Genomic DNA, 43114 nt, shown 5'->3' on the forward strand with positions numbered 1-43114 from the left:
ATCCGGTCTGGCCGACAGCGCGGGCAGCGCCGTTCTACACCGGAAGCCTTGCCCTGAGCGGCATCCGGTGTTTGCCCAATTCCCCCCAAAGTTTACAAACTTTACACTCACCGCGCGTTTGTTGCGATTGGTTCGCAACCATGGCCGGCGATGACGCTGGTGGATCGGTGGACCCCGGAACGGTTCCGGGGTGACGATCTGTGTGCGGTGAGGGCTGGGCATCGGGCGAGTATGCGCCGGTCGATGCCGTGTAGGACAGGGTTGTGTCCGAACGCGCGCTTGCCGGGCGTGCGGGCGATCCCCGCGAGCCGGGCCGCCTGACGTAGATCGCGGGTTGGGGTCACGCGGAGGCGCGAAGGGCGCGGAGGAGGCGCGTACGGGACAGCCGCCGGTTTTCGAGCATAGGCCGGTAATCAAAGTGCTTGCGCGGGTATCCCCCACAAACAAAGCCGCCGCCCGGTTGCCCGGACGGCGGCCTGTCACGTCATGCTGTCCCGAACGATCAGTCGTTCAGATACTCCCCCGCATCGGCGTCGGTGCCGGTGCCCGAGGGCACGACCTCGGCCAGCGGATCGGCTGCGCCCTGACCGTCACGGGCCGAGCGTGCCAGTTCGGCGGCGTGCTCTTCCTTGGCCGAGTGGGGCGCGACGAAGCCGGCCAGCGCCTTTTGCTGCGCCCGCAGCGCCACGTCGCGTGACGTGGCGGCCACGCGCAGGCGGTTCATGCCCGCACCGGTGCCCGCCGGGATGAGCCGGCCGACGATCACGTTTTCCTTAAGCCCATTCAGGCTATCGATCTTGCCCTGCACCGATGCTTCGGTGAGGACGCGGGTCGTTTCCTGGAATGAGGCGGCCGAGATGAACGAGCGCGTCTGGAGCGAGGCCTTGGTGATGCCGAGCAGCACCGGCTTGCCTTGTGCCGGAGCCTGACCGCGCTCCAGCTTGGCGTTGGCCTCGTCCATCTCGTCGCGGTCGAGCTGTTCGCCCGCCAGCAACGTGGTGTCGCCGCCGTCGGTGATCTCGACCTTCTGCAGCATCTGACGGACGATCGTCTCGATGTGCTTGTCGTTGATCTTCACGCCCTGGAGTCGATAGACGCCCTGGATTTCGCTGACGAGATATTCGGCCAGCGGCTCGATGCCGAGCGTTTCCAGAATGTCGTGCGGGTTCGGCGAACCGCCGATCAGGTTGTCGCCACGCTTGACGTAATCGCCTTCCTGAACGTCGATCACCTTCGACTTGGGGATCAGATATTCGACGACATCGCCGCCATCCTCGGGCTGGATGCCGATCTTGCGCTTCGCCTTGTAATCCTTGCCGAAGATCACGCGGCCCGAGACCTTGGCGATGATCGCCGCCTCCTTCGGGATACGCGCCTCGAACAGCTCGGCGACGCGCGGCAGACCGCCGGTGATGTCGCGGGTCTTGGCCGATTCGCGGGCGACACGGGCAAGAACGTCACCCGCCTGCACCTGCGCACCGTCCTCGACCGACAGGGTCGCGCCGGGTGCCAGCATATAGCGCGCGGCCTCGCCCGAGTTCGCATCGAGCAGGGTCATGCGCGGCCGCAGATCCTCCTTCGACTTGGTCGTCACGCGATATTCGATGATCTCGCGCTGGGCGATGCCGGTCGCTTCGTCGACGCGCTCGGTGACGGTCTTGTTCTCGATCAGATCGATGAACTTCACCGTACCGCCGGTTTCGGTGATGAGCGGTGCGGTGAACGGATCCCACTCCGCCATGCGGTCGCCCTGCGAGACGATGTGGCCATCGTCGAACAGCACATACGCACCATAGGGGATGCGGTGGACCGAGAGGTCGCGGCCGTCCATGTCGACGATCGCGATCTCGCCCGAGCGGCTGAGCACCACGCGGCGGCCGCGCTGGTCCTCGATCAGGCGCAGGTCGCGGAATTCGACCGTGCCGTCGACCGGCGCTTCGAGGTTCGACTGTTCGTTGAGCTGCGCCGCACCGCCGATGTGGAAGGTACGCATGGTAAGCTGCGTACCCGGTTCGCCGATCGACTGCGCCGCGATGACGCCGACCGCCTCGCCGATGTTGACCGGCGTACCGCGTGCAAGGTCGCGGCCGTAGCAGGTGCCGCAGACACCGACCTTGGCTTCGCAGACCAGCGGCGAGCGGATCTTCATCGCCTGAAGCCCCATGCCCTCGATCCGCGCGACCATCGGTTCGTCGAGCAGCGTGCCCGTCGGGAACACGACCTCACCCGTCTTGGGATCGGTCACGTCCTCTGCGGTGGTGCGGCCGAGGATGCGTTCGGCCAGCGAGGCGATGGTGGCACCGCCTTCGATGATCGAGCGCATTTCCAGCGCGCGCTGCGTGCCGCAGTCTTCCATGATGATGACGCAGTCCTGCGACACGTCGACCAGACGGCGGGTCAGATAGCCCGAGTTCGCCGTCTTGAGCGCGGTGTCGGCCAGACCCTTGCGGGCACCGTGGGTCGAGTTGAAGTATTCGAGGACGGTCAGACCTTCCTTGAAGTTCGAGATGATCGGCGTTTCGATGATCTCGCCCGACGGCTTGGCCATCAGGCCGCGCATGCCGGCGAGCTGCTTGATCTGCGCCTGCGAACCACGGGCACCCGAGTGGGCCATCATGTAGATCGAGTTGATCGGCTTCTCGCGGCCCTTGTCGGGACCGTCCTCGAAGCGGCGGACCGCCTTGATCTCGTCCATCATCGACGTCGCCACCTGATCGCCGCAGCGCGACCATGCGTCGATGACCTTGTTGTACTTCTCCTGCTGGGTAATCAGGCCGTCCTGATACTGCTGTTCGAAGTCCTTCACCTGGTCGCGCGTCTCGTCGACCAGCTTGTCCTTGTCCGGCGCGATCAGCATGTCGTCCTTGCCGAACGAGATGCCGGCCTTGAACGCATGACGGAAGCCCAGTGCCATGATCGCGTCGGCGAACAGCACGGTCTCCTTCTGGCCGGTGTGGCGATACACCTCGTCGATGACGTCGCCGACGTCCTTCTTGGTCAGCAGGCGGTTGACCGTCTCGAACGGGACCTTGTGCGACTTGGGAAGGGTTTCGCCCAGCAGCATGCGGCCCGGCGTCGTCTCATAGCGCTTGAGATACTGGTTGCCGGCCTCGTCGGTCTGCGGAACGCGGCTGGTGATGCGGGTGTGCAGCGTGACGGCACCGGCGTGGAGCGCCTGATGCACCTCCGCCATGTCGCCCAGCAGCATGCCTTCGCCCGGCTCGTTCGTCTTTTCCATCGACAGATAATAGAGGCCGAGCACCATGTCCTGCGACGGCACGATGATCGGCTTGCCGTTGGCGGGCGACAGGATGTTGTTGGTCGACATCATCAGGACGCGCGCTTCCAACTGTGCCTCGAGGCTCAGCGGAACGTGGACGGCCATCTGGTCGCCGTCGAAGTCGGCGTTGAACGCCGAGCAGACCAGCGGGTGAAGCTGGATCGCCTTGCCCTCGATCAGCACGGGCTCGAACGCCTGGATGCCCAGACGGTGAAGCGTCGGCGCGCGGTTCAGCATCACGGGATGCTCGCGAATGACTTCGTCGAGGATGTCCCAGACTTCCTTGCGCTCCTTCTCGACCCACTTCTTCGCCTGCTTGAGCGTCATGCTCAGGCCCTTGGCGTCGAGGCGCGCGTAGATGAACGGCTTGAACAGTTCGAGCGCCATCTTCTTGGGCAGCCCGCACTGGTGCAGCTTGAGTTCGGGGCCGGTCACGATGACCGAACGGCCCGAATAATCGACGCGCTTGCCCAGAAGGTTCTGGCGGAAGCGGCCCTGCTTGCCCTTGAGCATGTCGGACAGCGATTTCAGCGGACGCTTGTTGGCGCCGGTGATCGTGCGGCCGCGACGGCCGTTGTCGAACAGCGCGTCGACCGCTTCCTGCAACATGCGCTTTTCGTTGCGGACGATGATGTCCGGCGCGCGCAGTTCCATCAGGCGCTTCAACCGGTTGTTGCGGTTGATGACGCGGCGGTAGAGATCGTTCAGATCCGACGTGGCGAAGCGGCCACCGTCGAGGGGAACGAGGGGGCGCAGTTCGGGCGGAATGACCGGCACGACGTCGAGGATCATCCATTCGGGACGGTTGCCCGATTCGAGGAAGCTCTCGACGACCTTCAGCCGCTTGATGATCTTCTTGGGCTTCAGTTCCGACTTGGTGACGGCCAGCTCTTCGAGCAGGTCGCGCTTCTCGCCTTCGAGGTCGAGGTCGATCAGCATCTGCTTGACCGCTTCGGCGCCGATGCCGGCCGAGAAGGCGTCCTCGCCATACTGGTCCTGCGCGTCGAGCAGTTCGTCCTCGGTCAGGAGCTGATATTTGTCGAGCGCGGTCAGGCCCGGCTCGATCACGATGTAGCTCTCGAAATACAGCACGCGCTCGAGCTGCTTCAACTGCATGTCGAGCAGCAGGCCGATGCGCGACGGCAGCGATTTCAGGAACCAGATGTGCGCGACGGGCGCGGCCAGTTCGATATGGCCCATCCGTTCACGGCGGACCTTCGACACGGTGACTTCGACACCGCACTTTTCGCAGACGATGCCCTTGTACTTCATGCGCTTGTACTTGCCGCACAGGCACTCGTAATCCTTGATCGGACCGAAGATGCGCGCGCAGAACAGGCCGTCACGCTCGGGCTTGAACGTGCGATAGTTGATCGTCTCGGGCTTCTTGATCTCGCCGAACGACCACGAGCGGATGCGCTCCGGCGAGGCGATGCCGATCTGGATCTGGTCGAAGGTTTCCGGCTTGGCCACCGGGTTCGCGAAATTGGTCAGTTCGTTCATGATCTTACCTCATAGCCCTCGCCCCTTCAGGGGAGAGGGTTGGGAGAGGGGAAGTGCGGAGGGGGCAGATATTCTGGCCCCCCCCCCCCCCCNTGAAGGGGAGAGGGAGTAGGAGGGTTACTCCGCCGCTTCGGCCAGGCCGTCCTTCTCTTCCAGGCTGCTCAACTCGATGTTGAGGCCCAGCGAGCGCATTTCCTTGACCAGCACGTTGAAGCTTTCGGGGATGCCGGCCTCGAAGGTGTCGTCGCCCTTGACGATCGCTTCATAGACCTTGGTGCGGCCGACCACGTCGTCGGACTTCACCGTCAGCATTTCCTGGAGCGTATAGGCGGCGCCGTACGCCTGGAGCGCCCACACTTCCATTTCCCCGAAGCGCTGGCCGCCGAACTGTGCCTTGCCGCCCAGCGGCTGCTGGGTGACGAGGCTGTACGGCCCGATCGACCGCGCGTGGATCTTGTCGTCGACCAAGTGGTGCAGCTTCAGCATGTAGATGATGCCGACCGTCACCATCCGGTCGAACTGGTCGCCGGTGCGCCCGTCGAACAGGATCGACTGGCCCGAGCTGTGCAGCCCGGCGAGTTCCAGCATGTCCGACACGTCGCTTTCGCGCGCGCCGTCGAACACCGGGGTGCCCATCGGCACGCCCGTGCTGATGTTCTGCACCAGTTCGTGGAGCTGCTCGTTCGAACGGCTGTCGATATCCTCGGCATAGTGATCGCCGTAGATTTCCTTCAGCCGGTCCTTGACCGCCGCCGGCATTTCGCCGCCGACCGCGTCGGGGTTCGCCTCGCGCCAGTCGCGCAGCGAGCGTGCGACCTGCATGCCGAGGTTGCGCGCCGCCCAGCCCAGATGCGTCTCGAAGATCTGCCCGACGTTCATGCGCGACGGCACGCCCAGCGGGTTGAGCACGAGGTCGACCGGAGTCCCGTCCTCGAGGAACGGCATGTCCTCTTGCGGCAGGATGCGCGAGATGACGCCCTTGTTGCCGTGACGGCCGGCCATCTTGTCGCCCGGCTGCAGCTTGCGCTTCACCGCGACGAAGACCTTGACCATCTTGAGCACGCCCGGCGGCAGCTCGTCACCGCGCTCCAGCTTTTCGCGGCGATCGTGGAACTTGTCGGTGATGCGCTTCACCGCCTCGTCATACTGCGCCTTGATCGCTTCGAGATTGCCCTGCGCCGCGTCGTCGGCGACGGCGAACCGCCACCATTCGTGACGATCGATCTGGTCGAGCAGGTCGCGGTCGATGACCACGCCCTTCTTGACGCCCTTGGGCGCGGCCGTCGCGGTCTGCCCTTCGAGCATTTCGCGCAGACGCGACCAGGTGGCACGGTTGAGGATGCCGCGCTCGTCGTCCGAGTCCTTCTTCAGACGCTCGATCTCCTCGCGCTCGATCGCCATCGCGCGCTCGTCCTTGTCGATGCCGTGACGGTTGAAGACGCGGACGTCGACGACCGTACCCGACACGCCCGGCGGGAGACGCAGCGAGGTGTCGCGCACGTCGCTGGCCTTTTCACCGAAGATCGCGCGGAGGAGCTTTTCCTCCGGCGTCATCGGCGATTCGCCCTTCGGCGTGATCTTGCCGGCGAGGATGTCGCCCGGCTCGACCTCGGCACCGATGTAGACGATGCCCGCCTCGTCGAGATTGCGCAGCGCCTCTTCACCCACGTTCGGAATGTCGCGGGTGATGTCTTCCGGCCCGAGCTTGGTATCGCGCGCCATCACCTCGAACTCGTCGATGTGGATCGACGTGAACACGTCGTCCTTCACGATCCGTTCGGAGATGAGGATCGAATCCTCGTAGTTGTAGCCGTTCCACGGCATGAACGCGACCAGCGCATTGCGGCCCAGCGCCAGCTCGCCGAACTCGGTCGACGGACCATCGGCGATGACCTCGCCGGCCTTCACCACGTCGCCCACCTTCACCAGCGGACGCTGGTTGATGCAGGTCGACTGGTTCGAGCGCTGGAACTTCATCAGCGTGTAGATGTCGACGCCGCTTTCGGCCGCATCGACCTCGCCGGTCGCGCGGATCACGATGCGCGCGGCATCGACCTGATCCACCACGCCCGCCCGCTTGGCCGAGATCGCCGCGCCCGAATCGCGCGCGACCGTCTCTTCCATGCCGGTGCCGACGAACGGCGCTTCGGCCTTCACCAGCGGCACGGCCTGCCGCTGCATGTTCGAGCCCATCAGCGCGCGGTTGGCGTCATCGTTTTCCAGGAACGGAATGAGCGATGCGGCGACCGAGACGAGCTGCTTGGGGCTGACGTCCATCAGCGTGACGTTTTCCGGCAGCGCCATCAGGAATTCGCCGGCCTGACGCGCCGACACCAGTTCCTCGGCGAAGCTGCTGTCCTCGTTCAGCGTCGCCGACGCCTGCGCGACGGTGTGCTTCTGCTCTTCCATCGCCGACAGGTACACGACGTCGTTCGTCACCTTGCCGTCGACGATGCGACGGTACGGGGTTTCGATGAAGCCGTACTTGTTGACGCGGCTGAACGTCGCGAGGCTGTTGATGAGACCGATGTTCGGGCCTTCCGGCGTCTCGATCGGGCAGATACGGCCATAGTGCGTCGGGTGGACGTCGCGGACTTCGAAGCCTGCGCGCTCGCGCGTCAGACCGCCCGGCCCGAGCGCCGAAACGCGACGCTTGTGCGTCACTTCGGACAGCGGATTGGTCTGATCCATGAACTGCGAGAGCTGCGACGAGCCGAAGAACTCGCGCACCGCCGCGACGGCGGGCTTCGCGTTGATGAGGTCGTTCGGCATGACCGTCGAGACGTCGACCGACGACATGCGCTCTTTGACCGCGCGCTCCATGCGCAACAGGCCGACGCGATACTGGTTCTCGAGCAGCTCGCCGACCGAGCGGACACGACGGTTGCCGAGGTTGTCGATGTCGTCGACCTCGCCCTTGCCGTCCTTCAGGTTGACCAGCGTCTTGACGACTTCGAGGATGTCCTCGCTGCGCAGCGTCGTCACCGTGTCCGGGGTGTCGAGATCGAGGCGCATGTTGAGCTTCACGCGGCCGACGGCCGAGAGGTCATAGCGCTCGGGATCGAAGAACAGGCCGGCGAACAGCGATTCGGCGGTTTCGAGCGTCGGCGGCTCGCCAGGGCGCATCACACGATAGATGTCCGACAGCGCCTGTTCGCGCTCCTCGGCCTTGTCGACGTTCAGCGTGTTGCGGATCCACGGGCCGGTCGAGACATGGTCGATGTCGAGCAGTTCGATCCGCTCGATCCCTGCCTGGTCGAGCAGTTCGAGGTTCTCGGCCGACACTTCGTCGCCCGCCTCGATATAGATCTGGCCGGTCGTCTCGTTGATGAGATCATAGGCGCTGTAGCGGCCGAAGATTTCCTCGGTCGGGATCAGCAGTTCGGCGAGGCCGTCCTTGCCCGCCTTGTTCGCCAGGCGCGGCGAAATCTTGGTGCCCGCCGGGAACACGACCTCGCCGGTGTTCGCATCGACGATGTCGAACGACGGCTTCTGCCCACGCCAGTTTTCCGGCGCGTACGGAATGCGCCACCCGCCTTCGCCGCGCACGAAGGTGACGCGGTTGTAGAAGTGGTTGAGGATGTCCTCGCCAGTCATGCCCAGCGCATAGAGCAGCGACGTGACCGGCAGCTTGCGCTTGCGGTCAATGCGGACGTTGACGATGTCCTTGGCGTCGAATTCGAAATCGAGCCACGAGCCGCGATACGGGATGACACGCGCGGCGAACAGATACTTGCCCGACGCATGGGTCTTGCCGCGATCGTGATCGAACAGCACGCCCGGCGAGCGGTGCATCTGCGACACGATCACGCGCTCGGTGCCGTTGATGAAGAAGGTGCCGTTCTCGGTCATGAGCGGCATGTCGCCCATGTACACGTCCTGCTCCTTGATATCGAGGACCGACCGGGCCTCGGTATCCTGGTCCACCTCGAACACGATCAGGCGGAGGGTAACGCGCATCGGTGCTGCATAGGTGATGCCGCGCTGACGGCATTCTTCCACGTCGAACTTGGGATTTTCCAGTTCGTAGGTCACGAAGTCCAGCTCGGCGGTGCCGGCGAAGTCGCGGATCGGGAACACCGACCGCAGCGTCTTTTCCAGCCCCGAGACATAGCCGATCGACGGATCGCTGCGCAGGAACTGTTCGTAGCTCTCGCGCTGCACCTCGATCAGATTCGGCATCTGCACCACTTCGTGGATGTCGCCGAACACCTTGCGGATGCGGCGCTTGTGCGTGCCGCTCGTGCTTGCCTTGGTCGCCATGGGTTGGTTGGCCTCGTACTGGTTCAATTTCGGTGCCCGGTGCCGGCCGGACTGGCGTGCGGAACGGACGACGAAAGCCGCGTCACCCCGGGTGGGGCCGCAGCTTTTCGGGCGTCCTGCAATGGCTAAAGGTCCATACCTGCAATGCGCCCGCGCGACGACGCATTCTTTCCCGGTCCTGAAGCAGAGCCGGCCTATACGCTGCGTATCGGGCGGAGTCAAACCGCGTCGGTGCCGCCAACGGTTCGACGTATCGAACGCTCGTTTCGTCGCAACCGGGCGTCGCGGCGCGTGACGTGGCCCCCAAAACCCCGGTTGAGGGCGGGCATGATCCTGTATCCGACGATCGCGGCGGCGGCCGCGCTGCTTGCCGTGCCCGCACAACAGACCCCGCCGGGCGCGGGCGACATCCCGATCTATGACATCACCCCGCCGGTGGTGGCGACGCCGACTCCAACGGCGACCCCGACGCCGCGCGTGACGCCGACGCCGCGCGCCGTGCCGGTCGTCCGGGCCACGCCGGTCGCGCGTCCTGTCCCCGCGCCGCGGGCGACCGCGACGCCCACGCCGCGCGCGGCTCCGGTGCCGCAGCCCACCGCGACGCCGCGCACGGTGCCGGCGGTGGCACCACCGGTCGAGACGACTCCCGCGCCGGTGGCGACCGAGGCACCGGCGGTCATCGCGACCCCATCGCCCGAACCTGTCGCGACGCCCGAGGCGGCTACGCCCGTTCCCGCGTCCGCCGATGCGGCGATGCCGTGGTGGGTGTGGTTTCTCGCCGGCATCGCGGTGGCGGGCGTGGTCGCGCTGATCGCGACGCGGCTGCGGCGCAGGCCACGGGTGGAAGCGGTCGAGGATGTCGTACCGGTCGCGCCGCAACCGGTCGTGCCGCCGCTCGCCGCGCCGGAGCCGCCCGCGCCGATCCCGGCACCGATCGCTCCGATCGCTCCGGCACCGGTTCGCGCGCCCGCCGTGCCGGCCGCTCCGGTCGTGCCTGCCGCGCCCGTCGCGCCCGAGCCGCCGCGCGGCTTCCTCGAATTCCAGCTCGCGCCGCTGCGCGTCGGGACCGATGCCGACAATGCGCTGCTCGATTTCGACCTGACGGTCGGCAATCCGACGTCGATCGGCGTCGAGGAAGTGCGGATCGCCACGCTGCTGCTCACCGCCAATCCGCGCCAGGACGACCAGCTCGCCGCGTTCTTCGGCAATACCGAGCCGCGCGGGCTGGACCCGTTCGCGCTGCCCGCCGGACAGCGCCGCCATCTGGAGGCGACGATGGCGTTGCCCAAGGGCGCGCTGCATGTCGTCACCTCGCGCGAGCGGCCGTTCTTCGTGCCGCTGATGGCGATCGACGCGCGCTATCGCTGGAGCGACGGGCGCACATCGCGCACCACCGCCGCCTTCCTGATCGGGCCGACGCTGCCGTCGGGCAAGCTCGCGCCGATCTTCATGGACAAGGGCGACCGGATGATCGACCGGCTGGAGGCCCGGCTCCACGGCGAGGTGCGGCGGAGCTGACGCGCTTGCCGTCAAACGACGCAGGCGATAGCATCGCGGCAACGGACCGGGGGAGCGGCATGGCACGGCGCGATCGGATATTGCGGTTCACGGTGCTGGTGCTGCGCGTGCTGCTGGTGCTCAACATCGTCTTCGCCGCCGTCTTTGCCATCGCCCTGGTCGCCAGCGTGCCGCTGCACGCCGCGTTCGCCGCCAAGATCGCCGCCAAATATCCCGCCGCGAACGCTGGCGCGGTGATCGCCGGGGTGCGCTGGCTGCTGCTGCTCGGCATCGTCGCGGCGGTGCCGGCGCATGTCATCTTCTCGCGATTGTCGGCGGTGATGGGCACGGTGCGCATCGGCGAGACGTTCGCGTCGCCCAATGCGCGGCGGGTGGCGCTGATCGGGTGGGCGCTGCTGGCGATCCAGTTGCTCGATTTCCCGCTGGCGCTGATCGTGCGGCGGTTCGACGGGCTGGGGATCGAGGCGGGCGGATCGACGCTGTCGATCGGTGGCTGGCTGTCGGTGCTGGTCGCCTTCATCCTCGCGCGCGTGTTCGCCGAAGGGGCGGCGCTGCGCGAAGACCTTGAGGGCACGGTCTGATGGCGGTACTCGTCCGTCTCGACGAGGTGCTGCTGGCCCGGCGGATGACGCTGACCGAACTGGCGCAGGCGGTGGACATCACCCTCGCCAACCTCTCGATCCTGAAAACCGGCAAGGCGCGCGCGATCCGCTTCACGACGCTCGACGCGATCTGCCGCGTGCTCGACTGCCAGCCCGGCGACATCCTCGTCCACGAAGCGGCCGGGGATGGGGTGGGGGACGCACCCGACGACTGAACCACGATCAAGGGGGACGATATGATGCGAGGAATGAAGGCAATGCTGCTGGGGGCGGCATTGTGCGCGCTGCCGGCGAGTGTGCTGGCGCAGCCACGCGCGACGACCACGGCGGCACCGGCCAAGCTGGCGATCGACATGCGCTATGTCACGCTGCCTAATGGCCTCAAGGTCGTGCTGTCGCGCGACACGCTGGCGCCCACGGTCACGGTCGGCGTCTATTACGGCATCGGTTTCCGCGTCGAACCGCGCGAGCGCACCGGCTTCGCGCATCTGTTCGAGCACCTGATGTTCCAGGGGTCGCAGAACGCGCCCAAGGGCGTGTTCGTCAGCACGATCAGCAACGCCGGCGGCATTCTGAACGGATCGACCCGGTTCGACTTCACCAATTATTTCGAGATCGCGCCGTCGAACGCGCTGGAACGCATCCTGTGGCTGGAGGCCGACCGCATGGCGCGGCCGGTCATCAACGATGCGGTGCTCAAGAACCAGCAGGGCGTGGTCGGCAACGAGGTGAAGGTCAACGTCCTCAACCAGCCGTACGGCACGTGGCCGTGGATCGACCTGCCGATGCTGGCCAACACCAACTGGCACAATAGCCACAACTTCTACGGCGACCTGAAGGAGATCGAGGCGGCGACTGTCACCGACGCGACGCAGTTCTTCTCCAGCTTCTATCGCCCGAACAACGCCGTCCTCGTGGTCGCGGGCGACATCGATTACGCGCAGGCCGAGGCGATGGTCCGCAAATATTTCGGCCCGCTGCAACGCGGCGCGCCGGTGGTGCTCCCCGACCTCACCGAACCGCGCCAGACGGCGGAAAAGACCCGGTCCCGCGTCGACGCGCTGGCCCCCAAGCCGGGGTTCGCGGTCGGATACCACATGCCACCGCGTGGCACGCCCGAATGGTATGCGATGGGGTTGATCGACCAGCTATTGCTGCAGGGCGACGACAGCCGCCTCGCGCGCAAGCTGAAGGCCGATACCGGCATCACCGGCGATCTGGGCGGCGGGATCAATGCGTATCTGGGCAGCATGTACAATTACAACGGGCCGATGCTGTGGGCGTTCAACTTCACTCATGACCCGCAGTTCGGCGACGCGCAGATTCGCGCCGCGATCGATCCGGTGATCGACAATCTGCGCACCACCCCGGTGAGCGCAGCCGAGCTGGACCGGGCGCGGACCAAGCTGCGCTCCGACCTGTATTCGTCGGTCGACGGCGGCACGCGCGTCGGCCTGATCGATCTGCTCGCGGTCTATGCGCTGTTCGACAACGACCCGCAGGCGGTGAACCGGATCGAGGACGGCTTCGCCAAGGTGACGCCCGCGCTGATCCAGAAGACCGCGCAGGACTATCTCCGGCCGACCAACCGGTCGATCTACACCATCGTCCCCGGTGCCGCCGCCGCGAAGGGAGCCAAGTGAGATGAAGCGTTCGATCCTCCTCGCCGGGCTGGCGATCGTCGCCGCCCCGCTCGCCGCCCAGACGGCCACCCCGCCGGCGGCCTTGCCCGCTCCGCCGATCGGTGCGCCCAAAGCCTTCAAGGTGCCGGCCAGCGAAACCTATGCCCTGTCCAACGGCATGCAGGTTACGCTGATCCCCTATGGCAACGCGCCCAAGGTCGCGGTGTCGCTGCGCGTGTTCGCCGGCAATCTGGACGAAGGGCGCGATCCGTGGCTCGCCGATCTGGCGGGCGACATGTTGAAGGAAGGGGCGGGGACCCGCGATTCCGCAGCGCTCGCCACCGCCGCCGCCGGCATGGGTGGCAATCTGGGCGTCGGCGTATCGGCGACCGGCACCGCGATCAACATGGGCGCGCTGAGCGAATTCGCTCCCGCCGCCGTCGCGCTGGTCGGCGACGTCGCGCGTCGCCCGACCTTTCCCGCCGCCGATTTCGCGCGGGTGAAGGCGAACCGCGCGCGATCGCTCACCCAGTCGCTGGCACAGGCAGGGGTACTGGCCGATTATGCGCTGGCGCGGGCGACCTATGGCGACCATCCCTATGGCCGCATCCTGCCGACGACCGCGCAACTGAACGGCTATACGCTCGAACAGGCGAAGGCGTTTTATACCGCCAATTTCGGCGCGCGCCGGGCGCATCTCTATGTCGCCGGGCGGTTCGACGCGGCGGCGGTGAAGGCGGCGGTGGCCCGCGCGTTCGGCGACTGGGCGCAGGGGCCGGAGCGGCTGTCGCTGGTGCCCCGCCAAGCGGCGGGGCCGCGCGTCGTGCTGGTCGACCGTCCGGGCGCACCGCAGTCGACGATCCGCCTCGCGTGGAGCGCGCCGCTGGCCGGGAGCGAGGGCGACATTCCGCTGCGTGTCGGCAACGCGCTGCTCGGTGGCAGCTTCTCGTCGCGGATCACCCGCAACATCCGCGAGGACAAGGGCTATACCTATTCGCCGGGATCGGGAACGGTGCAGCGTCCGGGCGATGCCCAGTGGAGCTTCGACGCCGATGTGACCACCGCCGTCACCGGTGCGTCGTTGAAGGAAGTGTTCAAGGAAATCCGCACGCTCCAGACGACGCCGCCGTCCCCGGAAGAGGCGGCGGGGATGCGCAGCTACAACGCCGGGCTGTTCGTTCTGCGCAATTCGGACAGTTCGTCGCTGATCGGGCAACTGGCGACGCGCGATGCGCTGGGCCTGCCCGCCGACTGGCTCGACCGCTATGTGCCGGCGACGATGGCCGTCACCGACGCGCAGTTCAGCCAGTCGGTCGCGCAGGCGTTCCCGCTCGACAAGTTCACGCTGGTCGTCGTCGGCGACCTGGCGAGCGTGAAGCCGCAACTGGATGCGCTCCCGGAGTTGAAGGGCGTGCCGGTGCAGACGGTGACGGTGCCGTAAGCGCGCGGGCCATCGGGGCGGCGTGGGTCGCCCCGGTGGCCTTCTTACAGGCGCGGTGCAACCTTCTCCGCACCGTTTTGCAACAGCGTCACACTGTCGATCATGCCGTTCGTCGCGTGGAACCGTAGTTCGGCGTCCACGATCCGCGCGAAGAAATCGGCCGGTCCCGACGGGTGGATCGGCATCGCCTGTTGCCCGATCAACTGGATCATCAATCGATCGCCCGACCGGAAGACGGTGATGACCTGATCGGGCGGCAGGCGGTATCGCCCCACGAAGCGATCAAGGTCGTCCGGCGCCAGCCGGATCGCGGGGCGCATGGCCGACGGCTTTGGCGGCGGCGGCACGGCGGCGAGGGGGGAGCCGGTGAGAATATGCGTGGCGATGTCGTCGACGCCCGGTTCCGCGCGGGTATTGGCCAGCACCACCACGCCGCGCCGCCGCAGGGGATCGAACGCGATGTTCGCCAGATACCCGCCGGTCGCGCCGCCGTGCGTCACGACCGGGCCGGTCGGCGTCTTCGCGACCGTCCATCCGGTGGCCATCGCGTTGTCGGGGCCATCGCCTTGCGCCCGGACGATGCGCATCGCGTCCATCGCGGGTTTCAGCGGCGTGGGGACGAAGCCCAGATTGGCGGCGAGGAAGGTGAGCATATCGCGCGCGTCCGATCGCAGGCCGCCCGCCGCGACCATCACGCTCGGGTCCCATGCGGCGACCGGGCGCAGGAATTCGTCGTGCGGCGTGGCTTGGTTCCGCAGTGCCGCGCCGGACGATCGCACCTGCGTATCGCGCATTCGCAGCGGCCCGGTGATGCGGGTGCGGACCAGCGTTTCATAGTCGGTGCCTGCCCGTCGCGCGAGGATCTGCCCCAGCAACGCACCGCCGAGATTGGAATATTCATACTGCGCGCCGGGGGGGCGATCCGGCACCCAGTCCTTCAGGAAAGCGCGCATCGCCGCCGGGGTATAGCCCGCATAGGGATCGCCCGCTTCGACATAGGGCATGTTGAGCGGCAACCGCGGCAGGCCCGAACGATGCGTCGCCAGATCGAGCAGCGTGATCGCCCGGCCGCGCACCGGCAGCGTCCAGCCCGGCGAAAGATAGCGCGCCGCCGGATCGTCGAGCCCGACCTCGCCGCGTGCCGCCATGTCGGCCAGCACCAGTGCGGTGAACACCTTGGTGATCGAACCGATTTCGAACAACGTGTCGGCCCCGGCGGGACCGCGCGCGACGATGCGGCGTCCGTGGTCGTCGATCACCCCGACCACGATCGCCTCGCCCGGCCGCTGCGCGATGCGGCGGTCGAGGATGTCGCCGATCTCCGCATCGGACGGCAGCGCCCATGCGTCCGCCGCCACCGCCGCGCGGGGCGGCGGGCCGCCTGCGGCCAGCGACAGGGCAAATGCCGCGTCGCCCTGTGACCAGATGCCGCTCCAGCCCCGCGCCGCCGCATCCCAGCGTCCGCGATAGCGGCTGCCGTTGCCCGGTACGGTGAAGTCGAGCGTCGTCGCGGTCATCGTGATGCCGTCGAGCGGGGTGTTCCACACCCGCTGGTCGATACTGTCGATGCTGCCGCGCACGATGCCGCCGTCATCGACCCGCAGACGCACGACGAGCCGCAACGTCGCGCGCGACGGCAGCGTCAGGGTGCCCGACCAGTCGCCGGGATGGGCCATGGGCGGGAGCCCGGGGGCGGCGACCTGCGCCATCGTGATTGCGGCAATCGGCAGGATCATGGGGCGGATGCTCCGAAAGCCGGACAATTGCCGATCATGAGGGCGGTCGTTGCATCATCGACATGAACTGTCGGTGAAAGAGGACGGGTGCTATGGTTCCGGCATGAAAAAGGGGCGGTCCCCGCGTGGGGCCGCCCCTTTTTCCTTGGCAAGCCGGGATGGAAGTTAATTCCATCCCGTCGGTCGGGCCTTGCGGCCCGCCGGCCGGCCTTGGCGGAGATAGCGGAGCCTTGGCTCCGCTGTCCCGCCTGCGGCTTACTTGACTTCGACGGTCGCGCCGGCGGCTTCGAGCTGCGCCTTGATCTTGGCGGCTTCGTCCTTCGACACGCCTTCCTTGACGGCCTTCGGCGCGCCTTCGACCAGTGCCTTCGCTTCGGTCAGGCCGAGCGCGGTGATCGCACGGACTTCCTTGATGACGTTGATCTTCTTGCCGCCGTCGCCGGTCAGGATGACGTCGAATTCGGTCTGCTCTTCAGCGACCGGGGCAGCGGCACCACCGGCGGCGGCAGGTGCTGCAACGGCAGCGGCGGCCGAAACGCCCCACTTCTCTTCGAGCAGCTTCGACAGCTCGGCTGCTTCGAGGACGGTCAGTTCGCTCAGCTGGTCGACGATTGCGTTGAGGTCAGCCATGATATTCTCCGTAAATCAGAAAGGTTGTGTTGATGAGGAAGCCGCCGGTCAGGCTGCGTCCTTCTCCGCATATGCCGACAGGACCCGGGCGATCTGTGCCGCGGGAGCCTGGGTGATGGTCGCCAGCTTCGTTGCCGGGGCAACGATGAGGCCGACGATCTTGGCGCGCAGTTCGTCGAGCGAGGGCAGCGAGGCCAGAGCCTTGATGCCTTCCGCGTCGAGCAACTGGCCGCCCATCGCGCCGCCGACGATCTCGATCTTGTCGTTCGTCTTGGCGAAGTCGTTGATGACCCGTGCCGCGGCAACGGGATCGGTCGACGTCGCCAGCGCCGTCGGGCCGGTCAGCAGGTCGGCGATCACCGCGTACGGCGTGCCTTCGGCTGCGATCCGGGCAAGACGGTTCTTCGAGACCTTGTAGCTCGCGCCGGCATCACGCATCTTGTTGCGCAGGCCCGTCGATTGCGCGACGGTCATGCCGAGGTTGCGGGTGACGACCACCACGCCGACCTCGTTGAAGGTGCGGTTCAGCTCGGCGACGGCTTCACTCTTCTGAGTGCGATCCATGCCGTTCTCCTTAACTGGGGCGTATCCGGGTGCCGGATATGCCCGCGAACGATCCGCTCGCCGTGAGGACGACGAACGGGGCGAAAAGTCCGTGAAGGGGCATGGTCGCCACGGCAGTATGCCCATGGCAGGCCCACGCGAAACCGCGCGGGCATTTGCAACACATTCCCCGCCTCGGCAGGACATTAAGCGGGAAACCCGCACCTGCTGTCTCGGACGGACGTCGTGCGGACGAATCCGGGTACGACGCTTGAGGGCGCGCCTAGCCGCGATCGGCGAGGGAGTCAAGGTAGCGGACGGGGTTGACCTTGCCCGCGCGCGCTTCATAGCTCGGCGAAACGATGTTCGCTGGGGAACGATGCCGACACTGCTGGAAATCTGCATCGACAGCCTGGGCGGATGCGAGGCGGCGGTCGCCGGCGGCGCGCAGCGGATCGAGCTGTGCGGGGCGCTGTCGGTGGGCGGGCTGACGCCGTCGCCGGGGCTGGTGGCGCAGGTCGTGGGCGTCGCGCGGACGGCGGGGGTGCGCGTCCATGCGATGGTGCGGCCGCGCGCGGGCGACTTCGCCTATGACCCGCACGAGGTCGCGACCGCGCTGGCCGATGCGCGGGCGCTGATCGCGGCCGGGGTCGACGGGCTGGTGTTCGGCGCGGTGCGCGGCGGGGCGCTCGACATGGACGTGCTGGGTGACTGGGTGGCGGCGGTGCGTCGGGAGCGGCACGACATCGACCTGACGCTGCACCGCGCGGTAGACCTGCTGCCCGATCCGGTCGCGGCGGTCGAGCCGGCGGTGGCGCTGGGCTTCGCGCGGATCCTGACGTCGGGCGGCGCGGTGAAGGCGGTGGACGGCGCGGCGGTGATCCGGGCGATGCAAAGCCAGGGGGCCGGGCGGATCGTGGTGATGCCGGGATCGGGCGTGCGGCCGGATAATGTCACCGCGCTGCTGGCCGCGACCGGGGCGAGCGAAATCCATGCGTCGGCGGGGATGCCGGTGGTGCAGGACGATGCGAAGGTCGCCGCGCTGGGCTTTGCCGCGCCGCTGGCACGGACCGACCGGGCGACGGTCGCCGCGCTGCGCGATGCGATCGATCGGGGAGAGAGCGAATGACGATGGGAACGATCGATCGCCGCACGCTGCTGGGGGGTACGGCCGGGACGCTGGCGGTGGTGGGGCTGCCGTTGCCGTTGCACGCCGCGCCGCGCGGTGCGGGGTTGCGGGGGTTGCCGCACGGACTGGCACCACGCGGCGGCGTGCCGGCGCGGTTGCCGGTGGTCGATCCATCGCGCGCGCTGCTTAATCGGGGGTGGCTGTTCCACGAGGGCGACATCGTGCCGCCCGCGCCGTTGACGCATGACGCGACCTATCTGAACGCCAAGGCCGGCAATGCGCGCGGGGCGGCGGCGATGGACCATGACGACAGCGACTGGGCTTCGGTCACGCTGCCGCACGACTGGGCATCGGCGCAACCGTTCGTCGAGAGCGCGAACGTGTCGCAGGGGCATCGCCCGCGCGGGATCGGCTGGTATCGCCGCACGCTGCGGCTCGACCCGGCCGATCGCAGCAAGCGGCTGGAACTGCATTTCGGCGCGATCGCCACCGCCTCGACGATCTGGATCAACGGCAGCGTCGTGGCGCGCAACTTCTCCGGCTATAACGCGATCACCATCGACCTGACGCCGTTCGCGCGGTTCGGCGACGAGCTGAACGTCATCGCCGTGCGGGTCGATGCGACGCAGATGGAAGGCTGGTGGTACGAAGGGGCCGGCCTCTACCGCGACGTGTGGCTGGCGAAGCGATCGGCGGTATCGATCGCGACCGACGGGGTGCATTGCGACCCGCGCCGGGGCGACGGCGGTTGGCAGGTGCCGGTTGCGGTAACGCTGGAAAGCATCGCGCGCGGCGAGGCGACGGCGAGCGTGACGGCCGAACTGATCGATCCGGCGGGCAAGGTCATCGCCACCGCCACCGGACAGGCGAGGGTGACGCCGCTCGAGCAGGCCAGCGTCGCGCTGACGCTGCCGGTGGCGCAGCCGGCATTATGGTCGATCGAGACGCCAACGCTGTATGCGGTGCGGGTGACGAGCGAGGCGGCGGGCGGGCGTGACGAACGGCGGGTGCCCGTCGGCTTCCGCACGATCCGCTTCGATGCGGATCAGGGCTTCTTCCTCAACGACAAGCCGGTCAAGCTGAAGGGCGTGTGTCTGCATCAGGACCATGCCGGGGTCGGGGTGGCGGTGCCCGACGCGCTGCTCGAATGGCGGTTGCAGCGGATGAAGGACACCGGCGTCAACGCCATCCGCTGTTCGCACAATGCGCAGGCCGACGCTTTCTATCATCTGTGCGACCGGATGGGGTTCGTGGTGATGGACGAGAACCGCGTCTTTAACCCGGCACCGGAGAATATGGCGCAGCTCGAATGGCTGGTGCGGGCGCATCGCAACCATCCGAGCATCATCCTGTGGTCGGTGTTCAACGAGGAGCCGATGCAGGGCACCGAGGCGGGGGTCGAGATGGTGCGGCGGATGGCCGCGCGGGTCCATGCGCTCGACGGCAGCCGGCCGGTGACGGCGGCGATGAACGGCAGCTTCTACGACCCGCAGAACGTGTCGAGCGTGGTCGATGTGATGGGGTTCAACTATTATCAGGGCGATTACAACAAGTTCCACGCCCTGAACCCCGCCAAGCCCAGCACCTCGTCGGAGGATACCAGCGCCTATATGACGCGCGGCGCCTATGCGACCGACAAGGCGGCCAATGTCATGACGTCGATGGATACCGAGGCCGCGCCATGGGGCGCGACGCACCGGCAGGCTTGGGGCGAGATCGCCAAACGCCGCTTCGTCGCGGGCGGGTTCGTGTGGACCGGCTTCGACTATCACGGCGAGCCGACGCCGTTCACCTGGCCGAGCGTCGCGAGCTTCTTCGGCATCCTCGACCTGTGCGGTTTCGCCAAGACCGCCTATGACATCCACCGCGCCCACTGGATCGACGACGAGGCAGTCGTCGGCATCGCGCCGCACTGGACATGGCCGGGGCGCGAGGGGCAGCCGGTCGAACTGCTCGTCACGAGCAACGCCGATCGGGTGCGGGTCGTGCTCAACGGGCGGAAGATTGGCGAACAGGCGGTCGACCGGATCATGGGCAATGCCTTCACCGTGCCCTATGCGCCGGGGCGGATCGAGGCGGTGGCCCTGCGCGGCGGACGCGAGGTCGCGCGGGCGATCCACGAGACGGCGGGGCCGGCGGTGGCGCTGCGGCTGACGCCGGCGCGGGCGACAATGCTGGGCGACGGCGAGGATGTCGTGGCGGTCACGATCGACGCGGTCGACGCGCAGGGGCGGCATGTCCCGACCGAGAACCGGGCGACGCGCTTCACCGTCGAGGGCGCGACGCTGATCGGGGTGGGCAACGGCAATCCCAACAGCCATGAGAGCGAAAAGGCCCCGGCGCGGGCGCTGTTCAACGGCCTCGCGCAGATGCTGGTGCAGGCCGAGGTCGGGCGTGGGCCAGTCACGATCGTGGCGCAGGCGGAGGGCTTGCGCGCCGCGCGGCTGACGATCCCGCGGATCGCCGCCGAACCGCGCGCGCAGGTGGCGGCGACCCCGGGCGGGGCGTTCATCGCCGGCTGGCGACGCTCGCCGGCGTTCGCCGCCAGCCCCGATCCCGCGCTGGCCCCGTCCGCCGACGACAACAATAGCTGGGCGTTCACCCGCAGCGGCACACCGACCCCGGCCGAACCGGCGCGCAGTTTTCGCCTGTATCGCGCCGCCATTCCGGTGCGGCGGCGGGTGATGGCGGAGGGCGGCGTCCTCGCGTTCGCCGCCATCGCCGGGCTGGCGAAGGTCTATGCCGACGGCCGGCTGGTCGCCACCAAGACGGAGGCGGCATTGGGGCCAGTGAACGCGACGATCCCGGCGGGCGCGAAGACGGTCGCGGTGCTGGTGGAGGCGGCGGCGAACCAGCCGTCGGGTATCACCGGCGTGGTGCGGGTGCTGACGAAGGGGTAGCGGTGGGCCGCGATGTTCCCCTCGAAAGGGCAACATCGCGGCGTTGCAGCCTTACCGGAACGCGCCGATCTCGGCGACGGCGATCGCCGGGGCGGGGACCGCCGGTTGCGGGAAGGCGAAGCGCAGGTAGCGCGCAGGCCGTGGGGTCGGGAAGGGCAGGCGCTGCGTCGCGCGGGCGTAGTTGATGTTCTGGAACTCGCCTTCGCCGCCCGGCATCCACGTCCGCCCGTCGACGCTGGTTTCGACGCGGTAGCGCATCGGCGGGGCGGCCTGCGGATCGATGTGGCGGGTGGGGGTGAGGGTGAAGCCGGCGAGCGTCTCCGAACGACCCATGTCGATCGTCAGGCTGGCGGGGGCCGGGCTGATCCATGCGGTGCGCGGGGAAGCGTCGAGGATCGCCGCGCCGCCGGGCGCGCTGGCGGCGGTCACGCGCCAGCCGGTGCGATCGACGATGCTCGGATCGTTGTTGCGCGCGGGCGGCAGGGTGGCGGGGGCGACCGAGCGGAACAGCGCGAATTCGCGCAGCGCCGGGCCGGCCTCGGCGGCGATGGTGCGGAAGCGGACGCGGCGCGGGGCGATCGGCGTGCCCAGGCGGATCAGGCGCTGCGGCCCGACCATGTCCTTTTCGGCGACCGTGGTCCACACGTCGCCACCGTCCGACACGTCGATCGCGAAGCGGGTGACGCGCAGGCCGAGCGGCAGCCATTCCTGCAACCGGATGGTGTCGAAGCTGCGGCCGGGCGGCAGGTCGAGCGTGACCGTCGCGTCCCTCGCATCGGCGGGCGCGAGCCAGAAGGTATCGAGCCGCCCGTCGTTGACGTTGCGCGCGCTCCCCCCGGCATCGGCGCTGGCGGTGACGACCGCGCCTGCCGCCAGATCGGTCGCGAAGGTCGCGCGGATCGCGTCGCCGAACGCGGTGAGGCTGGCGACGTCGCGGTCGGGAATGCGGCCGCGCCGGTCGGGCGGCAGGTTGAGGTGGAAGGTGGTGCCATGGCCGACCGACTGGTCGTACATCTCCATGATCTTCTGCGGCGTCTTGACCTGCGCATCCTCGTCGGCGTGGTAGAACCAGCCGGGCCGGATCGAGACGTTGGTTTCGGCCGGCCACCACAGGGGCGCGCCGCGCACGCCGGTGTTGCCCTCGCCCTGATCGTACGGATGGTCGGGCATCGTCGGCCAGCACGGGTCGGCGGCGTGGCCGTCCTCGTTCCCGACCCAGCGGATGTCGGCGCCCAGCGGATCGAAGGTGCAGGCGTCGGGTTGCAGGTCGTGGACCAGCTTCACGATCGAGGGCCAGTCGTAATAGGCCGGGGCGTCGATCCGCCGCGTCTCGCGCGCGCCGCCGTAATAGCCGTCGCCGCCGTTCGCGCCGTCGAACCACACCTCGAACAGCTTGCCATAGCGGGTGCAGAGTTCGGTCAGTTGCGCGCGGTAATAGGTGATGTAGGCGGGGGTGCCGTAATCAGCGCGGTTGCGGTCCCATGGGCTGAGGTACACGCCGAAATCGATCCCGCCGCGCGCGCATGCCGCCGCCAGTTCGCCGACGATGTCGCCCTTGCCCTGCTTGTAGGGCGAATTGCGGATGCAATGCTCGGTCAGCATCGTGGGCCACAGGCAGAAGCCGTCGTGGTGCTTGGCGGTGAGGATCAGGCCGGTCAGCGCCCCCGCCTTGGCCGCCGCGACGATCTGGTCGGGATCGAAGTCGGTCGGGTTGAACAGCTTGGGGTCCTCGTCGCCATAGCCCCATTCCTTGTCGGTGAAGGTGTTGATCGAGAAATGGATGAAGCCGTACTGGCGGCGATCATGCCATTTGAGCTGACGCGGCGACGGCGTTGCCCCCCATGGCGCGGGGAGCGGGCCGGCACCGCCGTTGGGACGGACCGGGCTGCACGCGGCGGCGCCGGCGATCAGGCTGCTGCCCATCAGGCTGCGGCGGGAAAGGGTCATTGCGGTGCTCCGAAAGCATGGGGTTCGAGGGGTTCGGGGATCAGCCAGGTCTGTGCGATCTGATGGCCGCGCCCGCCACCGCCGATGCCGGGCGGGCGGTGCCATTCGAGCGTGAGCGCGCCATCGGCGGTGAGCGCCTGCGGGATCGGCGTCTCGACGGTTTCGGGGTTGGCGGTACGGGCACGATAGGGGTGGAGTTCGGTGCCGTCGCCCATCAGCCGCATTGGCAGCGCATAGCCCTCGCCCGCCCAGCGCGCGACGAGGCGGTAGCGGCGGTTGCGCTCCAGCCCGGTGTAGCGCAGGCGGACCGGGGTTTCGTACAGTCCCTCGGCGTAGCTGAGGTCGGCCATGCGCCAGCCCTCGTCGGGGATATGGTCGGCGATACCGTCGATCGCGCTTTCCAGCGATTGCGGATCGGCGTCGAAACCCGGCCCCCGGACAAGATGCGGCTCGTTCAGGGGATCGCCGAGATCGTCGTACAGCGCCATGTCGCGGTTGCGCCACGGATCGCCGATCGCGTGGAGGCGGGCGGCGGCGTCGGGCCGGGACAGGGCGGCGGCGATACCGGCTTCAACGGCGGTGCGATCGTTCAGCGCAATATCGGCGCGGTCGAGGTTCGCGCCGCGTTCCCAGTGCGATGCGCCGTGGCGCACGACCGACAACTGCATCCGCGCACGCTGCCACAGCCGGTCGGCGATGGTGGTGAGGTCGGCGCGCAGCGGCGCAACGATGGCGGGTTCGCTGCGGGCATAGGCGAAGCGCGCGGCGACGGCGGCGGCCTCCGCACCGATGGCGGTGGCCTGTCGCAGCGTCCAGCGCGCCTCGCCCTCGCGCTCGCGCGCGGCGATCAAGCGGTGGCGGACCAGCGCGTCATAGGTCGCGCGGTAGCGATAGAGATCGATCCGCCAGTCGGCCCAGGCCGCCGGGCGGAGGCGTTCGACCAGCGTCAGCGTCGCGTCGATCCCGGCATTGGCGGCGGGATCGCCGCGCCAGTTGCCCTCCAGCGCCATCGGCACGGCGGCGAAACCCAAGTCGCCGACGAACATCCGCGCGTAGTCAGCGGCGATCTCGTTCGATGCGGTGGCGGGGTTCCAGCCGAGGCGGAACCACTGGGTCACGTTCCAGTCGTCGTTGACGCCTTCGCTATAGGTCACGAAGCCGCGGCTGCCGGGGCGGAGATACTGAAAGATGCGCTGCGTGGCGGCGGGGCGGGGGTTCACCGGCTCGCGCCCCTGCGTCAGCGCGAAGGCCGGGTGCCAGTCGGGAATCGGGAATTGCGCGTGCATGGTGTGCGCGGTGTCGGGATAGGTCTCAAGCGGATAGGCTTCGCCCACGCGCGCGACATGGGTGGCGAGGCTGTCGCGGGTCTGCGGACCGACGAACAGGCCCGACAGCCAGCGTGGACGTTTGGCCAGTTCGGCATGGAAGGCGTTGAGGCCGGCGGCGTCGAACCCCTGCGTCGAGAGCAGCAGTTCGGCCTTGGGGAAACGTCGGCGCAAGGATGTGGCGAGGCGTTCGCCGAGCGGGAACAGGTCGGCCGGCGCGGTGTGGCCGGGATCGCCGCCGGGGACATAGAGCGCGTCGAGCGCGGGCAGTTTCGCGAGCAGGATCGATAAGTCGGCTGCCTCGGCTTCGGCGTTGCCGGCCTTGGTATAGTCGCGCAGCGCCGGATAGAAGAGTGCCGTGTCCAGCCCGAGGCGGTGGGTGGCGGCGCTGAGCGCGATCAGCGTTTCGGTGGTGGGCAACGGTGAGAGCGGCGAGGTGGCGGCATCGTCGGACACCGGCGCCACGAACTGGATGCGGTTGGCGCCGAGCAGCGCGAAATCCTCGATCCGGCGGGTGAGCATGGGCAGGTCCCACGCATCATAGCTGTTGTTCTTGGCGCGGTAGCCTATCTGCGTGCCGCGTATCGTGGTCGCGGGCGCGTCGGTCAGGTGGGCGGGGGCGGTGAGCGTCAGGGCGTCGGTGTGGCGCAGCAGCCAGCCGGCGGCGTAGAGCCGCGCGCGGGTGGTCGCGGCGCGAATGGTGATGGCGGTCGGCGTGGTGTCGATCGTGAAGGCTTCGGCGGCTAGGCGCGCGGGGAGGAAGCGGATCGTCACCCCGCGCCCCCCGTCATTCCGGCGAAGGCCGGAATCCATTGTGTCGGGTGTTCCCTGCGCTTTCGCTGCCGTCCCCCCATCCATGGATTCCGGCCTGCGCCGGAATGACGGGGGGGTGGGACACACCGCCCCGCGCTCCGCCAGCCGTTCGCGTAGCACTTGCGCCGCCGGGTCGGTGCCCTCGACACAGGCAGCGTTCAGCGGCACCGTGACCGGCGCGGCGGCGAGGAGCAGCGCGGCGATCAACGCCGCCCCGGCCGGTCCCCGGGCGCGGACCCGAATGCCTTGTTGGGCGTCGCGCCCATGTCAAACGACAGCGTGCCGCCCTTCACCAGATCGGCATGCGCGATCCAGCTCTTGGTCCACGGCCGGCCGTTCCAGCGGACCGCCTGCACATAGGGCCGGTCGGGGGCGTTGCCGCGCGCCTCGACCACCAGCCGCCTGCCCCCGCCGACGCGCACCACGGCGCGGTCGAACAGCGGGCTGCCGAGGACGTACACGGCGCTGACCGGATCGACCGGATAGAAGCCCAGTGCCGAGAGCAGATACCATGCGCTCATCTGGCCGCAGTCGTCGTTGCCGATGATGCCGTCGGGGCGGTCGTGGTACATTTCGGTCAGCAGACGGCGGACCATGGCCTGCGTCTTCCACGGCGCGCCGCAATACGCATACATGTAGGCGACGTGGTGGCTCGGTTCGTTGCCATGGGCATATTGCCCGACCAGCCCCGAAATATCGGGCGGCGCGTCGGCGGGCAGTTCGGACGAGGCGCTGAACAGCCCGTCCAGTTTCGCCTCGAACGCGGCATCGCCGCCCATCGCCGCGATTAGGCCGGGGATGTCGTGCTGGTTCAGGAACGTCGCCTGCCAGCTATTGCTCTCGGTATAGTCGCGCCATTTTTTCGAATGGGCGATGCCGTTGGGGGCGAAGGGTTCGGCCCAGCGTCCATCGGCCAGGCGGGCACGGGCGAAACCGGTCTTCACGTCGAACACGTTGCGCCAGTTGCCCGACCGTTTGCGTAGCCGCGCCGCGCCGGCGGCATCGCCCGCCGCATCGGCGATGCACGCGCCGGCATAATCGTCATAGGCATATTCGAGCGTTTTCGACACGCTCTCGAAGATGCGGTCGGCCGGGGCATAGCCCAGCTCGTCATAGGGCTGCACGCCGATGCTGTTGTCGAGATTGGGGGTCGACCAGTCGAACGAGCGCTTCTTCACCCCGCCCCATGCGGCGGCATAGTCGCCGGGCACGCCCTTGGCGCGCGCCTCGGCCAGCACGGGGACGGCATGCCAGCCGATCATCGTGCCGGTTTCCACGCCCTGCAACGGCCAGACCGGCGGGCCGAACGGGCTCTGCTGCGTCTGGCGGATCAGGTCGCCGACGAACTCGCGGGTGCGCGCCGGGCGGATCAGCGTCTGCAACGGATGGAAGGCGCGATAGGTGTCCCACAGCGAATAGGCGCTGTACGCCGCCTCACCCTTCGGCACGCTATGCACCTGCCGGTCGAGCCCGATGTAGCGGCCGTCGACGTCGGAGAACAATGTCGGCCCGATCGAGGCGTGATAGAGTGCTGAAGACGCGACGGTGCGCTGCGCCTGCGTGCCGCCCTCGAAGGTCATCAGGTCCAGCTCGCGCGCCCATGCGGTGCGGGCGGCGCGGGCATAGCGATCGAAGTCCCAATGCTTCGCCTCGGCAGCGAGATTGGCCTTCGCGCCGTTCAGGTCGACGGTCGAAATGCCGGTGCGGATCACGATCGGGGCGCTGCCGGCGTCGGCATAATGCAGCACTGCCTTGACCCGGTTGCCCTTCACGCCCGTGCTGCCGGCGGGCGCGTCGCCGTCGCCGAAGAATTCGACGCGGTCGGGTTTGCGCGACAATTGCATCGCGAAGAAGATCCGCCGCCCCTTGGCCCAGCGGAACACGCGGCGGGTGCCGGTAATGCTGCCATCGGCCTCCAGCGTCAGCGCGGCATCGTCGATATAGGGGCGCTGGTTCGGCCCCTCCATCACCAGATGCGACATGTCGATCAGGATATGCGCGGGGCCGGCAGGGAAGCGATGCCGCTGGATGCCGGTGCGTTCGGTCACGGTCAGTTCGGCACGGACCCCGCTTTCGAGCGTGACGGCATAATAGCCGGGCTCGGCGACCTCGTTCGAGAAACGCTGGCGATAGCCCGCGTCGGGGTTGTCGCGCGGTCCGCCTTCCAGTCGCACCGGTCCGCGTGTCGGCACCACCAGCACGTCGAGCATGTCGCCGATGCCGGTGCCCGACAAATGGGTGTGGCTGAACCCGAGGATCGAGGTGTCGCTCTTGTGATAGCCCGAGCAGGTTTCCCAGCGCGTCGTGTCGGTATCGGGCGACAGTTGCACCATGCCGAACGGCATCGTCGCGCCGGGGAAGGTATGGCCGTCGCCGCCGGTGCCGATGAACAGGTCGGGCCGGGTGCGGGCGGCCACGCCGACCGCGGGGAGCGATGCCGAGACGGCAAGGCCGGCGCTGCTGCCGAGCAGCGTTCGCCGCGAGAGCATCGTCATTTGGGCAGCTCCTGCGTGCCGGTGATGGTGAACGTCACTTCCTGTCCCGGCGTCGCGCCGGGCTGGCCGCCGCCGACGAACAGGCGATATTGCCCCGGCCGCACCGCGCGCTTGCCGTCGAGCGCGACGGTGCTGAGCAGGCGCGGGTCGAGGGTGAAGGTCACGGTCTTCGCCTCGCCCGGTTTTAGCGCGACGCGCTGAAAGCCGACGAGGCTGTGGCGCAGCACCGGATCGTTCCACGCGCCGATGCGGTTGAGCGCGTCGGGTGCGATCAGATAGGCTTGCGCCACTTCCTCGCCCGCGCGCTTGCCGGTGTTGGCGAGGCGCGCGGTTACGGTGAGCGACTGGCCGGCGGCGAGCGTGGCGGGGGCCTTCGCATCGCTATAGCCATAGCTGGTGTAGCTCCGGCCGAAGCCGAAGCCCCACATCGGCGTGCCATCGAAATAGCGGTAGGTCCGCCCCTTCATATTGTAATCGACGAAGGCGGGCAGGTCGCTCGTCTTCGCATAGAAGGTGACGGGCAGGCGGCCCGACGGGTTGGTCGTCCCGTCGAGCACGTCGGCGATCGCGGTGCCGCCGACCTCGCCCGGATACCAGCCGGCGACGATCGCGTCGGCGTGTTGCTTGGCCCATTCGAGCGCGACCGCGCTGCCCGACAGCAGCACGACGACCAGCGGCTTGCCCGTCGCCTTGACCGCTTCGAGCAGCGCGGTCTGCGTCGGCGGCAGCGCGATGTCGGTGCGGTCGCCGCCGGAGAAGCCGGCGACTTCGAGGCGCAGCGCCTCGCCCTCGACCGCCGGCGACAGGCCGACGAAGGCGACGACGGCATCGGCCGATTGTGCCGCCGCGACTGCCTGCGCGCGTTGCGCCTCGGCAGGGGCGACCCACGTCAGGCGGATGCTGTCGTCGGTGCCGGCGTGGGTGAGGTCGAGGCGGAACGGCTTTGGCGCGGTATCGGTGAAGTCGAGCGTCGCCTCCATCCGTTCGGACTTGCTGTCGTTGGCGGCACCTTCGACCGCTGCGCCGGTAGCGGCGCTGGTCAGCACGTCGCGCCCGTCGATCCACAGCTTCACGCTGTCACGCCCGGTACATTTGTCCCAGCAGCGGTTGATGTCGATCCTGAGCGTGTAGCGCCCCGGCCCCGGCGGGGTGAGGCTGCCCGCCCAGCGCACCCCGTAGCGATCGACCGGCAGCGCCGCGAGCGGGCTGGTGCGCCGCCAGTTGAAGTCGATCGTGCGGTCGGTGCGGGTCGCCACGGGCATGCCGGTCATCGCCGGATCGGCGAAATATTCCCCCTTCAGCCCCGCGCCGAACGCGGTCTGGGGTACGGGGAGCGGTACGCCGTCGGCCAGCGTCGCGCCTTGGGCATAGCTGACGGCGAAGCGCTGCTGCATGCCGGTGAGCGGCGTGACCGGATCGGCCGGGGTACCGTTGTAATTGCCCTCCAGCACGTCGAGGCTGTCGGCGTTGGGGCCGATCACCGCGATCCGCGCACCGCGTTTCAGCGGCAGGACGCCATTGTTTTCGAGCAGGACGATCGACTTGCGCGCCGCCTCCAGCGCCAGCGCGCGGTTGGCCGGGGTGTGGAGCGCCGAGGCCGGAATCGAGTCCCAGCGGCTCTTGGCGCCGAAGGCGTCGCCCAGCCGCTTGCGCGCCTCGAACGTGCGGGTAAGCGCGCGGTCGATGATCGCCTGTGTCGTGAGGCCGCGTTCGAGCGCCTTGGGCAGCGCGGCATAGGCGCTGCCGCAATTGAGGTCCATGCCGGCGTTGAGCGCGGCGGCGGAGCCGGCGGCGTTGTCGAGGGTATAGCGCTGATAATGGGCGATGTTGCCGATCGCGTCGCAGTCCGACACGACGAGGCCGGTGAAGCCCCAGTCGCCGCGCAACCGGTCGTTCAGCAGCCAGTCGGCGGCGCAGACCGGCACGCCATGGACGCCGTTATAGGCGCACATCACCGACTGCGCCTGCCCTTCCGTGATCGCGCGGCGGAACGCGGGGAGGTAGGTCGCCTCCATGTCATAGGGCGCGGTTTGCACGCTGAAGGCGTCGCGGCCGGCTTCGGGGCCGCTGTGCGCGACCAAATGCTTGGGCGTGGCGACGACGCGCGGCTGGAGCGGGTCCGGCCCCTGCAACCCGCGCACATAGCCGACCGCGAGGCCGCCGGTCAGCACCGGGTCCTCGCCATAGGTTTCCATGCCGCGACCCCAGCGCGGATCGCGGAAGATGTTGATGTTGGGCGACCAGATCGTCAGCCCCTCGTAGCGCCGGCGGTTCTTGCCGGGCAGGGCATTATATTTGGCGCGGGCCTCGGTCGACACGACGGTGCCGATCCGCTCCATCAGCGGCGCGTCCCATGTCGCCGCCAGCCCGATCGCCTGCGGGAACACCGTCGCCACGCCGTTGCGCGCCAGACCGTGCAGCGCCTCGTTCCAATAGTCGTAGGCCGGGAGGACGTCGCCCTGCGCGGGGGCGCTGCTTTGCAGTTGCGCGGCCTTTTCCGCGGGGGTCATCGCCGCGATGGTCGCGGCGATCTGCGGGTCGGGTTCCGCGGCACCGGCGAGGAGCGCGAGGAGGATCGTCATTTCGCTTTCTCCGCGCCCAGCGTTCGCAGCCGCAGCGCTCGTTTCAGGCTGGCGGTCGATGCCTTGCCGGTGATGGTGACGGTAACGCTTTCGCCGGGCAGCAGGTCGAGGAAATTGTCCGACGCCTGTACCGGCAGCGTCCCGAAGTCGATCCACAGCGCGCGCGCCAGCCGGGTGGCGGTGATGGTGAGGCTCGGGCGGCCCTCCGCGCTCGACCAGCGGGTGACGAAGCCCGGATCGGGCAGCGCCATCGCCTTTTCGGGCAGTGCCGAGACGAGGCTGCGCGAGGCGACCCGGCCGTCGATCACCAGTTCGGCGACCGCGAAGGCGGTGCGACGGTCGGCGGTGCCGAACAGGTCGGCATCGGTGAAGGTGCCGACCCCGGTCGCCGACAGCGGGGCGAGCGACACCGCATTCTCACGCCGCGCCAGTTCGCGGCCGGTGACGTCGATGGTGCGCACGATCCAGCGCGCCGCGACCGGCTGCGTCGCGTCGGAGATCAGCGAGACGCTGGTGCTGCCGCTCTCCTTGCGCGCCGCCGCGATGGCGACGGGGGCGAAGAACCGCCGCGCGGCGAAGTGCAGCGCCTTCCACCGGCCGTAATAATCGATGCTCGACCATGACGCGCCGGGCCACACGTCGTTCAACTGCCAGTAGAGCGAGCCCGTCGTGACCGGGCGGCAGGCGCGGTGGTGGAGCGCGCCCAACTGGATGCCGTCGGCCTGCATCACCTGGCTCAAGTACACGAAGTCGGCGAAGTCGCGCGGCTCCCGGTAGCGCATGCGGATATAGTCGAGCAGCCGGCCCTGACCCTCGCCCTTCAGGAACTTCTGGTGCGCCTTCATGACCGGCGATTCGATCGCGTAATCTTTCGGTTTCGCGAAGCGGGCAATCGTCGCCATGTCGGGCATCGCCTGCAGCCCGTATTCGGACATGAAGCGCGGGCAGCTATCGAGATAGGCGGTCGCGGGCTTCTTGCCGCCCCATACGTCCCAGTAATGGCGGTCGCCGTCGCCGTCCTGATCGGGCTTGCCGTCGTAATTGCTGCTGGGGCTGCCGGGCCAATAGGGCACGTCGGCGTCGCGTCGCTCGGCGGCGTCGCGCAGCACCTGGTTGAACAGGATCGCCATGCCGACGCCGACGCGCTCGCGCTCCTCTGCTCCCACCCGCGCCTTGAACGCGGTGCGGTCGCTCCACGTCTCCCAGCCCGACAGGACTTCGTTGTTGCCCGACCACAGCGCGATCGAGGGATGCGCCTGCACCCGGTCGACCTGTTCCTCCGCCTCGATCCGCACGGTTTCGCGGAAGTCGCGGTCGTAGGGCGTGACCGCGCCGCCGAACATGAAGTCGGACCAGATCATCAGCCCCAGCGCATCGGCCGCATCGAAGAAGCTGTCGGGCAGATACATGCCCCCGCCCCAGATGCGGATCATGTTCATGTTGGCGGCCTTCGCATCCGCCAGAATCGACCGCATCCGTGCGTCGGTGACGCCCGGGCCGAAGCTGTCGAACGGGATCAGGTTCGCGCCCTTGGCGAACATCGGGATGCCGTTGACCTTCAACAGAAAACCGCGCCCGATGGCGTCCTTCTCGCGGACCAGCTCGACGGTACGGATGCCGGTGCTTCGCTGCTGGCGGTCGACAATCTCGCCGTCGAGGCTGACGTCGGTGGTGACGGTGTAGAGCGGCTGCGCGCCATAGCCCGCGGGATACCAGAGCTGCGGATCGGCGATGGCGAGCGGCACCGCGACGCGGTTCTCGCCGGCGGCGACCTGTACCGTGCGGCTGGCGCGGACGGGTGTGCCGCCGGGGCCGGTCACGGTCGCGTCGACCTGTACGGTCGCGGCGCGATCGGCGACGATCAGCACTTCGACGGTCAGGCGTGCTTCGCCGGGGGTGACGGCTTCCTGCTGGACGCGCAGCGTCTCGATCTGGGCGTCGTCCCATGCGTCGACCTTGACTGCGCCATTGGGGCCGACGTTGAGGATGCGCGGACCCCAGTCCCAGCCGTAATGATATTTGGGCTTGCGGATATAGGGCGAGGTTTGCCGCCCTTCGGGTTCGTCGCCGGCGGTCGAATCATATTCGCCGGGCAGCGGATTGGCGATGCCCGCCACCACCGGTTTCAGCACGCCGAGCGGTGACTTGAACGCGATGCGAATCTCGTTCGCGCCGGCGCGCAGCAATGGCTTGGCATCGGCGCGCCAGCGGCGATGGGCGTTGTCGGCGGCGAGCAGCTTCGTGCCGTTGACGAAGACCTCGGCAAAGGTGTCGAGCCCGTCGAACACGAGGTCGACATGGCCCCGTGCCAGAAGCGCCGGGGAAGCGTTCAGCACCCCGCGATAGTCCCAGTCGCTGCGTCCGACCCACTGGATCGTCGCTTCGTTCAGGCCGACGAACGGGTCGGGGGTGATCCGTGCCGCGATCAGATCGGTCTGGACATAGCCCGGCACCGTGGCGGGGAGCCAGCGCGCGGCCTTCGGATGATCCTTTGCCGCCGCATCGCCGGGGGCGAGGCGGACCTGCCAGCCGCGCTCGAGCGGGATCGTCTGGCGCGGGGCGGCGACGAGCGCGGCGGGGGCGACGGCGAGCAGCAGGGCGATCGTGCGCCCCGTCGTCCTGCGCCGATGGGTCGAGGGCTCAAGGACACGCTGGCTCACGCGGATACTCTCCATGGGGCGGTCCGAATCGACCGGCCGTCACGTTCTAAAACAAAAACGGCCCCGGCAAAGCCGGGGCCGCGTACCCCCGGGAGCATCGCCGATGCTCCCGGATCGTTCAGCCCCGCAGGTTACATGCGGAACGTGGCGCTGAGCGAGAACACCCGGCCGTTCTTGTAGATCGACGTGGGGGCATCGGGCGTGCTGCTGTACTGATAGTAGGTTTCGTCGAGCAGGTTCGATGCCGCCGCCGTGATGCCGATCCCGTCGGTCACGGCATAGCTGATCTGCGCGTCGAGCTGGCGATAGCGATCGGTATAGTCCGAGCTTGCCTGACGACCGAAGCGGTAGAAATACTTCGACCGGCGGTTGTAGCTGACGCGCGCCTGGAACGGACCTTCCTCGAAATACGGCACGATCGTGAAGGTGTGCCGCGACAGGAAGGGCAGGCCGTTGGCGAACGGGGTTTCCGCATCGGCAAAGGTGTAGCTGCCCTGCACGCCGAAGCCATAGGCGATGTTGGTGTTGCCCGACAGCGAGAAGCCCGTGACCGATGCCTTGCCGCCGTTGACGGGACGGGTGATGGCATACACGCCGCTGCGGCCCGTGGCGGTGTTCGTGAACTCGACACCCTCATCCACCGCATTGCCGACATAGTTGGAAATGTCGCGGTAGAAGAATTCGGCGGCGAGGAAGCTGGCCGGAGCGAAATACCATTCGGCCGACAGGCCATAGTTGGTCGCCGCATAGGGCTTCAGGTCGGGGTTGCCGCCGCTGCCGGTGCCGTTGGCACGACCGTCGGTGCCGACGAACGTGTCGGTCAGCGAAACCGAACCGGCCAGATCGCCGTACCGAGCGCGGGCGATCACCTTGGCGGCGGAGGCACGCAGCGTTACTTCGTCGCTGGCGGTGTAGATCAGGTTCGCGGCGGGCAGGAACCGGGTTTCGTCGCTGTTCACGCGGGTCGGCGCGGTGCGGCCGCCGCTCGAGATGAAGAAGCTCGATTCGTCGCGGGTGTTGACCAGCCGTCCGCCGACGTTCCCGCGGAACTGGCCCAGTTCGAAATTGGCCTGAACGTATCCGGCGGCGATTTTTTCACGGACCCGCCAGTATTCGCTGGTCGACAGACCGCGATCGGCCGTGAAATTGCCGTACTTCGTCAGCGCGGCGAGAATGCCGTCCTTGTCCAGCGTGGCATAGGGCGTGCCGTTCCCCGAGGTGCCGAGGCCGTTGTACAGGTTCTTGTCCTGCACATAGAAGTCGAGATCGGCCAGCGTGTAGTTCTGGTTGGTGTAGACGGCGTTGCTGTAGGTCGTGTTGCCGTTCAGGTGCGACGCATAGCGGCCACCGAACAGGATCGCCTTAATCGGGCCGAATTCGACATCGCGCTTGACGTTCACTTCACCGAAGATCTCGCTGTCGGTGGTGAAGCCCGACTGGAGCGGGATGCCGCCGATCTGGCGACCGAAGAAGCGGCGGCCATCGGGAGCGGTGATGTTCTCGCCGCCGTTGGCGGTGAAGTTGCTCAGCCACTTGGTCGGGTCGCTCGCCGGCGAGTTCCAGTTGACCTGCGTGTTGCGGCCGTTCGCGCCGGCGGTGAAGCCCTGCTGCGTACGGAAGTCGAGCAGATATTCGGGGTCCTTGCCGCCGGTCGCGCGGGTGGCGCCGACGTTGCCGGTGATGCTCCACTCGCCCGGCGTCCAGTCGACCAGCAGCGAGACCGAGTCGTTCTTGAGGCGGGNNCGCCGAATCGACGATGCCCGGCTGGCCGTTCTGCCCGGGAACGAAGGTTGCCGCGGTCATCCGCGATCCTTCGAAGCCATAGGTATATTCGGAGTTCGACACGTTGTCGTAATTGCCGCGGATGACCAGCGCGGTGCCGGTGACGGTCAGATCGTCGGTCGGCTTGGCCTGGATCGCGCCGCTGAAGCTGATGCGCTCGCGCTCCTGCTTGAAGAATTCGCGGGCGAGGAACGAGGCATAGCGCGACGCGCTGAACGCCGAGATCGTCGCCGCGTTCGGGCGCGAACCGTTGATCGTGGCACCGCTGGCAACCGTGCCGTTCGGGCCGGCATAGATGATGTTGCCGTTCGCGTCCTTGGGATAGCTTTCGAGCAGCGCGGCACCGGTGCGATACCAGTAGCTGGCGACGCCGGCACGGCTCAACTGTTCCTTGTCGTAGCTGATCGAGCCGAGGAAGCCGATCGTCTCGTCGGCGTTCTTCCAGCTATACAGCGCCGAACCACGGAAGCTGCCGCGCTTTGCCCGGTCGTTGTATTCGCCGCCGGCGGTCGCCGCGATCGTGCCCGACTTCAGGTCAAGCGGCTTGCGCGTCACGATGTCGACGGTGCCGCCGATGGCGCCTTCCTGCAGCCGTGCCTCGGGCGTCTTGTAGAGCACCGCCTGGCTGATGATCGTGGGCGACAGCAGCGAATAGTTGAAGCTGCGGCTCGACCGGTCGGACGGGTTGCCGCCCCAGTCGGCCGAGGCGACCGAGTGGCCGTCGATCGTGACGCGGTTGAGCGCGGGTTCGGTGCCGGCGATCGAGAGCTGCTCGCCTTCGCCGAACTGGCGGTCGACGGTGACGCCGGGCAGGCGGGCGAGCGAATCGGCGATGTTGCTGTCGGGCAGCTTGCCGACGTCTTCGGCCGAGATGACGTCGACGATCGAGTCGGCGTTACGCTTGGTCGCGATCGAGTCCGCGATCGACTTGCGGATGCCGGTGACGGTGATGAGATCGTCGTCACCCGCCGTGGTCGGCGCGGTCTGCGCCATGGCTGGCGCGGCCAGCGCGACGAGCGCGGTGGTGGCGAGATATGCGTAACGCGAGAAAGCCATGGACCCGATCCCCTTTGCAATGTCCGGGCGCGGTAATGCGCCCCCCCGAATGGCCGCGACGATGCGGCAACGCTTGCGCAACACGACAATTGGCCAAGCATTGGTTCCATATTGGTCCCATGTCGGCTCTTTTTGGTCGATCAGAGTGTGACCAATTTAGATCATAAAATCTACATAAAAATGAAAACCTACATCACTGGTGAGAAATTTGTTCGTGATCGATGCGACGGAGTTTGGTTTTCGTGCCGTAAGTGCCGCATTGGCGCAGCGAAATTTCAACGGGCCGATGAGGGGCGCTGGTGGTGAAATGCACCGGAAACGTGCGGACGGCGGTGTTCTGATCCATTGGTATGAGGGGGTATGGCCGGGGGAGCGGTGTCATGCCGGGCGAAGTGTCGACACCGGGCAGTCGCGATAGGATGCCGCAGGGACGAAGCAGGCCAAAAAACCGAATTGCCCAATACCAAAAACATACCTATGCGTATCGGTTGTGAATATCCAAGCCACCCCCTACGCTGCGCGGCAGATGGTTTCGAAGGGCGTCGGCATGAGTTTCTATGAGCGGGTGGGGCGGCTGCGCGATGACGCGCACGCCCCGCTCTATGTTCAGCTCCAGCAACTGGTTCGTACCGCGATCGAACGAAAGGTGTTGGTGCAGGACGATGTGATCCCGCCCGAACGCGAGCTGGCCGCCGAATATGACGTGTCACGCATCACCGTGCGCAAGGCGATCGAGGGGCTGGCCAACGAAGGACTGGTCGTGCGGCGGCGCGGGGCGGGCACCTTCGTCGCGGCGCGGGTCGAGAAGAGCTTTTCCAAGCTGTCGTCCTTTTCGGAGGACATGATGGCGCGCGGGCGCGTGCCCGCCAGCGAATGGGTATCGAAGTCGGCGGGGCTGGTAACGCCCGAGGAATCGATGTCGCTCGGCCTGTCGCCCGGCACGCCGGTCTATCGCTTCCAGCGGATGCGCTATGCCGACGACGTGCCGATGGCGGTCGAATATGCGACGATCGCGGGGCATTGCCTGCCCTCGGTCGATGCGGTGGGCGATTCGCTCTATGCCGCGCTGGAGGCGGCGGGATGCCGGCCGGTGCGCGCGCTGCAACGGCTGCGCGCGATGGCCTTTCCCGCCGAACAGGCGCGGCGGCTGGGCGTCGAGACCGGCCATGCCGGGCTGTTCATCGAACGTCGCGGCTTTCTGGCCGATGGCGACACGGTCGAGTTCACCCAGTCCTATTATCGTGGCGACGCCTATGACGTGGTCGCCGAACTGAACGCGAGCTGATCCGGGCAGTCCGGGTCAGTGCATCGAGGGGGTATATGACGTCCATCCTGTCGGCCGACCCGGCCCAGACCGCTGCCCATGAACCGACCGCGATGCACCGCGAGGCGGCCGAGGGGGGGCAGGCGGTCGCCCGCTTCCTGGCGCGCAACGCGCAGGCATTGGCCGATCTGGGGGCGCAGTTGCGCGCCGATCCGCCGGCGCTGGTCGTCACCTGCGCGCGCGGATCGTCGGACCATGCCGCGACCTATGGCAAATATCTGATCGAGACGCTGTGCGGCGTGCCGGTCGCCAGCGCCGCGCCGTCGGTCGCGTCGGTCTATGCGACGCGGATGGAGCGGATGAACGCGCTGGTGATCGCGGTGTCGCAATCGGGCCGCAGCCCCGACCTGCTGCGCACCGTCGAAAGCTACAAGGCGGCCGGCGCGCGGGTCGTGGCGCTGGTGAACGTCGAGGACGCGCCGCTCGCTGCGCTGGCCGATGTCGTGCTCCCGCTGTCGGCCGGCGCGGAAACGTCGGTCGCGGCGACCAAGTCGTTCATCGCGTCGCTCGCCGGGCTGGCGGCGGTCGCGGCGCACTGGAGCGAGGACCGGGCGCTGCTCGACGCGCTGGATGCCGCGCCGGCGCAACTGGAGCAGGCGTTCGCGCTCGACTGGAGCGCGGTCGTCGATACGCTGGTGGCGGCGCGCAACCTGTTCGTGATCGGGCGAGGCTACAGCTTCGGCATCGCGCAGGAAGCGGCGCTCAAGATGAAGGAAACGTCGGCACTGCATGCCGAGGCGTTCAGCAGCGCCGAGGTGCGCCACGGGCCGATGGCGATCATCGACGACGGCTTTCCGTTGCTGGGCTTCGCGACGTCGGACGAGGCGGGCGACGACGTACGCGCGGCGGCGGCGGAGTTCGCCGGGCGGGGGGCTGCGGTGCATCTGGCCGATGCGGCGAGCGACGACAGCCATCCGCCCGTATTGCGCAGCCATCCCGCGATCGAACCGATCCTGATGATCCAGAGCTTCTATCGCATGATCGAAACCGTGTCGCGCCGCCGGGGCCTGAACCCCGACGCGCCGCCGCACCTGCGCAAAGTGACCGAAACCCGATGAGCGGCTTCGTTTTTCACGGCGGGCGCGTGCTCGCCGAAGGCTGCGACGGTGCATCGTGCGCGTTCCGGGTCGAGGACGGGCGGATCGCCGACTTCCATGTCGATGGCGCGGCCGAGACGATCGACCTGGGCGGCGGCTGGCTGGTGCCCGGTTTCGTCGATACGCAGGTGAACGGGGGCGGGGGCGTGTTGTTCAACGACACGCCGAGTGTCGAAGGGATCGCCGCGATCGGCGCGGCGCATGCGCGCTATGGCACCACCGCGTTCCTGCCCACGCTCATCAGCGACCGGCTGGACGTCGTCGCGACCGCGCTGGATGCGGTGGATGCGGCGATCGAACAGGGGGTGCCCGGCGTCGTCGGCATCCATGTCGAGGGGCCGTTCCTGAACCCGGTGCGCAAGGGCATCCACGATGCGGCGCATTTCCGCGCGCTGGACGATGCGGCGATCGAGTTGCTGACCCGCCCGCGCAAGGGTGTGGTGATGGTGACGCTGGCCCCCGAACGCAACGACACGGCGGCGATCGGGCGGCTGGTCGCGGCCGGGGTGATCGTCAGCATCGGCCATAGCGACGCGACCTATGAACAGGCGCGCGCCGCGATCGATGCGGGTGCGCGCGGCGTCACCCACCTCTACAATGCCATGTCGCCGCTTCGGCACCGCGATCCGGGCGTCGTCGGCGCGGTGCTGGAGGACCGGAGCGTCTATGCCGGGCTGATCGTCGATGGCGCGCATCTCCACCCCGCCGCGATCCGCGTGGCGCTGGCGGCGCGGCCGCACGACCGGTTCATGCTGGTGACGGACGCGATGCCGACCGTGGGGGCCGATACCAAGGAATTCGTGCTGAACGGCTGGCCGATCCATGTCGAGAACGGCGTGTGCGTCGGCCCCGACGGGACGCTGGCCGGCTGCGATCTCGACATGGCGCAGGCGGTGGCCAACACCCATGCGCTGGGTGTCGATCTGGTCGACGCGGTGGCGATGGCATCGGCCAACCCCGCCGCGTTCCTGCGCCTGTCGCACCGGATCGGCAGCCTGATCGTCGGCGGCAATGCCGATTTCGTGTGGCTGGCACCCGACCTGACCGTGCGCGGCACCTGGATCGGTGGCGTCCGCGTCTTCTGACCGGCGGTAGCGCCGGAACATCGTCAACGGGCAGCGACCGACCGGGGGGTGGGTCCACCCAAGCAAGAGGCCGCCCATGACCGCCATCCGCCTGACCGCGCCCCTGAAGGGCTGGGCCTGTTCGCTGGACGAGGTGCCCGATGCGGTGTTCGCCGGGCGCATGCTGGGCGACGGCATCGCGATCGATCCCGTCGGCACCAGCCTGCACGCGCCGTGCGACGGCGAGGTGCTGACGCTCCATTCCGGCGGCCATGCGATCACGTTGCGTGGGGTAGGCGGGGTCGAGCTGTTGATGCACATCGGCATCGACACGGTGCAACTGGGCGGCGCGCCGTTCACCGCGCGCGTCGCGCCGGGTGAGCGGGTGACACAGGGGCAGGTGCTGATCGAGTTCGATCTCGACGCGATCGTGTGCGCCGCGCCGTCGGTCGTCACCCCGATCCTCGTCACCAATGGCGATGCGTTCCGCATCGTCGCGCACGGCGGCGGGCGGATGGTGGAACCCGGCGACGTGGTGCTGACGCTGGAGCCGGTCGCGGCGCGCGAGGCGGTGGCGGAGACGGGCGGCGAACGGGTGTCCGCCGAGGTCCGCGTACCGATGGCGCATGGCATCCATGCCCGGCCCGCCGCGCGGATCGGTGACGTCGCCAAGGGGTTTTCGGCGACGAGCTGGCTGGTGAAGGGCGGCGCGCAGGCGACGACGCGCGGCGCGGTCGGGCTGCTCGGCCTCGGCATCCGGCATGGCGACGTGATCGAGGTCCGCGCGAGCGGCGCGGACGCGGCGCAGGCGGTCGCGGCGCTGGTCGCGCTGATCGAGGGCGGCATGGGCGAGGCGACGGCGCCCGACGCACCGCCGCCGGCACCGATCGCGCCCGCCCCGGCAGGATTGCGCGACCTGCCCGCCGGGCAGCTTGGCGGTACGCTGGCGGCGGCGGGCTATGCGATCGGCACCGCGCGCTGGCTGCGCGTCGCCGAGATCGAGGTGCCGGTCGACGGGCAGGGCATTGAGGTGGAGGCGCAGCGGCTCGAACGCGCATTGGGCGCGGTGCGGGCGCGACTGGCGGCGGCACCGGGGACCGGGGCGGGGGCGGCGATCCGCGCGGCGCATATCGCGTTCCTGGACGACGACGACCTGCGCGCCGAAGCCGATCGCGGGATCGTCGGCGGACAGGATGCGGGCCATGCGTGGCGTGGCGCGACGCGGGCACAGGCGATGGTGCTGAAAGGGCTGGGCGATTCCCGGCTGGCCGAGCGGGCCGACGATCTGCTCGACCTCGAACGGCAGGTGCTGGCCGAACTGACCGGTGCGGAGACAGCGGCGCTGGCGTTCGCGCCGGGCACGATCCTGCTCGCCGACGATCTGCTGCCATCGCAGGTGATGGCGCTCGATCCCGCCGCGGTCGTCGGCCTGGCGATCGAGCGCGGCGGGCCGACCTCGCACGTCGCGATCCTTGCCGGGACGATGGGGCTGCCCGCGCTGGTCGCGATCGGCGCGCCGTTGCAGGACGTCGCGGACGGAACGACGTTGATCCTCGATGCCGATGGCGGCGTGGTCCATGTCGATCCGCCCGAGGCGGTGCTGGCCGAGGCCCGCGCCATTGCCGGGCGGCGTGCCGATGCGGCGGCGGCGGCGCTGGCAGCGGCGGGCGAGGCGTGCCGCACCGCCGACGGCGTGCGGATCGAGGCGTTCGCGAATCTCGGCTCGGTCGAGGACGCACGGATCGCGGTGGCGAACGGCGCGGAAGGATCGGGGCTGCTGCGCACCGAATTCCTGTTCCTCGAACGCGACACCGCGCCCGACGCGACCGAACAGGCGGCGCTGTACGGCGAGATCGCCGGGGTGCTCGAAGGGCGACCGCTGATCGTGCGGCTGCTCGACGTCGGTGGCGACAAGCCCGCCCCCTATCTGCCGATCGCGCCGGAGGAGAATCCGGCGCTGGGGCTGCGCGGCATCCGCGTCGCGCTGGCGATGCCCAAGATCCTCGAGGCGCAGTTGCGTGGCATTCTGTCGGTCCGGCCGGTCGGGCAATGCCGGATCATGATCCCGATGGTGGCGAGCGTCGCCGAGATCGTCGCGGTCCGCGCGGTCGTCGACCGGTTGCGCGGCGAGATGGGCATCGCCGAACGGGTCGAGGTCGGCATCATGGTCGAGACGCCGGCGGCGGCGGTGACGGCGGGGACGCTGGCGGCGCACGCCGATTTCCTGTCGATCGGCACCAACGACCTTACCCAATATGCGCTGGCGATGGATCGCGGCAACCCGGCGGTCGCCGCCGGGATCGACGGGCTGCATCCCGCCGTGTTGCAGTTGATCGCGCACACCGCGCAAGGCGCGGCGCGCCATGGCCGGTGGGTCGGGGTGTGCGGTGGCCTTGCGTCCGACGGCCTAGCGGTGCCGTTGCTGATTGGCCTCGGCATCACCGAATTGTCGGCGGCGCCGCGCTTCGTTCCCGAACTCAAGGCGCTGGTGCGCACCCTGTCGATCGATCGCTGCCACGCGCTGGCAACCCGCGCCCTTGCCGCCGCATCGGCGGGCGAGGTGCGCGCGATGGTTCGTGATTTCCTGAAGGAGCAAGCCGCATGAGGTCGATGATCGAACTGCTCCAGCCGATCGGCCGGGCATTGATGCTGCCGATCGCGGTGTTGCCGGTGGCCGGGCTGCTGCTGCGGCTGGGCCAGCCCGACCTGCTCGACATCGGCCTGCTGGCGGCGGCGGGCGATGCGCTGTTCGCCAATCTGGGGCTGTTGTTCGCGATCGGCGTGGCATGCGGCATCGCCCGCGACGGCAATGGCGCGGCGTGTCTTGCCGGGGTGGTCTGCTATCTGGTCGTCAAGAACGGTGGTCCGGTGTTCCTGACCGTGCCGGCCGAGGTGACGAAGGGGTTCGAGGAGGGCATCGCCGCGACACTGTCCGCCGCGTGGAAGGCCAAGGCGTTCGCCAAGCTCGACGTGCCGATCGGTATCGTCTCCGGCCTGATCGGCGGCAGCTTCTACAACCGGTTCGCCACGATCAAGGTGCCCGAATATCTCGCCTTCTTCGGCGGGCGGCGCTTTGTGCCGATCGTCAGCGGGCTGGCCGGCATCGCCATCGCCGCGATCGTGGGGCTGAGCTTCGGCGGGATCAGCACCGGGCTCGACCTGACCAGCCGTGGGCTGGTGGCGTCGGGAAGCTTCGGGCTGTTCGGCTTCGGCCTGCTCAACCGGTTGCTGCTCGTCACCGGGCTGCACCACATCCTGAACAACGTCGCGTGGTTCGTGCTGGGCGATTTCGAGGGGACGACGGGCGATCTGCGGCGCTTCTTCGCCGGCGATCCGAATGCGGGCGCGTTCATGGCCGGGTTCTTCCCGGTGATGATGTTCGGCCTGCCCGCCGCGTGCCTTGCCATGTATCGATCGGCACTGCCCGAGCGGCGCAAGGCGGTGGGCGGCATGTTGCTCAGCCTCGCGCTCACCAGCTTCCTGACCGGTGTTACCGAACCGATCGAATTCTCGTTCATGTTCCTCGCCCCCGTCCTCTACGGGGTCCATGCGGTGCTGACCGGGCTGTCGATGGCGGTGATGAACTGGCTGGGGGTGAAGCTCGGCTTCGGCTTTTCGGCCGGGTTGTTCGATTATGTGCTGAACTATGGCAAGGCGACGAAGCCGCTGCTGCTGCTTCCGGTCGGCCTTGCCTATTTCGCGCTCTATTACGGCGTGTTCCGCTTCTTCATCGTCCGCTTCGATCTCAAGACGCCGGGGCGCGATGCGGGCGCGCCGGTCGCCGGACCGGCGGCGGGCGGGG

Annotated in this window: 24 protein-coding genes and 1 pseudogene; 12 read left to right on the top strand and 13 right to left on the bottom strand. The window is 68.2% G+C overall.

Annotation, left to right across the window (positions count from 1 at the left end; translation table 11 throughout):
• Positions 1-502: 502 nt before the first annotated feature.
• The gene (gene rpoC, locus ASE78_RS08600; RefSeq protein ID WP_056495762.1) at positions 503-4783 is read right to left on the bottom strand and encodes a DNA-directed RNA polymerase subunit beta'; all 4281 of its coding nucleotides are present in this window, start codon (positions 4781-4783) and stop codon (positions 503-505) included.
• A 117-nt stretch (positions 4784-4900) separates the two neighbouring features.
• The gene (gene rpoB / locus ASE78_RS08605; RefSeq protein ID WP_055761562.1) at positions 4901-9046 is read right to left on the bottom strand and encodes a DNA-directed RNA polymerase subunit beta; all 4146 of its coding nucleotides are present in this window, start codon (positions 9044-9046) and stop codon (positions 4901-4903) included.
• A gap of 327 nt (positions 9047-9373) precedes the next feature.
• On the opposite strand from rpoB, the gene ASE78_RS08610 reads away from it, so the two are divergent.
• Genes ASE78_RS08610 through ASE78_RS08630 form a run of 5 tightly spaced genes read left to right on the top strand, consistent with a single transcriptional unit; the run spans position 9374 to position 14229 of the window.
• Positions 9374-10564: a hypothetical protein gene (locus tag ASE78_RS08610; protein ID WP_056495765.1), complete on the top strand. Its 1191-nt coding sequence runs from the start codon at positions 9374-9376 to the stop codon at positions 10562-10564.
• A gap of 59 nt (positions 10565-10623) precedes the next feature.
• Positions 10624-11145 carry a DUF2975 domain-containing protein gene (locus tag ASE78_RS08615; RefSeq protein ID WP_055761043.1) on the top strand — a complete coding sequence of 174 codons (522 nt, stop codon included), beginning with the start codon at positions 10624-10626 and terminating at the stop codon, positions 11143-11145.
• Positions 11145-11381: a helix-turn-helix domain-containing protein gene (locus ASE78_RS08620; RefSeq protein ID WP_056495768.1), complete on the top strand. Its 237-nt coding sequence runs from the start codon at positions 11145-11147 to the stop codon at positions 11379-11381. Before ASE78_RS08615 ends, ASE78_RS08620 begins: the two co-directional genes overlap by 1 nt.
• A 21-nt stretch (positions 11382-11402) precedes the next feature.
• On the top strand, positions 11403-12809 hold the full coding sequence (locus ASE78_RS08625; protein WP_056495771.1) for a M16 family metallopeptidase: 1407 nt from the start codon (positions 11403-11405) through the stop codon (positions 12807-12809).
• Between the two features lies 1 nt (position 12810).
• Complete coding sequence (locus ASE78_RS08630; protein WP_055761034.1) at positions 12811-14229, top strand: M16 family metallopeptidase; 1419 nt, start codon at positions 12811-12813, stop codon at positions 14227-14229.
• A gap of 44 nt (positions 14230-14273) precedes the next feature.
• Here ASE78_RS08630 and ASE78_RS08635 read toward each other — a convergent pair whose 3' ends face one another.
• From ASE78_RS08635 to rplJ, 3 genes are all read right to left on the bottom strand, one after another.
• Positions 14274-15965, bottom strand: a complete 1692-nt coding sequence (locus tag ASE78_RS08635) for a serine hydrolase (protein WP_056495775.1) — start codon at positions 15963-15965, stop codon at positions 14274-14276.
• Between the two features lie 255 nt (positions 15966-16220).
• Positions 16221-16595 carry a 50S ribosomal protein L7/L12 gene (rplL, locus tag ASE78_RS08640; protein WP_055761028.1) on the bottom strand — a complete coding sequence of 125 codons (375 nt, stop codon included), beginning with the start codon at positions 16593-16595 and terminating at the stop codon, positions 16221-16223.
• A gap of 48 nt (positions 16596-16643) precedes the next feature.
• Positions 16644-17159 (bottom strand): 50S ribosomal protein L10, encoded by a 516-nt coding sequence (gene rplJ, locus ASE78_RS08645; RefSeq protein WP_055761025.1) that lies wholly within the window; start codon positions 17157-17159, stop codon positions 16644-16646.
• 358 nt (positions 17160-17517) lie between these two features.
• Here rplJ and ASE78_RS08650 point away from each other — a divergent pair, with 358 nt between their 5' ends.
• Complete coding sequence (locus ASE78_RS08650) at positions 17518-18267, top strand: copper homeostasis protein CutC (RefSeq protein WP_056495778.1); 750 nt, start codon at positions 17518-17520, stop codon at positions 18265-18267.
• Between the two features lie 2 nt (positions 18268-18269).
• Positions 18270-21167: a beta-galactosidase GalA gene (gene galA, locus ASE78_RS08655; RefSeq protein WP_200911026.1), complete on the top strand. Its 2898-nt coding sequence runs from the start codon at positions 18270-18272 to the stop codon at positions 21165-21167.
• Between the two features lie 51 nt (positions 21168-21218).
• Here galA and ASE78_RS08660 read toward each other — a convergent pair whose 3' ends face one another.
• The 8 genes and pseudogenes from ASE78_RS08660 to ASE78_RS18655 all read right to left on the bottom strand — a co-directional run bounded on the left by ASE78_RS08660 (position 21219) and on the right by ASE78_RS18655 (position 36173).
• Positions 21219-23114 (bottom strand): alpha-L-fucosidase, encoded by a 1896-nt coding sequence (locus ASE78_RS08660; protein WP_056495781.1) that lies wholly within the window; start codon positions 23112-23114, stop codon positions 21219-21221.
• Positions 23111-25420, bottom strand: coding sequence for a hypothetical protein (locus tag ASE78_RS08665; protein ID WP_414886885.1), 2310 nt, complete (start codon positions 25418-25420; stop codon positions 23111-23113). Before ASE78_RS08665 ends, ASE78_RS08660 begins: the two co-directional genes overlap by 4 nt.
• A 35-nt stretch (positions 25421-25455) precedes the next feature.
• Positions 25456-27747 (bottom strand): GH92 family glycosyl hydrolase, encoded by a 2292-nt coding sequence (locus ASE78_RS08670; RefSeq protein WP_056495784.1) that lies wholly within the window; start codon positions 27745-27747, stop codon positions 25456-25458.
• Positions 27744-30329: a glycoside hydrolase family 3 C-terminal domain-containing protein gene (locus tag ASE78_RS08675; RefSeq protein ID WP_056495787.1), complete on the bottom strand. Its 2586-nt coding sequence runs from the start codon at positions 30327-30329 to the stop codon at positions 27744-27746. The genes ASE78_RS08670 and ASE78_RS08675 overlap by 4 nt, the downstream gene beginning before the upstream one ends.
• A complete protein-coding gene (locus ASE78_RS08680) occupies positions 30326-32989 on the bottom strand; it encodes a beta-mannosidase (protein ID WP_056496417.1) in 2664 nt (887 codons plus the stop codon). Before ASE78_RS08680 ends, ASE78_RS08675 begins: the two co-directional genes overlap by 4 nt.
• 131 nt (positions 32990-33120) lie before the next feature.
• Positions 33121-34730, bottom strand: a 1610-nt coding sequence (locus ASE78_RS19545; protein ID WP_235514938.1) for a TonB-dependent receptor, incomplete at its 5' end; no start/stop codon positions are given.
• A gap of 2 nt (positions 34731-34732) precedes the next feature.
• Positions 34733-35827: pseudogene (locus ASE78_RS19550) on the bottom strand (TonB-dependent receptor plug domain-containing protein); the annotation flags it as partial.
• A gap of 193 nt (positions 35828-36020) precedes the next feature.
• Positions 36021-36173 carry a hypothetical protein gene (locus ASE78_RS18655; RefSeq protein ID WP_156351370.1) on the bottom strand — a complete coding sequence of 51 codons (153 nt, stop codon included), beginning with the start codon at positions 36171-36173 and terminating at the stop codon, positions 36021-36023.
• Positions 36174-36374: 201 nt separating this feature from the next.
• Between ASE78_RS18655 and ASE78_RS08690 the strand changes: the two genes are divergently transcribed.
• The 5 genes from ASE78_RS08690 to ASE78_RS08710 form a co-directional block, all read left to right on the top strand.
• Positions 36375-37112, top strand: a complete 738-nt coding sequence (locus ASE78_RS08690; RefSeq protein WP_055761552.1) for a GntR family transcriptional regulator — start codon at positions 36375-36377, stop codon at positions 37110-37112.
• Positions 37113-37147: 35 nt separating this feature from the next.
• Entirely contained in the window at positions 37148-38209 is a 1062-nt protein-coding gene (locus ASE78_RS08695; RefSeq protein WP_056495788.1) for an SIS domain-containing protein, read from the top strand.
• Positions 38206-39333 (top strand): N-acetylglucosamine-6-phosphate deacetylase, encoded by a 1128-nt coding sequence (gene nagA / locus ASE78_RS08700; RefSeq protein WP_056495791.1) that lies wholly within the window; start codon positions 38206-38208, stop codon positions 39331-39333. The genes ASE78_RS08695 and nagA overlap by 4 nt, the downstream gene beginning before the upstream one ends.
• Before the next feature lie 76 nt (positions 39334-39409).
• The gene (gene ptsP / locus ASE78_RS08705; protein ID WP_056495794.1) at positions 39410-41917 is read left to right on the top strand and encodes a phosphoenolpyruvate--protein phosphotransferase; all 2508 of its coding nucleotides are present in this window, start codon (positions 39410-39412) and stop codon (positions 41915-41917) included.
• Positions 41914-43114: PTS transporter subunit EIIC (locus ASE78_RS08710; protein ID WP_235514943.1), on the top strand; the 1201-nt coding region annotated here is incomplete at its 3' end. The genes ptsP and ASE78_RS08710, both read left to right, overlap by 4 nt.

Source organism: Sphingomonas sp. Leaf25 (genome assembly GCF_001421635.1).
In the GTDB taxonomy this organism is placed as follows: Bacteria; Pseudomonadota; Alphaproteobacteria; order Sphingomonadales; family Sphingomonadaceae; genus Sphingomonas.

Coding starts and splice junctions, on each gene's coding strand:
- rpoC (WP_056495762.1), bottom strand. CDS start 4,783: ATGAACGAACTGACCAATTTCGCGAACCCGGTGGCCAAGCCGGAAACC.
- rpoB (WP_055761562.1), bottom strand. CDS start 9,046: ATGGCGACCAAGGCAAGCACGAGCGGCACGCACAAGCGCCGCATCCGC.
- ASE78_RS08610 (WP_056495765.1), top strand. CDS start 9,374: ATGATCCTGTATCCGACGATCGCGGCGGCGGCCGCGCTGCTTGCCGTG.
- ASE78_RS08615 (WP_055761043.1), top strand. CDS start 10,624: ATGGCACGGCGCGATCGGATATTGCGGTTCACGGTGCTGGTGCTGCGC.
- ASE78_RS08620 (WP_056495768.1), top strand. CDS start 11,145: ATGGCGGTACTCGTCCGTCTCGACGAGGTGCTGCTGGCCCGGCGGATG.
- ASE78_RS08625 (WP_056495771.1), top strand. CDS start 11,403: ATGATGCGAGGAATGAAGGCAATGCTGCTGGGGGCGGCATTGTGCGCG.
- ASE78_RS08630 (WP_055761034.1), top strand. CDS start 12,811: ATGAAGCGTTCGATCCTCCTCGCCGGGCTGGCGATCGTCGCCGCCCCG.
- ASE78_RS08635 (WP_056495775.1), bottom strand. CDS start 15,965: ATGATCCTGCCGATTGCCGCAATCACGATGGCGCAGGTCGCCGCCCCC.
- rplL (WP_055761028.1), bottom strand. CDS start 16,595: ATGGCTGACCTCAACGCAATCGTCGACCAGCTGAGCGAACTGACCGTC.
- rplJ (WP_055761025.1), bottom strand. CDS start 17,159: ATGGATCGCACTCAGAAGAGTGAAGCCGTCGCCGAGCTGAACCGCACC.
- ASE78_RS08650 (WP_056495778.1), top strand. CDS start 17,518: ATGCCGACACTGCTGGAAATCTGCATCGACAGCCTGGGCGGATGCGAG.
- galA (WP_200911026.1), top strand. CDS start 18,270: ATGGGAACGATCGATCGCCGCACGCTGCTGGGGGGTACGGCCGGGACG.
- ASE78_RS08660 (WP_056495781.1), bottom strand. CDS start 23,114: ATGACCCTTTCCCGCCGCAGCCTGATGGGCAGCAGCCTGATCGCCGGC.
- ASE78_RS08670 (WP_056495784.1), bottom strand. CDS start 27,747: ATGACGATGCTCTCGCGGCGAACGCTGCTCGGCAGCAGCGCCGGCCTT.
- ASE78_RS08675 (WP_056495787.1), bottom strand. CDS start 30,329: ATGACGATCCTCCTCGCGCTCCTCGCCGGTGCCGCGGAACCCGACCCG.
- ASE78_RS18655 (WP_156351370.1), bottom strand. CDS start 36,173: ATGGATCAGAACACCGCCGTCCGCACGTTTCCGGTGCATTTCACCACC.
- ASE78_RS08690 (WP_055761552.1), top strand. CDS start 36,375: ATGAGTTTCTATGAGCGGGTGGGGCGGCTGCGCGATGACGCGCACGCC.
- ASE78_RS08695 (WP_056495788.1), top strand. CDS start 37,148: ATGACGTCCATCCTGTCGGCCGACCCGGCCCAGACCGCTGCCCATGAA.
- nagA (WP_056495791.1), top strand. CDS start 38,206: ATGAGCGGCTTCGTTTTTCACGGCGGGCGCGTGCTCGCCGAAGGCTGC.
- ptsP (WP_056495794.1), top strand. CDS start 39,410: ATGACCGCCATCCGCCTGACCGCGCCCCTGAAGGGCTGGGCCTGTTCG.